The sequence below is a fragment of the Dyella sp. 333MFSha genome (assembly GCF_900102405.1).
Taxonomy (GTDB): Bacteria; Pseudomonadota; Gammaproteobacteria; order Xanthomonadales; family Rhodanobacteraceae; genus Luteibacter; species Luteibacter mycovicinus.
Genome location: NZ_FNBR01000004.1, coordinates 60,172 through 115,052, shown reverse-complemented (window position 1 = coordinate 115,052; position 54,881 = coordinate 60,172). Strand labels below are relative to the sequence as shown.

At 65.4% G+C, this 54,881-nt stretch carries 59 protein-coding genes and 1 other RNA gene (2 of these 60 only partly in view); 25 read left to right on the top strand and 35 right to left on the bottom strand.

From position 1 onward, the window contains the following. Positions 1-385 carry the 5' portion of a YchJ family protein gene (locus tag BLT40_RS15575; protein WP_090354735.1) on the bottom strand. The gene continues 14 nt to the left of window position 1, outside the view, so the window shows 385 of its 399 coding nt (coding positions 1-385); its start codon is at positions 383-385; the stop codon falls past the left edge of the window. A gap of 5 nt (positions 386-390) precedes the next feature. Then, complete coding sequence (locus BLT40_RS15570) at positions 391-894, bottom strand: lipocalin family protein (RefSeq protein WP_239740018.1); 504 nt, start codon at positions 892-894, stop codon at positions 391-393. Positions 895-1,062: 168 nt separating this feature from the next. Here BLT40_RS15570 and BLT40_RS15565 point away from each other — a divergent pair, with 168 nt between their 5' ends. Further along, positions 1,063-1,440, top strand: coding sequence for a hypothetical protein (locus tag BLT40_RS15565; RefSeq protein ID WP_090354733.1), 378 nt, complete (start codon positions 1,063-1,065; stop codon positions 1,438-1,440). A gap of 14 nt (positions 1,441-1,454) precedes the next feature. On the opposite strand, the gene BLT40_RS15560 is transcribed toward BLT40_RS15565, so the two are convergent. The 5 genes from BLT40_RS15560 to BLT40_RS15540 all read right to left on the bottom strand — a co-directional run bounded on the left by BLT40_RS15560 (position 1,455) and on the right by BLT40_RS15540 (position 5,599). Continuing rightward, positions 1,455-1,991 (bottom strand): HutD/Ves family protein, encoded by a 537-nt coding sequence (locus BLT40_RS15560; RefSeq protein ID WP_090354731.1) that lies wholly within the window; start codon positions 1,989-1,991, stop codon positions 1,455-1,457. After that, positions 1,988-4,084, bottom strand: a complete 2,097-nt coding sequence (gene dinG / locus BLT40_RS15555; protein ID WP_090354729.1) for an ATP-dependent DNA helicase DinG — start codon at positions 4,082-4,084, stop codon at positions 1,988-1,990. The genes BLT40_RS15560 and dinG overlap by 4 nt, the downstream gene beginning before the upstream one ends. A gap of 67 nt (positions 4,085-4,151) precedes the next feature. After that, positions 4,152-4,433 carry a DUF2188 domain-containing protein gene (locus tag BLT40_RS15550; RefSeq protein WP_036116289.1) on the bottom strand — a complete coding sequence of 94 codons (282 nt, stop codon included), beginning with the start codon at positions 4,431-4,433 and terminating at the stop codon, positions 4,152-4,154. Between the two features lie 90 nt (positions 4,434-4,523). Beyond that, positions 4,524-5,108 carry a DNA-3-methyladenine glycosylase I gene (locus tag BLT40_RS15545; protein ID WP_090354727.1) on the bottom strand — a complete coding sequence of 195 codons (585 nt, stop codon included), beginning with the start codon at positions 5,106-5,108 and terminating at the stop codon, positions 4,524-4,526. Continuing rightward, positions 5,105-5,599: a DUF1993 domain-containing protein gene (locus BLT40_RS15540; RefSeq protein WP_090354724.1), complete on the bottom strand. Its 495-nt coding sequence runs from the start codon at positions 5,597-5,599 to the stop codon at positions 5,105-5,107. Before BLT40_RS15540 ends, BLT40_RS15545 begins: the two co-directional genes overlap by 4 nt. Before the next feature lie 124 nt (positions 5,600-5,723). On the opposite strand from BLT40_RS15540, the gene BLT40_RS15535 reads away from it, so the two are divergent. The 4 genes from BLT40_RS15535 (at position 5,724) to BLT40_RS15520 (ending at position 8,790) form a co-directional block, all read left to right on the top strand. Further along, the gene (locus BLT40_RS15535) at positions 5,724-6,671 is read left to right on the top strand and encodes an ABC transporter ATP-binding protein (protein ID WP_090354722.1); all 948 of its coding nucleotides are present in this window, start codon (positions 5,724-5,726) and stop codon (positions 6,669-6,671) included. Then, positions 6,668-7,429 (top strand): ABC transporter permease, encoded by a 762-nt coding sequence (locus BLT40_RS15530; RefSeq protein WP_090354721.1) that lies wholly within the window; start codon positions 6,668-6,670, stop codon positions 7,427-7,429. Before BLT40_RS15535 ends, BLT40_RS15530 begins: the two co-directional genes overlap by 4 nt. A 70-nt stretch (positions 7,430-7,499) precedes the next feature. Continuing rightward, entirely contained in the window at positions 7,500-8,114 is a 615-nt protein-coding gene (locus BLT40_RS15525; protein ID WP_090354720.1) for an FUSC family protein, read from the top strand. Next, a complete protein-coding gene (locus tag BLT40_RS15520) occupies positions 8,092-8,790 on the top strand; it encodes a VIT1/CCC1 transporter family protein (RefSeq protein WP_090354719.1) in 699 nt (232 codons plus the stop codon). The genes BLT40_RS15525 and BLT40_RS15520 overlap by 23 nt, the downstream gene beginning before the upstream one ends. 2 nt (positions 8,791-8,792) lie before the next feature. On the opposite strand, the gene BLT40_RS15515 is transcribed toward BLT40_RS15520, so the two are convergent. The 4 genes from BLT40_RS15515 to BLT40_RS15500 form a co-directional block, all read right to left on the bottom strand. Continuing rightward, a complete protein-coding gene (locus tag BLT40_RS15515) occupies positions 8,793-10,157 on the bottom strand; it encodes a GGDEF domain-containing protein (protein WP_079520614.1) in 1,365 nt (454 codons plus the stop codon). Between the two features lie 157 nt (positions 10,158-10,314). Next, the gene (locus BLT40_RS15510) at positions 10,315-11,577 is read right to left on the bottom strand and encodes a TCR/Tet family MFS transporter (RefSeq protein ID WP_090354718.1); all 1,263 of its coding nucleotides are present in this window, start codon (positions 11,575-11,577) and stop codon (positions 10,315-10,317) included. Continuing rightward, positions 11,574-12,758: a cation:proton antiporter gene (locus tag BLT40_RS15505; protein WP_036116279.1), complete on the bottom strand. Its 1,185-nt coding sequence runs from the start codon at positions 12,756-12,758 to the stop codon at positions 11,574-11,576. Before BLT40_RS15505 ends, BLT40_RS15510 begins: the two co-directional genes overlap by 4 nt. Positions 12,759-12,816: 58 nt before the next feature. After that, complete coding sequence (locus BLT40_RS15500; protein WP_090354717.1) at positions 12,817-13,161, bottom strand: EF-hand domain-containing protein; 345 nt, start codon at positions 13,159-13,161, stop codon at positions 12,817-12,819. Positions 13,162-13,254: 93 nt separating this feature from the next. Between BLT40_RS15500 and cysK the strand changes: the two genes are divergently transcribed. Further along, positions 13,255-14,208 carry a cysteine synthase A gene (gene cysK, locus BLT40_RS15495; RefSeq protein WP_090354716.1) on the top strand — a complete coding sequence of 318 codons (954 nt, stop codon included), beginning with the start codon at positions 13,255-13,257 and terminating at the stop codon, positions 14,206-14,208. Between the two features lie 115 nt (positions 14,209-14,323). Further along, on the top strand, positions 14,324-14,707 hold the full coding sequence (locus tag BLT40_RS15490) for a hypothetical protein (protein ID WP_090354715.1): 384 nt from the start codon (positions 14,324-14,326) through the stop codon (positions 14,705-14,707). Between the two features lie 33 nt (positions 14,708-14,740). On the opposite strand, the gene BLT40_RS15485 is transcribed toward BLT40_RS15490, so the two are convergent. From BLT40_RS15485 to BLT40_RS15435, 11 genes are all read right to left on the bottom strand, one after another. Further along, a complete protein-coding gene (locus BLT40_RS15485) occupies positions 14,741-17,533 on the bottom strand; it encodes an AAA family ATPase (RefSeq protein ID WP_090354713.1) in 2,793 nt (930 codons plus the stop codon). Next, complete coding sequence (locus BLT40_RS15480; protein WP_255364034.1) at positions 17,526-18,257, bottom strand: hypothetical protein; 732 nt, start codon at positions 18,255-18,257, stop codon at positions 17,526-17,528. The genes BLT40_RS15485 and BLT40_RS15480 overlap by 8 nt, the downstream gene beginning before the upstream one ends. Next, complete coding sequence (locus tag BLT40_RS15475) at positions 18,250-19,560, bottom strand: hypothetical protein (RefSeq protein WP_052191087.1); 1,311 nt, start codon at positions 19,558-19,560, stop codon at positions 18,250-18,252. Before BLT40_RS15475 ends, BLT40_RS15480 begins: the two co-directional genes overlap by 8 nt. Positions 19,561-19,562: 2 nt before the next feature. Next, positions 19,563-20,159 (bottom strand): GTP cyclohydrolase I FolE, encoded by a 597-nt coding sequence (gene folE / locus BLT40_RS15470; RefSeq protein WP_043692025.1) that lies wholly within the window; start codon positions 20,157-20,159, stop codon positions 19,563-19,565. 80 nt (positions 20,160-20,239) lie between these two features. Beyond that, positions 20,240-21,697 (bottom strand): DNA recombination protein RmuC, encoded by a 1,458-nt coding sequence (rmuC, locus tag BLT40_RS15465; protein WP_090354712.1) that lies wholly within the window; start codon positions 21,695-21,697, stop codon positions 20,240-20,242. A gap of 61 nt (positions 21,698-21,758) precedes the next feature. Beyond that, positions 21,759-22,415, bottom strand: coding sequence for a ribose-5-phosphate isomerase RpiA (gene rpiA, locus BLT40_RS15460; protein ID WP_036116263.1), 657 nt, complete (start codon positions 22,413-22,415; stop codon positions 21,759-21,761). Further along, the gene (locus BLT40_RS15455; RefSeq protein ID WP_036116262.1) at positions 22,412-22,870 is read right to left on the bottom strand and encodes an EVE domain-containing protein; all 459 of its coding nucleotides are present in this window, start codon (positions 22,868-22,870) and stop codon (positions 22,412-22,414) included. Before BLT40_RS15455 ends, rpiA begins: the two co-directional genes overlap by 4 nt. Then, a complete protein-coding gene (locus BLT40_RS15450) occupies positions 22,867-23,478 on the bottom strand; it encodes a 5-formyltetrahydrofolate cyclo-ligase (RefSeq protein ID WP_090354709.1) in 612 nt (203 codons plus the stop codon). Before BLT40_RS15450 ends, BLT40_RS15455 begins: the two co-directional genes overlap by 4 nt. A gap of 65 nt (positions 23,479-23,543) precedes the next feature. Next, positions 23,544-23,727: non-coding RNA, 6S RNA (gene ssrS / locus BLT40_RS15445), on the bottom strand. A 7-nt stretch (positions 23,728-23,734) separates the two neighbouring features. Next, entirely contained in the window at positions 23,735-24,043 is a 309-nt protein-coding gene (locus BLT40_RS15440) for a cell division protein ZapA (RefSeq protein ID WP_036116260.1), read from the bottom strand. 9 nt (positions 24,044-24,052) lie between these two features. Beyond that, the gene (locus tag BLT40_RS15435; protein WP_036116258.1) at positions 24,053-24,277 is read right to left on the bottom strand and encodes a TIGR02449 family protein; all 225 of its coding nucleotides are present in this window, start codon (positions 24,275-24,277) and stop codon (positions 24,053-24,055) included. A gap of 115 nt (positions 24,278-24,392) precedes the next feature. Here BLT40_RS15435 and BLT40_RS15430 point away from each other — a divergent pair, with 115 nt between their 5' ends. Genes BLT40_RS15430 through BLT40_RS15420 form a run of 3 tightly spaced genes read left to right on the top strand, consistent with a single transcriptional unit; the run spans position 24,393 to position 27,341 of the window. After that, the gene (locus tag BLT40_RS15430) at positions 24,393-24,959 is read left to right on the top strand and encodes a UPF0149 family protein (RefSeq protein WP_036116256.1); all 567 of its coding nucleotides are present in this window, start codon (positions 24,393-24,395) and stop codon (positions 24,957-24,959) included. After that, positions 24,956-26,248: an aminopeptidase P N-terminal domain-containing protein gene (locus BLT40_RS15425; protein ID WP_090354707.1), complete on the top strand. Its 1,293-nt coding sequence runs from the start codon at positions 24,956-24,958 to the stop codon at positions 26,246-26,248. Before BLT40_RS15430 ends, BLT40_RS15425 begins: the two co-directional genes overlap by 4 nt. A gap of 22 nt (positions 26,249-26,270) precedes the next feature. Further along, complete coding sequence (locus tag BLT40_RS15420; protein WP_255364033.1) at positions 26,271-27,341, top strand: acyltransferase family protein; 1,071 nt, start codon at positions 26,271-26,273, stop codon at positions 27,339-27,341. Between the two features lie 36 nt (positions 27,342-27,377). Here BLT40_RS15420 and pepQ read toward each other — a convergent pair whose 3' ends face one another. The 8 genes from pepQ to rph form a co-directional block, all read right to left on the bottom strand. Continuing rightward, on the bottom strand, positions 27,378-28,697 hold the full coding sequence (pepQ, locus tag BLT40_RS15415; RefSeq protein ID WP_090354704.1) for a Xaa-Pro dipeptidase: 1,320 nt from the start codon (positions 28,695-28,697) through the stop codon (positions 27,378-27,380). Positions 28,698-28,777: 80 nt separating this feature from the next. Then, positions 28,778-29,392: a hypothetical protein gene (locus BLT40_RS15410; protein ID WP_090354702.1), complete on the bottom strand. Its 615-nt coding sequence runs from the start codon at positions 29,390-29,392 to the stop codon at positions 28,778-28,780. A gap of 58 nt (positions 29,393-29,450) precedes the next feature. Further along, positions 29,451-29,798: a hypothetical protein gene (locus tag BLT40_RS15405; RefSeq protein ID WP_090354701.1), complete on the bottom strand. Its 348-nt coding sequence runs from the start codon at positions 29,796-29,798 to the stop codon at positions 29,451-29,453. After that, positions 29,795-32,014: a DUF1631 family protein gene (locus BLT40_RS15400; protein WP_090354700.1), complete on the bottom strand. Its 2,220-nt coding sequence runs from the start codon at positions 32,012-32,014 to the stop codon at positions 29,795-29,797. The genes BLT40_RS15405 and BLT40_RS15400 overlap by 4 nt, the downstream gene beginning before the upstream one ends. Before the next feature lie 116 nt (positions 32,015-32,130). Beyond that, complete coding sequence (gene hemW, locus BLT40_RS15395) at positions 32,131-33,288, bottom strand: radical SAM family heme chaperone HemW (protein WP_090354699.1); 1,158 nt, start codon at positions 33,286-33,288, stop codon at positions 32,131-32,133. Next, on the bottom strand, positions 33,285-33,878 hold the full coding sequence (gene rdgB, locus BLT40_RS15390) for an RdgB/HAM1 family non-canonical purine NTP pyrophosphatase (RefSeq protein ID WP_036116240.1): 594 nt from the start codon (positions 33,876-33,878) through the stop codon (positions 33,285-33,287). Before rdgB ends, hemW begins: the two co-directional genes overlap by 4 nt. Before the next feature lie 3 nt (positions 33,879-33,881). Then, entirely contained in the window at positions 33,882-34,394 is a 513-nt protein-coding gene (locus BLT40_RS15385) for a GNAT family N-acetyltransferase (RefSeq protein WP_036116239.1), read from the bottom strand. Next, on the bottom strand, positions 34,391-35,122 hold the full coding sequence (gene rph / locus BLT40_RS15380) for a ribonuclease PH (RefSeq protein ID WP_036116236.1): 732 nt from the start codon (positions 35,120-35,122) through the stop codon (positions 34,391-34,393). The genes BLT40_RS15385 and rph overlap by 4 nt, the downstream gene beginning before the upstream one ends. A 75-nt stretch (positions 35,123-35,197) precedes the next feature. Here rph and BLT40_RS15375 point away from each other — a divergent pair, with 75 nt between their 5' ends. From BLT40_RS15375 to BLT40_RS15360, 4 genes are all read left to right on the top strand, one after another. Then, entirely contained in the window at positions 35,198-36,061 is an 864-nt protein-coding gene (locus tag BLT40_RS15375; protein ID WP_036116235.1) for a YicC/YloC family endoribonuclease, read from the top strand. An 11-nt stretch (positions 36,062-36,072) separates the two neighbouring features. Then, entirely contained in the window at positions 36,073-36,993 is a 921-nt protein-coding gene (locus BLT40_RS15370; protein WP_090354697.1) for a M14 family metallopeptidase, read from the top strand. 665 nt (positions 36,994-37,658) lie between these two features. Then, the gene (locus tag BLT40_RS20125) at positions 37,659-38,222 is read left to right on the top strand and encodes a DUF6932 family protein (protein ID WP_143025900.1); all 564 of its coding nucleotides are present in this window, start codon (positions 37,659-37,661) and stop codon (positions 38,220-38,222) included. Next, the gene (locus BLT40_RS15360) at positions 38,215-38,856 is read left to right on the top strand and encodes a hypothetical protein (RefSeq protein WP_036116232.1); all 642 of its coding nucleotides are present in this window, start codon (positions 38,215-38,217) and stop codon (positions 38,854-38,856) included. Before BLT40_RS20125 ends, BLT40_RS15360 begins: the two co-directional genes overlap by 8 nt. A gap of 50 nt (positions 38,857-38,906) precedes the next feature. Here BLT40_RS15360 and BLT40_RS15355 read toward each other — a convergent pair whose 3' ends face one another. Then, a complete protein-coding gene (locus tag BLT40_RS15355; protein WP_090354695.1) occupies positions 38,907-40,022 on the bottom strand; it encodes an alkene reductase in 1,116 nt (371 codons plus the stop codon). Then, a complete protein-coding gene (locus BLT40_RS15350; RefSeq protein ID WP_090354692.1) occupies positions 40,019-40,531 on the bottom strand; it encodes a lactoylglutathione lyase family protein in 513 nt (170 codons plus the stop codon). The genes BLT40_RS15355 and BLT40_RS15350 overlap by 4 nt, the downstream gene beginning before the upstream one ends. Positions 40,532-40,642: 111 nt before the next feature. Here BLT40_RS15350 and BLT40_RS15345 point away from each other — a divergent pair, with 111 nt between their 5' ends. After that, positions 40,643-42,829: a penicillin acylase family protein gene (locus BLT40_RS15345; protein WP_090354690.1), complete on the top strand. Its 2,187-nt coding sequence runs from the start codon at positions 40,643-40,645 to the stop codon at positions 42,827-42,829. A 60-nt stretch (positions 42,830-42,889) separates the two neighbouring features. Further along, positions 42,890-44,200: an amidohydrolase family protein gene (locus BLT40_RS15340; protein WP_255364032.1), complete on the top strand. Its 1,311-nt coding sequence runs from the start codon at positions 42,890-42,892 to the stop codon at positions 44,198-44,200. A 628-nt stretch (positions 44,201-44,828) separates the two neighbouring features. On the opposite strand, the gene BLT40_RS15335 is transcribed toward BLT40_RS15340, so the two are convergent. Further along, on the bottom strand, positions 44,829-45,026 hold the full coding sequence (locus BLT40_RS15335) for a hypothetical protein (protein WP_090354686.1): 198 nt from the start codon (positions 45,024-45,026) through the stop codon (positions 44,829-44,831). Positions 45,027-45,192: 166 nt separating this feature from the next. Next, a complete protein-coding gene (locus BLT40_RS15330; protein ID WP_090354684.1) occupies positions 45,193-46,185 on the bottom strand; it encodes an oxidoreductase in 993 nt (330 codons plus the stop codon). 96 nt (positions 46,186-46,281) lie between these two features. Here BLT40_RS15330 and BLT40_RS15325 point away from each other — a divergent pair, with 96 nt between their 5' ends. From BLT40_RS15325 to BLT40_RS15295, 7 genes are all read left to right on the top strand, one after another. Beyond that, positions 46,282-47,208 (top strand): AraC family transcriptional regulator, encoded by a 927-nt coding sequence (locus tag BLT40_RS15325; RefSeq protein ID WP_090354958.1) that lies wholly within the window; start codon positions 46,282-46,284, stop codon positions 47,206-47,208. A 94-nt stretch (positions 47,209-47,302) separates the two neighbouring features. Beyond that, positions 47,303-47,920, top strand: a complete 618-nt coding sequence (gmk, locus tag BLT40_RS15320) for a guanylate kinase (protein WP_090354682.1) — start codon at positions 47,303-47,305, stop codon at positions 47,918-47,920. Next, positions 47,917-48,729, top strand: a complete 813-nt coding sequence (locus tag BLT40_RS15315) for an ABC transporter ATP-binding protein (protein WP_036116217.1) — start codon at positions 47,917-47,919, stop codon at positions 48,727-48,729. Before gmk ends, BLT40_RS15315 begins: the two co-directional genes overlap by 4 nt. Next, positions 48,726-49,493 carry a lipid asymmetry maintenance ABC transporter permease subunit MlaE gene (mlaE, locus tag BLT40_RS15310; protein WP_090354680.1) on the top strand — a complete coding sequence of 256 codons (768 nt, stop codon included), beginning with the start codon at positions 48,726-48,728 and terminating at the stop codon, positions 49,491-49,493. Before BLT40_RS15315 ends, mlaE begins: the two co-directional genes overlap by 4 nt. A 58-nt stretch (positions 49,494-49,551) precedes the next feature. After that, positions 49,552-50,427, top strand: a complete 876-nt coding sequence (gene mlaD, locus BLT40_RS15305) for an outer membrane lipid asymmetry maintenance protein MlaD (RefSeq protein WP_090354679.1) — start codon at positions 49,552-49,554, stop codon at positions 50,425-50,427. Positions 50,428-50,448: 21 nt separating this feature from the next. Beyond that, complete coding sequence (locus tag BLT40_RS15300; RefSeq protein ID WP_036116214.1) at positions 50,449-51,129, top strand: MlaC/ttg2D family ABC transporter substrate-binding protein; 681 nt, start codon at positions 50,449-50,451, stop codon at positions 51,127-51,129. 47 nt (positions 51,130-51,176) lie between these two features. After that, positions 51,177-51,422 carry an STAS domain-containing protein gene (locus BLT40_RS15295; RefSeq protein WP_176809194.1) on the top strand — a complete coding sequence of 82 codons (246 nt, stop codon included), beginning with the start codon at positions 51,177-51,179 and terminating at the stop codon, positions 51,420-51,422. 112 nt (positions 51,423-51,534) lie between these two features. Here the strand turns inward: BLT40_RS15295 and BLT40_RS15290 are convergent, their stop codons facing one another. After that, positions 51,535-52,353, bottom strand: coding sequence for an MlaA family lipoprotein (locus BLT40_RS15290; protein ID WP_036116210.1), 819 nt, complete (start codon positions 52,351-52,353; stop codon positions 51,535-51,537). A 185-nt stretch (positions 52,354-52,538) separates the two neighbouring features. Here BLT40_RS15290 and rpoZ point away from each other — a divergent pair, with 185 nt between their 5' ends. Continuing rightward, the gene (gene rpoZ / locus BLT40_RS15285) at positions 52,539-52,829 is read left to right on the top strand and encodes a DNA-directed RNA polymerase subunit omega (protein ID WP_036116209.1); all 291 of its coding nucleotides are present in this window, start codon (positions 52,539-52,541) and stop codon (positions 52,827-52,829) included. A gap of 112 nt (positions 52,830-52,941) precedes the next feature. After that, positions 52,942-54,881, top strand: the 5' portion of a protein-coding gene (locus BLT40_RS15280) for a RelA/SpoT family protein (RefSeq protein WP_051944027.1). 247 nt of this gene lie beyond the right edge of the window; 1,940 of the gene's 2,187 nt are visible here — the first part of the coding sequence; its start codon is at positions 52,942-52,944; its stop codon lies off the right edge, out of view.

Genomic DNA, 54,881 nt, shown 5'->3' with positions numbered 1-54,881 from the left:
CGCCGTCCACATAAAACCAGTGCCCGTCTTCGCGTACGAAACGGCTCGTCTCGTGCATCCGCTCAGCACTGCCACCGCCCATGCGCAGGCGTGCGACAAAGGCGACGATCGCCGTATCGGGCGATGGGTTCTCGTGTCGCTTCACAGTCAGACCCAGCCACGTGGGCCTGGGAGACTGACCCGCGAGCCCGAGCGCCGCGGGACGCGTCGATACATGCCAGGTCGCTAGCAGGTAGTCCTCGAGTCCGAAGACGTAAGCGGTGTAGCGCGAGCGCATCAGCGCTTCGGCCGTAGGCGCGGGCACACCGCCATGCCATCGGCCGCAGCATGCGACGTAGGGCGTATCGAGCCCGCAGGGGCAGGTAGCGGGGCTTGCGCTGCTCATTTGGGTTACTCGACCTTTCCGGACATGATCAGAGGCGCGAGATCGTAGCCCATCGCCACCGCCTGCGCTTTCAAGGCCTCGAACGTTTTCCGGTCCAGCGTAGGCTCCCGGGACAGAATCCACAGGTACTTGCGCCCCGGCTGACCCACCATCGCCCAGCGATAATCGTCGTCCAGCGCGATGACCCAATAGTCCGCCCAGACCAGCGGCACCCACGACAGCCATGCCGGCGCGAAGCGCACCTGCAGCTTCCCCCGTGAATACGGCTCAGGCCGACGAGCCACGCCGTCGCTGGCGATGGTCTTCCCCTCCGCCGTGACGCAGGCGTTGCGCACGGCTACCGTGCCGTCGGGATTCGGGGTGTAATGCGCGGTAACGTCCTTCTCGCACTTCCGCTGGAACCACATGGGCAGGCGGGCGATCTCGTGCCACGTTCCGGCATAGCGCTGCAGGTCGAGATCGGAGACGGCCGTGACCGGCGTGCTTGCGAGGGCACCGGTCGAGGCCATGGACAGGAGAAGGGCCGTGAGGGCAGAGCGCATGGCGGAGATTCCGTTGGGGCGACCCCCTACGATGCGTATCGGGGGTGAACCCCGTTTGAATTTGCGATCGACGCTGGGTAACGTCGCGCCATGGATCACCGATCACCCCCTGCCCGAAGGCCCCTGCTCCGGCGCTTGCGCGACCGGTTCGGCGCGCGCGGCACGGTGCACCTGGACCGCGAGTCTCAGGTCATCGTGCATTGCCCGGCGCGTTTCCACGCCACGGAACTGGCGCTGGAGCAGGTGACGCGCGTCGAGGCGGGCAATCGCGACGATGGCTCGTTCGAAACGGTTTTCCTGTATTTCCACGCGGAAGGCGTTCCGCCACTGGCCGTGTCCGAGAAGGACCGGGGATTCGCCGAGCTGGTCCGCGACCTCGGGAGGGCGTTCCCCGGCATCGAGGACTGGCAGGCCGCCGTGCCTCCGGTGGCCTTTCAGCTCACGTCCGTCGACCTGTGGAAGCGGGAAGAGCCCCAGGCGCCGGAAGATCCGGCGGTCGACCACGTCGCCTGATCGAACCGGTCGGGTCAGGCGATCCGGATCAGAAGGGCGGTCGCGTTATCGCGCAGCGTCACCGACCGCGGAGCGATAGCGGTGTCGCCCTGAGCGCAGGCCTCGCCATCGATGGTTGCCTCGCCGCGCGCGACATGCAGCAACGCGATGTTCGAGCCGTCCATCGTAACGGGCCCGCGCACGACATCGATCCGTCCCGAGGCATGGCCGCGCCGCACCATGAGATTGAAATCACGCGTCGCGCCACCGGCAAGCCGCACGTCCACCCGTGCCTCGCCCGCAAACGCAAACGGCTCGCAGGCCGTCGTCAACGCATGCTGATGCTCACCGTCGAGGGTCATCGTGAATCCATCGCCTTCGAGGAGAACGATCGTGCGATCGATGCCTGCGAACACCGAGAACGGGGAGGCCGTATCCACGTCGGCGATGCTCACACGCCACAGAAAATCATCCATCGTCGCGCCCGGCGGCTCGACCACGATCTCACGCGTGATACCGAGGCCGTTCTTCCACGGCACGGCTTTCAATGCGTCGAAGCGGACGATGCTCATGCCACGCGCTCGATATCGCGTGCGAACGGCGGCAGCGCGCGCAACATGCCGGTGCCGTAGCGCTTGGTGATCACGCGACGGTCGAGCAGCACGATGCGCCCCGTATCCGTCTCGGTACGAATCAGCCGGCCGCAGTACTGCGTGAGAATACGCGTCGCGTCCGGCACGCTCACCTCGATAAACGGATTGCGTCCGCGCGACTCCAGCCACTCCGCATAGGTCGCGCCTACCGGATCGGTCGGCACGGCAAACGGAAGCTGCGTCACGACCACGGTCTCGCACAGCTTGCCGGGCAGATCGAGACCCTCGCCGAACGAGGCCAGACCGAACAGCGTGCTGCCCTTGCCGGCTTCGATGTCTTCGCGATGCTCGGTAATGAGCTGCTGCTTGGACAACGAACCCTGCGCGCGCACCTTGCGCACGAACTCGATCGGCAATGTCTGCAGCACACGGTCGAGCTTGGCACGGGAGGTAAATAGCACGAGGTTACCCGCGTCCCAGTCCAGATTCTTCGCCAGCCACTCGGAGATTTCCCGAGCGTGGCCTTCGCGGTCGTCCGGCAAGGTGCGCATGCTCGGCACACTCAATGTCGCCTGATTTTCGAGATCGAATGGCGATGGAAGGCTCAGCGTGACGGCCTCGTTGGGCAGTCCGACGGAGTCCGCAAACCCCCGGAAATTTCCGCCCGCGCTCAACGTCGCCGAGGTCATGACCACCGCCGATGCGTTGTCCCACAATACGTTACGCAACAGGCCACCCGCGGATACCGCGGATGCATGACAGACCAGCTGCTGCTCCGGCGTCATCGTGACCCAGCGCGCAAGCGGCGGTCCGTTCTCGCGATCCTCGGTCGACCAGGCATACCAGGTCTTCACCTGGCGCTCGAGGCGTTCGAGCGCGATGCCCAGCTCGCGCGAGAGCGCTTCCTGCGTGGGGCCGCCCGCTTCCATCTCGACGACGGTGCGGCGCACGGTGCGCAGCCAGCGCTGGATGTCCCGCGTGATCAGGTGCAAATGCTCGGCGTGCATCTTCCAGTTTTCCGGAAGCTGGCCCAGCGACGCGCGGAAGACGGGCTCGGTTTCGTTGGACGATGGCGTCCAGGTCATGCGGATCTCGCGCTCGATTTCTTCGAGCGCGTTGGACATCGCGACCATCTTCTCGTCGCCGGCTTCCAGCGTGAGGTTGCCGATGCTCTCCTTGTCGGTGAGCGAATAGGCGCCGTGAATCTGGTTCTGCAGACGACCGATGCGACGCACGGCCGTGGCGAGGTGCACGTCGGCCGCGCCACGGTCGATGGCCTTGGCAGGCACGTGGTGCGCCTCGTCGAAGATGTAGAGGGTGTCTTCCGGTTTAGGCAGGATGACGCCGCCGAAGGTGTCTTCGTCGCGGGGCATGGTCAGGTCGGCCAGCACCAGATCCTGGTTCGCGACCACGATGTCGGCCTCGCCGATGGCGCGGCGGGCGACGAAGAACGGGCACACCGCGAAGGCGCCGCATTTGCGTCCCGTGCAACCGCCGGCGCTGGTCGTGATCATGCCGCGGACCAGATCGGACAGAGGCTCCGGGCTGGTGTCGATGTCGCCGCTCCACTCACGCGATTCGAAGGCCTTGCCGAGTTTCTCGACCGCCTTGGTGTCGCGCTCCGCCGGTGGCCTTGACCACAAGGCGAGATCGGCGTCGAAATCGAAACCGGTCTGGGCGGCGGGTTCGGCACCGGCCATGCGCAGATTGCGCGGGCACAGGTAACGGCCACGGCCCTTGGCCAGCGCAATCTTGGCCTCGACGCCGCACAAGCTGAGGTATTGGGGAATGTCGCGCTGGACCAGCTGCTCCTGCAGCGCCACGGTTGCCGTCGCGATGACCAGCTTCTTCTTCTGGGCCCGGGCGACTTCCAGGCCAGCGATGAGGTAAGCCATCGACTTACCCGTGCCGGTCGGCGCCTCGATCACCGCGGCACCCGCCGGTTCGGCCAGCGCCTTGGCAACCTCGGCGATCATCTTCAGCTGCGCCGAACGGCCGCGGAAACCCGCAAGCCCGTTCTTCAGCCGCGTGTAGGCAGCGCGGATGGCGGCTTTGGTGTCGTCGGTGAGCATCGATGGGCGCAAAAGAGGAAGAGGCAACCGGTCAAGGTTACCTCATCGACGTCTCACCCCATGACGCTCAGGCGTGACGGTTGATCCCGGCGGGCGACGCAGGGAGGCCTGCCACCAACCCGGCGACCACATAGGTGTGTTCTTCCCACGTGCCATCGGCTTGCTGAACGTGGATCTCCACGGGGAGGCCGAGGCTGTCGGAGAGGCCCGGCGCGAGCGCCTCCGCGGCGGCGATGGCCATGGCCTGACTGGCGTAGCGGCCAAGCGGTGACGAGGCACGGCGGACGATCCACGGTCCCTGTGTCGATTCGCAGTGCGGAATGAACAGCTGGGCGGAACTCGAAGCCATGGGACCCTCACAGACGGTTGGGTGGACCAGACGGAAAACGCCGCGTGGCGGCGTTGAGTCGAACCTACGCCTTCCCGGCTAAAAAAGGCGTTAACCCTTGTCCGGTAAGGGCTTACGCGATAGCTCGGCTCGCCTGAAGCAGTCCGGGGCGTGGCTGTTGATCATCCCGGTGGCTTCCATCCAGGCGAACACGATGGTCGGTCCGACGAAGGTAAAACCGCGTTTCTTCAGGGCTTTGGATGCCTGCACCGACAGTGGACTGTTCGGTGGCACCGGCCCTTCCCAAAGCATGGGGTCACCCCCTACGAAGTTCCAGCAGAAACCGGCGAAATCCTCGCCAGCTTCCCGCATGACCACGTAGGCCTTCGCGTTGCCGATGGCGGCGCCTATCTTGGACCGCGAGCGGATGATTCCCGGATCGGCCAACAGCCGCTCGATCTCGCGTGGACCGTAGGCCGCGACGACGTCCGGATCGAATCCTTCGAACGCCTGCCGGAAGCCGTCGCGACGCGCCAGGATGGTTCGCCACGACAGCCCCGCCTGGAAACCGTCCAGAACCAGCTTCTCCCATAGCCGCCGGCCGTCGCGCTCGGGCACGCCCCATTCGCGGTCGTGGTACCCGCGCAGCAGGTCGTCGGTCTCACCCCAGGCGCAACGGCATCGGCCGTCACTCATCCGGCAAAGCCGAGGTAATCCAGCTTGCCGATGGCGACGCCGTTATGGCGCAGGATGTCGTACGCGGTGGTCACGTGGAAGAAGAAGTTGGGGATGCCGAAGGTCAGCAGGTACTCCTGCGCCGAGAAGTTGTATTCCTTATCCTTGAACTTGCGCGTGATCGTGCGCGATTCGCCCGCGTCGATGGCGGCACGGTCCACGGATTCGATCCAGGCGACGGTCGCATCGATGCGCTTGCGCAGGTCGGCGAAGGAGGTTTCGTTGTCCTCGAACGACGGCGGCTGCACCTCACCCACGCGGGCCACGGCGAACTTGGCGGTATCGCTGGCGCGCTGGATCTGGCCCGCGAGGCTGAGCATGTCCGGCGCGAGACGGGCATCGATCAGGACGGAAGCGTCGGCCTGGGCCTCCGCCTTGGTGAGCAGGTCGGACAGGACGCGGAAGCCGCGGACGAAGACGGGAACCGTGGCGTCGTAGAGCGAGATGGACATGGCAGGGCCTTTGGGTGGGCAATCGCGTTCGATCTGGGGCCGCCGCGCCGATCCACAAGGTCTCGCCCCATGCCCCGCATGGGTCTACCATCGGCCGCCTTACCCATCGACATCGCGGGTTACCATGGATGCCACCACCGCCGCGCCCGACGCCATCGTCGCGATCCGCGGATTGACCAAAGAATACAAAAGCGGGCTGCGCGCACTGAACGGCGTGGACCTCGACATCAAGCGGGGCGAGATCTTCGCGTTGCTCGGCCCGAACGGCGCCGGCAAGACCACCCTGATCAGCATCGTCTGCGGCATCGTCAACGGCACCGGCGGCAGCGTGACCGTCGACGGTCATGACATCCGCAAGGACTTCCGCGCCGCGCGCGGCCTGATCGGCCTGGTGCCGCAGGAGCTGTCCACGGATGCCTTCGAAACCGTCTGGGCCACGGTGAAATTCAGCCGCGGCCTTTTCGGCAAGGCGCCCAACCCCGTGCACCTGGAACGCATCCTGCGCGATCTGTCGTTATGGGAAAAACGCGACTCGAAAATCATGGCGCTGTCCGGCGGCATGAAGCGCCGCGTGCTGATCGCCAAGGCGCTGGCGCACGAGCCTCGTGTGTTGTTCCTCGACGAGCCCACGGCCGGTGTCGACGTCGAACTGCGCCACGACATGTGGCAGATGGTCCGTCGCCTGCGCGAGTCGGGTGTCACCATCATCCTCACCACGCATTACATCGAAGAAGCGCAGGAGATGGCCGACCGTATCGGCGTCATCAATCGCGGTGAAATCGTCATCGTGGAAGAGAAGCACACCCTGATGCGCAAGCTGGGCAAGAAGCAGCTGACGCTGTCCCTGCAGAGCCCGTTGACCGCCATGCCCGAAGGCCTGAACGAGTGGCCGCTGGAACTGAGCGCGGATGGCCAGTCCCTGACGTACACGTTCGATACGCAGGGCGACGATACCGGTATCGCGGTGCTGCTGCGCAAGCTCAACGAGCTGGGCATCGATTTCAAGGATCTTCATTCGAGCGAGAGTTCCCTCGAAGACATTTTCGTAAGCCTGGTGAGGGGTGGCGTATGAATATCCATGCGATCCGTGCCATCTACCGCTTCGAAATGGCCCGCACGTTCCGCACGCTGACCCAGAGCATCGCCTCGCCCGTGCTGTCCACGTCGCTGTACTTCGTCGTCTTCGGCGCGGCCATCGGCTCGCGCATGGGCGCCATTGGCGGCGTCAGCTACGGCGCGTTCATCATCCCCGGCCTGATCATGCTGTCGTTGCTCAACGAGAGCGTCTCCAATGCGTCGTTCGGTATCTATATGCCGAAATGGGCGGGCACGATCTACGAACTGCTTTCGGCACCGGTGTCCTATGTCGAAGTCGTCATCGGCTACGTCGGTGCGGCGGCCACCAAGTCGGTGATTCTCGGGCTGCTGATCCTCGTGACCGCGCGGCTGTTCGTGCCTTACGAGATCCAGCACCCCGTGTGGATGATCGGCTTCCTGCTGCTGACCGCGGTGACCTTCAGCCTGTTCGGTTTCATCATCGGTCTGTGGGCGGACGATTTCCAGAAACTGCAGGTGGTCCCGTTGATGGTGATCACGCCGCTGACCTTCCTCGGCGGCAGCTTCTATTCCATCTCGATGTTGCCGCCGATGTGGCAGAAGATCACCTTGTTCAACCCGGTGGTCTATCTGGTCAACGGTTTTCGCTGGAGCTTCTACGGCCAGGCCGACGTCAACGTGCTGGTGAGCGTGGGAGCGACGGTGGGCTTTCTGGTCGTCTGCCTCGCCGCGGTCTGGTGGATCTTCCGTACCGGCTGGAAACTGAAGTCCTGAGGTCCCCCGCTCATGTAGGAGCGCGCCCCGCGCGCGATTTCTCCACACACCCTGCGGTTACGATGGTGGCATGAGCGAGACCGACTCCCGAACCGAGACCGAGCGCCAGACGACCCGCCTGCATCGCGCGCAGTCGATGCTCGACCGCATGTTCCGCACCATGCCGCTGGGCGGACGGGTGCGCACCGGCGCGTTCATGGCGCTGAAGACGGTTCTTGCCGCCAGCGTGGCTTACGGCATCGGCCATGCGCTGCACACGGGTCAGGCCTTCTGGGCCGCGATCAGCGCCATCGCGGTCATTCAGCCGCATTTCGGCGATACGCGTGGCGCCGGTCGCGACCGTATCCTCGGGACCGCCTTCGGTGGCGTGGCCGGACTGCTCGGCCTCTGGGTCGGCGGCGGTGGCGACCTGCTGTCCTTCGCCGTCGGGCTGGGCGTCGTCACTATTGCCTGCTGGACCGCCAATGCTGGCGCCGCGGCACGCGTGGGTGGCATCACGTCCGCCATCCTGCTCCTCGTGCCCAGCGATGGTCCGCTGTGGGAAACAGCGCTCTATCGACTGGGTGAAGTCCTTCTGGGTACGGCGTGCGCCCTGGGCATCGGCTGGCTCGTGGCGTTCGCGGAAGAGCGCGCTGACGAGAACAAGAGGAAGGAAGAAGACGATGCATCGCATACGACACCATGAGCATCACCGCCTGGACCGCATCGGCTGGCTCCGCGCCGCCGTGCTCGGGGCCAACGACGGCATCCTTTCCACGGCGAGCCTGCTGGTCGGCGTCGCATCCGCCGAGACCGGCGGCAATCAGGTCCTGCTGGCCGGTGTCGCCGGGCTGGTCGCCGGCGCGATGTCGATGGCGGCGGGTGAGTATGTCTCCGTGCGCTCACAGGCCGACAGTGAGCACGCCGAGCGTCAGCTCGAGTCGATCGAACTGGCGGAGGATCCGGTGGGCGAGCATCGCGAGCTGACCGAGATCTACGTGCATCGCGGTCTGGACCGCAAGCTCGCCAGTGAAGTCGCCGATCAGCTGATGGCGCACGACGCGCTGGGTGCGCACCTGCGCGACGAGCTCGGCATGTCGGATGTGACGGCTGCGCGGCCATTGCAGGCTGCCGCGGCATCGGCGGCGAGCTTTGCCGTCGGTGCGATTCTGCCCATCGCGGCTGCCGCGCTGGTGCCACGCGCGGCAATGACACCCGCGATCATCGCCGTCTCGTTGGTCGCTCTCGCGGCGCTCGGGGCGATGTCGGCACGGCTGGCAGGCGCCGGCATGGTTCGCGCCATGGTGCGCATCGTGTTCTGGGGCACCGCCGCGATGGTGCTGTCCTCGACGGTCGGGCGTATCTTCGGCGTAGCGGCGTAGGGCTAGCCGATGACGCAGCGGTTCCGTCCGCCGTTCTTGGCGGTGTAGAGCGCAAGGTCGGCGCGATCGAACACCGTCTGGGGGGTATCGCCCGCCTGGAACTGTGTCAGGCCGATGGAGGCGGTGACCCGCACCGGCTGCCGGCTGGCGTGGAAGGCCAGATGCTGGATCTTCCCGCGCAGGCGCTCGCAGACCTGCAGCGCTTCGTGCTCGTCGGCGCCATCGAACACCACGATGAACTCCTCGCCACCGTAGCGGGCGACGAAGTCGCACGGGCGCACATGCTTCACCAGGGCCTGGCCGATGATGCGCAGCACGGCGTCGCCGGCGGTGTGGCCGTAGGTGTCGTTGATGCTCTTGAAGTGGTCGATGTCGATCGCCGCGACGCACAGCGGGCGGGATGCCGTCTTCCATGCCTCGAACGCCACCTCGATCCGCTTTTCGTAAGCAAGGCGGTTGGGCATGCCGATCATCGTGTCGGTCTGGGCCAGCTCGTGCTCGCGTTCGAGCGAACGCTGCAGGGCGTTGCGTTCGGTTTCCAGCTGTTCGATGCGCAGGCGCATCTTTTCGGCACGGTCACGGTACGCCGTAAGACGGCTGCCTTCGCGATCGCGGAACTCGCGGAAACACGCGGCAATCTTTTCGATGCTTTCGCCGACGCGCTCGCGCAGGTCGTGAATGTCGTCCAGTTCCAGGGCGGCTTCGTCCAGCAGGCGCATCTCGTGACTTACCGAGGCGTCCAGCGCCTGACCATTGGCCTCGCCCGTCGACTGGTCGGCGAGCTCGCGCGACATGTACTGGCTCATCTCGTCGAGACGGCTGGTGACATGGCGAAGCACCGCCTGAAGCGCGTCGATTTCCCGCTGAAGGCCGATCCGCTGCTCGTTGACCAGATCCGCGAGGCGATCACCGCACGCCGCCAGGGCGACCAGGTCGCCGGCGTCCGCGACATCGTGACGGAGGTCGTTGGCGCGGTCAGCCAGCTTCGGCAGGACGACGATACGATCGACCAGCCGGCTCAGCGCCGACTGCACGGACGATCCGTGCTCGGTGCGCTGGGGGCGGGTGATCGGGATGGAGCGTTCTTCGACGGCGTTCTGCGGGCGCTCGCCCAGCCTGTCCAGCGCCTGGCTCAGGTCGTTGACCAGTGGCTCGAGCAGCATGGCGTCCACGGGGCCGTGCAAGGCCGAGGACAGTTGCTCGATGTGCGGATCGAGCTGGTCGTTCGAGCCGTGCGCGGCACGGCCAAGGCAGCCGACCAGCTGGCGCAGCAGGGACTCGGCGGTCTTCCACTGGGTTTCCTCACGGGTCAGCCGGTCGACCGCCTCGTGATATTTGCTTTCCCACAACTGGTTGTCCAAACGCACGCCCCAGCCGTCGCGTCATAGGTCGAAATTCCGCCCATGATACGACGGGGATTGCGAATTAGCTCACGTTTTCGCGGGTAGCGCCGCAGGGACGGCACGTCCATCACCTGACGTTGCCGAAGGGCACGTCCTGGCGGTCATGGACCGCCTGAACGCGTCAGCGGCTCGTTACGCCGGGGCTCTCCTGGCGGGTGGCCCGCGCGGCAATGACCGCCCCGGCCCCGACCAGCGCAGCGGCCAGCAGGAACGGTACGCCCGGCATATGCACGCTCCGCTCCGGCGCGATCGCGAAGGCGAACATCTGCGCAAACAGATAAGGCCCGAAGATCCCGGCGAAGCTACCCAGGCTGGTCACGGCGCCTTGCAGACGACCCTGCTCATCGGGCGCCACATGGCGCGTCATGATCGACTGGATCGGCGGCCCGGACAGCCCCCACAGTGACAGCAGCGGAATACCGATCAGGAATACCCAGCCGGTCGTGGCGAAACCCATGACGGCGAATGCCACCACACCGAACGACAGCCCCGCGACCATGACCCGTCGCTCCCCGAAGCGCGCAGTCAGTCGACCGGTGAGGAATGCCTGCACCGATCCATCGCAGGCGCCGACGAGCGCGAGCACATACCCCACCGCCTGGGGACCCCAGTGATAACGGTAGTCGGCATAGAGGACGAACACCGTCTGTAAAACGTAGTGCCCGAGGTAGAAAAGGAACATCACGACCGACAGACCGAAAATCTCGCGATGCCGGCGAAGCATCTTCAGCGAGCCCAGTGGACTTGCGCTGTGCGGTTCGAAGCGTGCGCTGCGCTTCTCCACCGGTAGCGACTCCGGCAGGATGAAATACCCATAAAGGAAGTTCGCCAACGCCAGACCCGCGGCGACCCAGAACGGCAGACGCAGATCGAACCCGCCAAGAAATCCCCCGAGCGCCGGTCCGATGATGAAGCCGATACCGAACGCGCCGCCAAGCATGCCGAAGGCCGCCGCGCGTTTTTCCGGCGGCGTGACATCGGCGATGTAGGCATTGGCCGTGGTGAAGCTGGCGGCGGTCATGCCCGAGATGACGCGCCCGACGAACAGCAGCCACAACGAAGGCGCCACAGCCATCAATACGAAGTCGAGCCCAAGCCCGAGATTGGAAAGCAACACGACAGGGCGACGCCCGAAGCGGTCCGACAACGCCCCCTGGATCGGCGACGAAATGAACTGGACCGCGGCGAAGACCGTACCGAACACGCCGACCCACCACGCCGCGTTCGATACGGTATTGCCGGTCATCTGTTCGATGAGGTGCGGCAACACCGGAATGATGATGCCGAACGCCAGAATGTCGATCAGCACCGTGACGAAGATGAAGATCACGGCGGCGCGGCGCACCGGTGTGTGCGTCGCGCTTTTCGGTTCCGTCGTACTCATGGGGTGAAGTGCTTCAGCCGCGGTTTGACGATCGGGGTGGTCAGCATGGTGCTGGCCACCGCCATCAGCAGCAGCGCGGTAAACGTCTCGCTGGTGATGATGTGACGGTCGAGCAGTACGTTGACGAAGATGATCATGATCAGCGCCTTGGTCTGCAGCAGCCAGCCGATGGTCCAGGCATCGCCACGTGCCCAGCCGAGCAGCTTACCGGCGATGCCGACGCCCGCAAGCTTGCCCACGACGGAAGCGACCAGCAGCAGAGCGGCGGCGGCGAACACCGCCGTGCCTCCGACCTGCCAGTTCGTTCGCAGACCGGTGGACAGGAAGAACACCGGCATGATGACGAGCAGGACGTTGTGACGCAGGCCGTCGAGCTTTTCGAGCGTGAACCAGTCACGCTCCATCACGGCGCCCGCAAGGAAGGCTCCGACCATGAAATGCAGGCCGCACCAGTCGGCACCGTAGCCACACGCGGCCAGCCAGATCAGACCGATGAAATAGCGATCCGGCTCCGGTACACGTGCCATCAGCCGCCGGAATGCGGCCGAGGCGACAGCGAACACGGCCAGGAAGGCCACCTGATGACCGACACGTTTCCAGTCGAGCAGGATGATCGCCAGCACCGCCCAGATCGCGAGATCGTCCAGGCTCGCATAACGCAGCACGCGCTGCCCCAGCGGTGCGCGCAGAATACCCATCTTCTCCATCAGCAGGATGAGGATCGGTAGCGCGGTCACGGCGCAGGCCATGCCGATCCCCAGCACGAATTGCCACGTCGTCGCCGCTTCACCCATCCATCCTCCACGCCAGGCCAGCATGGCCAGCGCGGCGAGGCAGCCGGTCGCAAGAGGCACGCCGAGGGCGAGGGCCGCCGTGGTCCCGCATTCACGGCGCTGCTTCCAGGCGTCGCGCAGGTCGAGCTCGATGCCGGCGATCCAGACGAAGACCATCACGGCCCACCAGGCGATGCCGTTGAGGGCACCGATGACGGGCGGTGCGAACACCGTCGTGTAGTAGTCGGGGAAGACCTTCCCCAGCACGCCCGGCCCCAGCAGGATCCCGGTAAGGATCTGCACGACCACCAGCGGTGCCCAGTAGTCGGTCCGGAAGACGCGCCAGATCAGATAAGGCACGCCAAGGATGATCGTCATCGCGATCAGGAACAGTTCCGTCGTATTCATCCGTCCTCTCCAAAGTGGGGCAGAGGGTAGCGCACCGCAGGCTCTTGCGGGCGCGATGTCACATCGGCGGCTGGGACAGTTCCTTCGCGTTGAGGAAGCCGTCCCTGTTCCTGTCCAGCTTGTGGAACTGGAGGATCAGGTTGCGCTGGAACTCTTCCAGTCTCACGGGCCTGGCGCCGGGCCGCATCGGGCCGTCGTTGGCATCGAGCACGCCGTCGCCGTCGACGTCCATGCGCAGGAAGCCCTGGCTCATGTAGCGGACGTACTCGGCCTCGTCGACCTTGCCGTCGCCATTGGCGTCCATGCGTCGGAGGTATTCGGCCGGCGTCCGCGGAAAGTCCTGTGCCTGGGCGGCGGCGGTCAGCAGCAGGGTGGCGGCGAAGGCGTATGGACGTCGATTCATGGACCGGGAGTCTGCGTGATCCGCTGGGGTTTGTCGCCCCGTGGTCCGGGGAGTACCTTCTGGGTTCTCGTACTTCCCGTCAAGGATTACCCCATGATTCACGAGAGCATTCTCGACACGATCGGCCGCACGCCCATCGTTCGCCTGCATCGCGTCGCCCCGGCTGGCATCTCCCTGTACGCGAAGGTCGAATTCTTCAACCCCGGCGGCTCGGTCAAGGACCGCCTGGCCATCGCGGTCATTCTCGATGCCGAAGCTAAGGGTCTGCTGAAACCCGGCGACACCGTGGTCGAGGCCACCTCGGGCAATACGGGCGTCGCGCTGGCCATGGTCTGCGCGGCCAAGGGTTACAAGTTCGTGGCGACCATGGCGGACAGCTTCTCCGTCGAGCGCCGCAAGCTGATGCGCGCCTACGGTGCCCGCGTGATCCTGACCCCCGCCGCCGAGCGCGGCAGCGGCATGGTCCGACGTGCCGAGGAGCTTGCGGCGAAGCACGGCTGGTTCCTGCCCAGGCAATTCCAGAATCCGGCCAACCCGGCCTATCACCGGAGCACCACCGCCGCCGAGATCCTCCAGGACTTCGCCGGCCGCCGCCTCGATGCCTTCGTGACCGGCTGGGGCACCGGCGGCACACTGACCGGTGTGGGCGAGGTGCTCAAGGTCGCACGCCCCGAGGTGAAGATCGTCACCACCGAGCCGGCCGCGGCCCAGTTGCTCGCCGACCAGCCCTGGGCACCGCACAAGATCCAGGGCTGGACGCCGGACTTCGTGCCCGAGGTACTCAACCGGAAGATCTTCGACGTCGATATTCCGGTGGACGAGGTGCTGGCCCGCGATACGGCACGCCGACTCGCCAGGGAGGAAGGCCTCTTCGTCGGTATCTCCGCCGGTGCGACGCTTGCCGCCGCCCTGAAATACGCCGAAAGCGCGGAGGAGGGCAGCGTCATCCTCGCCATGCTCCCCGACACCGGCGAGCGCTATCTCTCCACCTTCCTGTTCGAGGGCGTGGAAGAAGGCTCCGACGAAGCCTGGCTGGAAACCCTGTAGGAGCGCGCCCCGCGCACGACCAGGGCGTGGAGGCTCGTGGCAGCCTCCACGCTGCCACCGCAAAATCATCACGCCATGGCGGTCATCGTGTCGGTCTCGAAACAAGGAGACAGCCATGACATTCCTGCGCAGCAAGAGCCTTCGTGCGGAACTTTTCGGCCGCGCCGAACGCGTCGTCGGTTCGATGACCGGCAACCGCGAACATCAGGTCATCGGCACGGCGCGTGAGTACGCCGGCCGCGCGGGCTCGCTGACCTCGCAGGCGCTGGCGGAAGCGGGACGTCACGCGCGCCGTCGCCCGCTGGGCCTCGCCATCGGCGTGGGTCTGGGTGTCGGCGCCATCGCGGCGGCGTGGCTCATCGCGCGGCACAATGCCCGCGTTCGGCCCGAGGAAGACGAACACAATCCGACGCGTCAGCGCCCGACCGACGCCAGCGGCGACGCGCTGGACGGATCGGGTGAAGACAATCCCATGTCGGGCGACACCGCCCGCTACTGAGCGATCGAACGGCCCCTTGTCGGGGCCGCTACGTCAGGCGGCGTGTGAGCGCCGCCGCAGCACCGCCAACGGCTGTGCCCAGGTTGCGCCCGGCCGGCGTTTGCTGGTGACGAGCGTCAGCTCCGATGGCTGGAACACGTTGACGTTATGCGTGGCCGGCGTCGTCAGGATGTACTGCGCGCGCGTGGACTTCAGAAACGCACCGACCTTGTCGATGTTGAAGATGTCCAGATGCGCGAAAGGCTCGTCGATGAACACGAATCCGCCGGGCCGGTCCTCATCGCGCATCAGCGCCACGAGCAGGAGCAGTGACTTCATCACCTGCTGGCCGCCCGAGGCTTCGCCATCGTCCATCCCGATCCAGCCCTTCTTGTCGAACTCGAAGCGCACATGCAGCGCGGCCGACGCGAGTGCCAGATCGTCGTTGCTGAGCTCCGGAAGATCGACGTCGACGCCGATGCCCGCGAGTTCGGCAAGCACTTTCAGGTTCCGGGCGTAACGACGCACCGTGTTGCGCAAGACCTGGATATAGGCGCCACGCGCCTCGTGCGTGATGCGCGAGGCGCGCTCAAGGTGGATGCGGCGTTTCTCGAGATCGTGTCTGAGGCCTTCGTGATCGGCGAGTAGTTTCTCGCGCAGCGCGACGACGCTCGGATCCTCCTCCCAGTGGCCCTCCTCGAGGCGACGCTCGATGCGGTCGATCTCGCGACGCACGGATGCGGGCGACTCGTAACGCTCGCGTAGTGCCGCGACGGCGGCGCGGCTGCGCAAAGCCAGGGGCACGTGCGCACGCTTCGCGCGGAATGCCTTCAGCCGGTCGATCTGCTCACTACGCAACTGATGGTACTGGCGAACGGTCTCGGCGAGTTGCTTCTGCGTCGAAAGCTGTTCGCGCGCGGCGTTGTCGCGTGCGTTCGACGTCCTGAGGCGTTTTTCGCGTACCGCTTCGTAATGCGCCTCCGCAGCGACGTGGCTGTCAGCCGTCCGCTGCACGTCCTCGCGCAAGCCGGCCTGTTGCGCGTGCGCTTCGGCGAATTCGTCCGCGCGGTCGGCGAGCTGGCTGCTCGCGCTGGCGCCACGAAGGATGCCTTCGGCGTCGCTGGCGCGCGCCATGGCGTCCTTTCGCTCGGTCGCGATATCGCGCAGTCGTGCCTCGATGTCGCGCAGTTTCGCCTCACCGTCGCGCAGCTGTCGTTCGCGCGCGCCGGAACCGAAGTACATGTCATCCACGCCGAGATGGCGACCGCCGCGACGTTCGCGGAAGTAGCCCTGCGGCGTGATCCAGTCCTGATCCTTGCCCAACGTCGCGCCGTCGGCGATGTCCTCGACGCGGCGGATACGGTCGAGGTTACGCAGCAGCCAGTCGGGCGGTGCGGCGGAGAACTCGACCACCTCGAGCAGCGAGCTGCGTGTGGCGCGCCCGGCGGGGGCGCGGTCGGCGACGACGAAGTGCTTGTAGCGGTGCTGCTCGCCCAGCTTCCACGCTTTCTCGCGATCGCGCGGGTCGTCGAGCAGCACCACGTGGCGATAGCCCGCGAGTACCGCTTCGACGGCCGGCTGCCAGCGTGGCTCGACGATCTCGACGATCTCGCTGAGCATGCTGTGACGAATGCCCGCCTCATCGAGGGCGCGACGGAACGAGGCTTCGAAATCCGGGGTGTAGCGTCGGCCGCTGCGCCACGCCGACAGCTGACCGGTCAGCGTCGCCAGTTCCTGGCGCAGCTTGCCTTCCTCGGTCTGCAACAGGCTCGCCTGGGCGCGGGCATCGCGTGCGACATCGGCGAGACGTTCGTGATCGGCGCCACCCTGGGCGGCGACCATCTCGCGCAGGCGCGTTTCCTGCTTGATCAACAGATCATTCTGGGCGAGCTCGGCACGCGCCGCGTCGAGGCTCTTCTGAGTCTGCTGGCGCGCCAGGTCGGCCTCGTGCTGTTCGCCGCGAAGCGCTTCGCCCGAGGCATCTAAATCCCCGAGCTGTTTCGCGAGGTCCGCATCGCGCTGCTCCAGTTCGGCGACGCGACGTTTGACGCCGGTGAGTTGCGGACGTGCACCGCGCACGCCACCGCCCAGCTCGGCCAGCTCGGTGCGCGGAAGGATGCTTGCCACCAGATCGACGCGCTCGCTCTTGAGCGCGTTCCATTCCTGGAACGAGCGGGCGCGGCCTTCGGCGTCCTGCAGGCTCACGCCGATCAGCGACAGCTGATGTTCGAGACCGTGCTGTTCGCGGTCGGCTTCGATCTGTTCGTTGCGTGCGCGCTGGTAGTCATCGAGGACGGCCTTATCGCCGAACACGTCGAAGACCAGGTCGAGCAGCGCCTTGGGCGGCATCTGGCAGAGCTTGTCCGTGGCGCCCTGTTCGAGCGTGAGCACGCGGCGGATCGCCTGCGAAAGACCGGCGCCTTCGAGACGCACGCGGTACTCGCGAAGGCCGAGAAAATCGTTGCGCGCTTCGATCTCTTCGACACTCACGTCGCCGCCGACCACGGCGTACTGCCGCGTCCACTCGCCGCCCTTCTTCTGAATGCGGCAGGCGAGGGTGACCTCACGGTCCATCAGCGGGAAGAACGGACGCTCGCCGCTCGGTCCGGGGATATTGCCGACGCGGGCGCGCAGCCACGCGAACGGCTTGCCGTTGTGGCGGAGGTAGCTCTTGTAGTCGCGATTGCCCGCGCAGTCGATCGTCAGCAACGTGCGCAGCGCGTCGAGCAGGGTCGTCTTGCCGGAGCCATTCGGGCCCACGACGGTGACGATGTTGGTGTCGAGCGGCAGGCTGAAGCGCTGCCAGTAATCCCAGTGGACGACTTCGAGGCTGCGGAAATCAAACATCGGTGTTTTCCTCGGTGTCATCGATCACGTCGTCGTCGCCCGGCTCGTCCGGATCGTCGGTGTCGTCATGGTGCGACCGGACCGGCGCGCGTGCCGCGGCATCGGACAGCAGGTCGCCCAGTGCGCCGTCGAGGATGCGGCGAGCGGTGCGTTCGTAATCGAAGGCGAGATCCAGCAGCGGACCCTCGGCCACTTCGCCCTTGCGACGGACGATGAAGCCCAGGCGGTTCAGCGTGCCGAGGTTGAAACCGACGCGCGTCTTGCCGCCCAGCTTGTCACCGAAATCGGCGAGGAGGGTACGCTCGGCGATGACCGGCGACACGGCGGGATCGCGCGGGATCGGTTTCTCTTCCGCGAACATCTGGCTCTGCGAGGCGGCGGCTTCGGCCTCCTGGCGCTCCACCTGGCGCTGGCGCTTGGGCAGCACGATGAGGGCCCAGATCACGACCAGCAGGGCGACGCCGTCGCGGTCGAGTTGCAGGGTGTTGGAGATCCAGCTGTCGCTGCCGCCGAAGACGACGCGCTCGCTCTTGCGCGCCACGGCAAGGCCGATGTACGCGGCATAAGGGTGTTCGCGCAGTTCGAGGCCGACCGCTTCGAGCCGGCGGTCGAGTTCTTCGCGGTATCCCTCGTCGAGCAGTGCCTTGCGGGCCTGCACGTCGTCGCGTGGCAACCAGCGCTGTGACAGCAGCCGGGTTACGAGGGTGGCGGTATCGTCATGCATCGGCGGTGTCCTTGGCGGCGTCGCGTGGACGCAGGCGTCCCGCGCTGACCAGCGCGATCTGGGGCAGGTCGGTTTCGATGAGCAGGGGCTCGATCTCGAGCGCGAGCGGAAGTCGCGCGAGATCGGCGGTGCCCCCTTCGAGGGCGGCGGACTCGGGATCGCCGAGCAGGCCGAGCAGCGAGAGCCGGTACGCGGACAGGGCGTAGTCGTCGCCGATCAGGGTGTCCGACAGTTCGCGCGGCTCGGTGATGGCGGCCAGTTCGATGCTCCAGTCTTCGAGGAATCGCAGGTCTTCCTCGTCCATCGGCAGGTCGGCGGCATCGGGTGGTTCTTCCGCGCCGGGCAGGGCGGTGACCTCGGCGGCAAGACGCTCACGCTCCAGCAGCTCGAACTCCGCCACGTCGAGGGCGATCTGATCGTGGATGAACGGCGCAGGCAGCGGCAGCAGCAGCTGCCCGTCTTCGAAGGAAGCCAGTGCATCGATGTCCTGGGCGCGCAGCCAGCCGACCAGGTCCGACGAGGACAGGCCGGTGCGTCCCAGGTGCACACGATGCTGGTCGATCTTGTTCAGTTCGCGCTGGAACGTGCCCGCCTGACGCAGCAGCGCGCTCTGGGCGCGACCCACGGCCTGAGCGAGCCGGTGCGCCGCCGGCTCGAGCTCGTCCTTTTCGGTGATGCCGGCGACGACCTCGGTGCCTTTCTCGACCCAGGTCCACACGGAATCCAGACGTTCGGCGGCGCGGCGGATACGGTGCTCCGAGCCGGACAGCACCGCGCGGTCGAAGTCTTCCTTCAGTTCCGTCAGGCGCGAGAGCAGATGGCCGAGCTCGTCGACGGACACACGGCCCACCGCCTGACCGGCAGCGAGCTGCGCGGTGAGGTAACCGAGACCGTCGTCATCGTCGTTCTCGAACTCGAGCATCACCGCCAGCGCGGCGAGCGCCTTACGACCGAGCGGGCCGACGCGATAACGCTGGGTCTCCGCGTCGTAGACGAGCAGCTCGTGGTCCTTGAGTCGCTGAACCACCGTTTCGAGCTTTACCGTGTCGACGAACGCCAGGTTGTCGCGGATTTCCTGGGGCGTCCATTCCGTCGCGTGAGAGCGTGCGCCGATCGTGCGCAGCACGAGCAGGCGCAACAGCACCTGCGCCTCGCTCCCATGAAACAGCGCGGAAAACGCGCGCAGCAAGCCGCGACCGCGCAAGAGCGGAAAGACGGTGGGGAGGTCCTCGGCGACGACGCCGTCGCGGAAGAGATCCTGCAGGCGTTCGTCGTGGACGTGGGTATCGAGCGGGCCGCTCAAGGTCAGCGACGGTCGACGCCGACGAAGCGAAGGAACTCACCCCGTGTGCGTGGATCTTCGCGGAAGCTGCCGAGCATCTGGCTGGTGATCATCGACACGCCGCGCTTGTGCACACCACGGGTGGTCATGCATTCGTGACTGGCGTCGATGACCACACCGACGCCGCGCGGACGCAGCGTGTCTTCGATGCAATGCGCGATCTGGGCGGTGAGCTTTTCCTGGACCTGGAAGCGACGGGCGAAACCATCGACCACCCGGGCCAGCTTGCTGATGCCGACGACGCGGTCGGTCGGCACGTAACCCACGTGCGCGCGGCCGATGATCGGCGCCATGTGATGCTCGCAATGGCTTTCGAACTCGATGTCGCGCAGGACGATCATTTCGTCGTAACCGGCCACTTCCTCGAAGGTGCGGCGCAGGTACTCGGCGGGATCTTCGTCGTAGCCCTTGAACCAGTCGCCATAGGCCTTGACCACGCGCTTGGGCGTGTCGAGCAGGCCTTCGCGGTTCGGATCCTCACCTGCCCAGAGCAGCAGGGTGCGTACGGCTTCTTCCGCCTGTTCGCGGCTGACCGGACGGGACTTGGCGTCGTCGCTCATCGGGGGAGGTTCCTTAACGGTGCAAACGACGATTGTAACGTGGGAGCAGGCCTGCTCGCGATGGCCCGGGAGGCCCCGGCTCAGTCCGAGGTGTCGTCCGCGGCCGCGTCGGGCTCATCGGCCGCACCCAGATCCAGCAGCTTCTGCGACTCTTCGCCACCCAGCGATTCGACGCCGCGGAGCTTGCGCTCGATGGCGCGGGTGCGGACTCCCGCGTTCTTGATGCTGTTGGTCGCCGAATCGAGCTGTTTCTGGGTGCGTTCCAGGACCGTGGCGAACTTGCCGAACTCGTTCTTGACCGCCGCCAGCACCTGCCAGACCTCGGACGAGCGCTTCTGGATGGCCAGGGTGCGGAAGCCCATCTGCAGGCTGTTGAGCAGGGCGGTGAGCGTGGTCGGGCCGGCGACGGTAACGCGATGGTCGCGCTGCAACTGGTCGGACAGGCCCGGCCGGCGGATGACCTCGGCGTACAGGCCTTCGGTGGGCAGGAAGAGAATAGCGAAGTCCGTGGTATGCGGCGGAGCGACGTACTTCGTGCGAATCCGCTTGGCTTCTTCCCGCACCCGTAGTTCCAGAGCCTTGCCGGCGACGAGCGCGCCTTCGACGTCCGCCGCGTCCTGGGCGTCCAGCAGACGCTGATAATCCTCGATCGGGTATTTCGCGTCGATCGGCAGCCATACCTGGGTGCCGTCATCGTCGGCGCCGGGCAGGCGGATGGCGTATTCCACGCGTTCGGCCGAACCGGGCACCGTGGCCACGTTGGCCGCGTACTGCTCGGCGATGAGAATCTGTTCGAGCAGGGCGCCCAACTGGACTTCGCCAAACGTGCCGCGGGTTTTCACGTTGGTCAGCACGCGCTTGAGGTCGCCGACGCCCGTGGCGAGGGCCTGCATTTCGCCGAGGCCGCGCTGGACGGCTTCCAGGCGCTCGGACACCAGCTGAAACGACTGGCCGAGACGGGTTTCGAGCGTGGATTGCAGCTTCTCATCCACGGTAGCGCGCATCTGCTCGAGCTTGGCCGCGTTGTCCTGCTGGATCGCGCCCAGACGGGTTTCCAGCGTGGCGCGCACCTCGGTCAGGCGCTTCTCGTTATCCACGGTAAGCGCGGCGAAGCGCTGGTCGATCAGTTCGCCGAAGTGCTTCAGGGTAACGGCGGATTCTTCGCGGGTCTTGCGCGAGTCGTCGGCCAGGCCCTGGCGAAGCGACTGCAGGCCGAGATCCGTGCGCTCGGTGAGCTGGTCGAGTCGCTTGCCGAAGGCTTCGATGCGCTCGTGCTGGCGCTCGGCGGCCAGTTGCAGCTGTTCCTGCACGTGACCGCGGAACTGGCCGAAACTCTCGCCGAGTTCGCCACGGCCGGCGCGCTGTTCGTCGCGCAGCACGGACTCGAGGCGGCGCGTGTCGTCGCGCAGCGCGTCCAGTTTCGCGGCACTGCCGTCGTCCTGTTGTCTGCCGTTGCGGGACATCAGGACGAAAAGCAGCGCCAGGCACGCCAGAACGGCGACCAGCAGGATGATAAGTAGGATGGATTCGAGGGTCATGGGGCGAGAGGGTACCTGTGTTCGCGATGATCCGCAGGCGCCAGGCTATCGCCAGGCCTTCTCAGATCTCGCGATTGCCCACGATCACCACATCGGCGGGCCGCTTCGCAAACAACCCCACAGCCACCACGCCGACGATCTGATTCAGATCCGCTTCCAGTTCCACGGGATTCGCGATGCGCCAGTTGTGCACGTCGAGGATCCAGTTGCCGTTGTCGGTCACGACGCCATCGCGCCACACCGGCTGGCCGCCACGCGCGACGATCTCGCGCGCCACATGGCTACGCGCCATCGGGATCACTTCGATGGGTAGTGGAAACTTGCCCAGCACGTCGACCTGCTTGCTCGCATCGATGATGCAGACGAATTTGTCGGAGGCGGCGGCGACGATCTTTTCGCGCGTGAGCGCGGCACCGCCACCCTTGATCAGGCGTCGCTGCGGATCGCACTCGTCGGCGCCGTCGACATAGAGGTCGAGGCGGCCGGCGGCGTTCAGGTCCAGCACGTCGATACCGAGCTTGCGCAGGCGATCGCTGGAGGCTTCGGAACTGGAGACGGCGGCCTTGATCCGGTCGCGGTACTGGGCCAGTTCGTCGATGAAGAAGTTCACGGTGGAACCGGTACCCACGCCGATGATGCCGCCCTTGAAACGGCCTTCACCCACGTAGCGGAAGGCGGCGGTTTCGGCGGCAAGGCGCTTCTCGTTGTCCTGGCTCATGCTTTTTCCAGCTTGAGGATGAAATCCCAGTCGCCTTTGGCTACCGGCATCACCGACAGCCGGTTGCCCTTGCGGACCAGCGGCATGTCCGCCAGTTCGTCACGGTTTTTCAGTTCGTCCAGCGAGATGGTGCGTGCGAGCTTGCGCTCGAACTTCACGTCGACCAGCATCCAGCGCGGTTCTTCGCGCGTGCTCTTCTCGTCGTAATACTTGGACTTGGCGTTGAACTGGCTCTCGTCCGGATACGCGGACGAAGCCACCGATGCGATGCCCACGATGCCGGGTACGTCGGTATTGGAGTGATAGAAGAAGATCTTGTCGCCGACCTTCATCCCGTCGCGCATGAAGTTGCGCGCCTGATAGTTGCGCACCCCGTCCCAGGGCTCGACACCCTTGCGTTTCAGATCGTCGATCGAGAAGGTGTCCGGCTCGGACTTCATGAGCCAGTACTTCATTCGGCGGGGCCCGTGCAGTCGATGAGCTCCTTGTCGGTGGCGATGTAGTCGAGCGGGATATCCCACTCGGCCCTCTCGATACCGTCGAGTTCCTGGAAGTCATAAGCCACGCCGACCAGCAGGGGCTGTGCCGGGCGCTTCTGATCGCGCAGGAATTCGAAGCTGCGGTCGTAGTAGCCGCCGCCGAAGCCGAGGCGGTTGCCCTTGCGGTCGAAGCCCAGCAGCGGCACCAGCACGAGGTCCAGCTTCGCGGCCTCGACGACGTGCCCGGAGGCTTTCGGCTCGGGGATGCCCATTTCGTTGGCCTCGACATCCTCGCCCGTGGTCCACGGTGCGAAGGTCAGACGGCGCTTGCCACCCGACTTGGTCACGATGGGCAGGTAGAACGTCTGCCCGCGCTCGGCGAGCGGGGCGATGGCCAGGTTCAGCGGCAATTCGCCGCCCGTGGCCCAGTAGCCGGCGACGTGCTTGTCGGTGAGGAATTCCGGCAGCTGTTCGAGCGAATGGCGCAGACCCTGGGCCGCTGCGACACGCTCGGCCGGCTTCAGCTGGCGTCGGCGCTGGACGAGGTCGGCTCGAAGTTCGCGTCTCTCGGGGAGCTTTGACATGGGACGATCAGCCGCGGTGGGGGCGCTGACCGGCCCCTGCGGACCGACCGGCTAAATAGGGAGAGGCGTTCTCCGCGATGCCGCTGCGCACCAAACGACCTTGATCCAAAGGATCAGGTGGGAGAGCTAGGCGGCATCAAGGCTTTCCGCACGAAGGCGGACATGCACAACAGCCACCAAAAGCCGACCCGGGGTCGTATGTAGGAACAAGGCAAATGTAAAGTGCGCTGGCGAACACCGCAGGGAACGCCTGCCGTCATTTTACCGGTGCGTCGAGCAGACCATCAAGCTTTCTGCGCAAAGCGGCCAGTCCGTCGGTCAGCACCTGTTCCTGCGAGCCGTGCTCCTTTCTGAGCGAAAGCAGCTCGTGGGCGATGCTGACGGCGGCCAGGACGGCCAGGCGATCGAAGCCAGGCGCCTTGGAATGCGACTTCAGCTCACGCATCTTGCCGTCGAGAAACCGGGCGGCGTCGATCAGGCCGTCACGTTCCTCCGGCGCGCACGCGATGTGAAACTCGCGATCGAGCAGGCGCAGGGATACCGGTTCGCTGGCGGTGGCATTCATAAGGAGGTATCAGCCCGTGTTCTCGAGCGCCTTGAGGCGCTGGATCATCGCTTCCACGCGGCTGCGCGCCTGTTCATTGCGCGCCATCAGCCCCGCACGTTCGTTCGCCAGCTGTTCCTGGCTGTGCCGCAGACTGCGGTTTTCCTCGGTAAGACGGCGAACGGTGTCGACGAGCCGGTCGAGCGTGGCGCTCAGGGCTTCCAGTTCAGTCTTGAAGGCGTCCGGGTTCGTCATGCGCGGACTATAACAGGACGTTTTCGCGCTGTCGGCAATCCGTGAAGCGGAAGGCAGGCGCAGCGTGAAGGCCGCTGCATTAGACTGACCGCTCAGTTTCCCAGGAGTACCCGCCATGTCGGCCAACCAGACCGTCGATCCGGAAGAGATCGCCGAACTCATCGCCCGTTGCAAGCTGTCCATATCGGTCAGTGAATTTCATGGCTCTCTCGTGGGTTACTTAAGTGCCGGCGGCCGTTTCCCTCACGGCTCCGTGCTGTCCGCCCTCGAATTCGAGCCCGATCCCGCACCCAATGCGGACGAGCAGGCCATGCTGACCCGGCTTCGCCATCAGACGGAAGAGTGGCTGGCCGACCCCGAGCTGACCTTTTCGCCGTGGCTTCCCGATGACGACGCACCCGTGCCGGAACGCGCGGAGGGCCTGACCGATTGGGTCCAGGGCTTCCTGGGCGGTTTCGGCCTCGGCGGCTCGGTCGAGGTCAACCGGGGCATGAGCGATGACGCCAAGGAAGTGCTGCAGGACATGGCCGGCATCGCCACCACGGAGTTCGAGTTCGACGCGGACGACGACGTCAACGACGAAAGCCTGACCGAGCTCGAAGAATTCGTTCGCGCTGGCGCCATGCTGCTGCACGCCGAACTCAGCCGCGCCTCCCGACCGGCCAACGACACCCTGCATTGATCGCCGCGGCCGAGTACGCCCGGCGGCGCCGGGAGCTGATGCGTATGACCGGTGAGGACGCGGTGGTGATCCTTGCCGCCGCTCCCGAGCGCATGCGCAATGCCGACGCCCCGTGGCCGTACCGACAGGACTCGGACTTTCATTACCTCACCGGCTTCGATGAGCCGGAAGCCGTGCTCGCCCTGCTGCCGGGGCGAGCGCACGGCGAAACCGTGCTGTTCTGCCGCGAGCGCGATGCCGAGCGCGAACGCTGGGATGGCGAGCGCATGGGCACCGATCGTGCGGCTCGCGAACTTCGTCTGGACGATGCCTTTCCCATCGACGATATCGACGACATCCTTCCGGGGATGATCGAGGGGCGCGCACGGGTCTACTGCCATTTCGGTCAGGAGCCCGACTTCGACGCACGGCTGCTCGCATGGATGCGTCGTTTACGCACCGCACGTGGCGGCGGGGTGGTGCCGAAAGACCTCGTCGCGCTCAGCCACCTGCTGCACGACATGCGGCTGTTCAAGTCGAAAGACGAACTGGCGCTGATGCGTCGCTCGGCGGGGGTGGCTGGGGCGGCGCACGTTGCGGCCATGGCGATCGCGCGACCCGGCGTTGCCGAGTACGAAATCGAAGGTGAGATCCTTCGCACGATTCGCGGCAAGGGCGCGTTTCCCGCCTTTCCCCCGACAGTGGCTGGCGGCGCCAACGCCTGCATCATGCATTACCAGGCCAACCGTGCGGTTCTGCGCGAGGGCGACCTGCTGCTGATCGACGCCGGCGCGGAAGTCGATTGCTATGCGTCCGACATCACGCGTACGTTCCCTGTCGGTGGTCGTTTCACGACGGAGCAGCGCGCGCTGTACGATATCGTGCATGAGGCGCAGCTGGCGGCTATCGACGCGGTGCGTCCGGGGCGTTCCTTTGCCGATTCGCACGACGCGGCCGTGCGAATTATCGCTGAAGGTCTTTGCGCTGTCGGGATACTTAAAGGTGGCACTGATCGCGTGATTGCGGAAGGCAGCTATAAGCCGTATTTCCCGAGCAAGACGGGGCACTGGCTCGGTCTCGATGTCCACGACGTCGGCGACTATCGCATCGATGGAGAGCCGCGCATTCTCGAAGAGGGCATGGTCGTCACGGTCGAGCCTGGAATTTACGTGCCGCCTGACGACAAACGCGTCGAGGAGCGCTGGCGAGGTATCGGTGTCCGCATCGAGGATGACGTGGCGGTCACGAAGGGCGCGCCGGATGTGATGACGGCGATGGTGCCGAAATCACCGGATGCGCTGGAGCGCTGACCATCGATATGACACGTTCCGAATGACGCCGAACACCATGCGCTACGGCTCGGTCGATGTGCTTCGCGGCCTCACCGTTGCGGCCATGCTTCTGGTTAACGACCCCGGCGACTGGGGCCACGTCTGGTGGCCGCTCGAGCACGCCGAATGGAACGGCTGCACACCCACCGATCTGGTCTTTCCGCTGTTCCTCTTTATCGTCGGCGTGTCGATCGCGCTGGCGATCGTGCCGCGTGTCGAAGCTGGTGCCGTGCAGGCGCCGATCCGCGATGCCGCCCTTCGCCGTGCGCTGCGTATCGTGGGCCTGGGACTGGCGTTGAACCTCATCGGGTGGCTCGCCATTCCGGAGGCGCATCTGCGTCTTCCGGGCGTTCTGCAGCGGATCGGTATCTGTTTCGCTTTCGCTTCGTTGCTAGCGATCTACGCACGGGCAGTGACTCGGGACATCGTCTGCGTTGGACTGCTCGTTCTGTACGGGGGACTGTTGCTGGCCGGTGGCATGTCGCCATGGACCAACTGGGCGAGCCAGGTCGACAGTACGGTATTCGGACCCTTCGTTTACGTCATCGATCCCGCGACGGGGCGTGGTCACGATCCGGAGGGCTTGCTTGCGACGCTTCCGTCGCTGGCGACCACGTTGATCGGCATGCGCGCCGGGGCGTGGTTGCGCACGGGCGCGCTGCGAAAGCTGCTTGTGGCCGCGGTCGTATTCGCCGTGGCGGGCTGGCTTCTACAGGCGGTCTGGCCGTTTAACAAGAACCTCTGGACACCAAGCTACGTGCTCTGGACGGCCGGGGTGTCGTTCGCACTGTTGTCCCTGGCTCACGTGCTGGTGGATCGGCGTGGCTGGCGCCTTCCAGGCCGAGCCTTTGGCAAGAACGCCATCGCGGCTTATGCGGGTTCCGGGCTGATGGTTTACCTGCTCATCGCCCTGGGTGTCACGGCGCCCCTGTACCGCATCGCTTTTGCGTCGTGGATGACGCCGCTGTTCGGCCCGTATGTTCCTTCGGCGGCGTGGGGTGTGGTGTTCGTGACGATCTGGTGGGGTGTCGTGCGCTGGATGGACCGGCGTGCGATCTATCTGAAGGTGTAGCGCGCGACCGTCGTGCGGTCGCGCGCAGGCGCGCTCCTACAGGAGGGCGAAGGCGTCGCGGGTCAGGTTTTCCGGCTCCCTCGCGGTGCAGACCACGTCGTCTTCGATGCGGATGCCGCCGTATTTGCGGAAGGCGTCGACCCTGGCCCAGTCGATGTCGCCCGAGAACGGCTTGTCCTTTAGTTCGGCCAGCAGCATGTCGATGAAGTAGATGCCCGGCTCGATGGTGACGACCATCCCGGCTTCGAGTTTGCGCGTCAGACGAAGGTATGGATGACCTTCGGGCTTGGCGATCGTGCCACCCGTCTCAGCCGCCTGGAAGCCGCCGACGTCGTGCACCTGCATGCCGATGCCGTGACCCAGCCCGTGCGGGAAGAAGGCGGACGATACACCCGATTCGACCGCGCTCTCGGCGCTCATGCGAATGAAGCCGTGCTCACGCAAGACGCCCGCGAGCACGTGGTGTGCATGGACATGCAGCTCCGGGTAGCTCTGGCCCGCACGCACCCTGGCGACGAACGACTGCTCGGCGGCATCGACGGAATCGATCAGTGCCTGGAATTCACCCGCGTTCTTGCCTGCATACGTGCGCGTGATGTCGCTGGCGTAGCCGGACGCGCTGGCACCGGCGTCGATCAGGAACGAGCGGCTGTCGGCCGGCGCGCTGCGGTCGAAGTTCGTGTAATGCAGAACGGCGCCGTGCTCGTTGAGGCCGACGATGCTGGCGTAAGGCAGCTCCGCGTCCAGCTGGCCGACGGCGGCCAGGTAGGCCTGATGAATGCCCAGTTCGCTGGCGCCTTCCCGGAAGGCACGCTCGGCGGCGCGGTGACCACGCGTGCCCCGACGGCTGGCCTCGCGCATGAGTTCGAGCTCATACGGCGTCTTGAACGCACGGTGATAGTGCAGGTGGTCGATGACCTCGGGCGGGTTGTTCGCCACGATGTCCTGGAGGCCGCAATGCTGATCGCCGATCACCGCGCTGCGTGCGAGTCCCGGCAGTTCGGCGATGGCGTCGGCCGCTTTACGCACGACGACGATGTCGAAGTGGTCGACCCAGTAACCGGTCGGCGCTTCGGGCACCACGTGCCAGTAGTCACGCGGCTGCAGGAAGACCAGCTTCGGTTTTTCGCCCGGGGTGTAGACCAGCCAGCTACCCGGCGCGTCGACCAGTGGCAGCCAGTGCTTGAAGTGCGGATTGACGATGAACGGGTAGTCCTGGTCGTCCAGGAACTTGGTGATCGGCCGGCCGGCGGGCACCACCAGATGCTCGAAGCCGCCGCGCGCCAGGGCGGTGTCGGTGCGCTCGCGCAGGGTCGCGAGGTGCTGGGGGTAAAGCGCGGCAAGCGCGTCGTTCATCGTGATCTCCGGGGAAGGGGAGTGGGGCAAACGTCAATGGTGCGCCTCCGTGCGCACCTAGCCAACCCCGGGGAGCGCTATCAGCCCCGGGCGAAGACCACGGCGTAGTCGCTGGCCAGATCGCCGAGCCGGTGGCGGAGCAGCGTCGCCGCGTGATCGGCGCCCGCGCCGGTGAGGGACCGCACATGGGCGCCGTAGAGGGTGATGGCGAAATGGCCCACCGCGAAGTCGTGACCGGGGGAGCGCCACTGGGTCAGCGGGGTCCAGTTGGCGCAGGAGGGGCAGGCCACGTAGGCGGAATCGGGCGCTTCGCACCACACCGCCAGGGCTTCCTCGAGGGCTTCGCTGCCATCGTCGCCGGGCGCGAGCGGCTGATTGCATTCGGGGCAGCGGATGCAGAAGCTGCCGTCATAGGGGCAGAAAATGCCATTCTCACGACCACCATCGATCAATATGGCGCCGCCCGTGCCGTCCTCACGCCAGCGATGACCGCTGGCATGCAGGCCGATCGCACGCACGCCGCTCTCGGCGAACAGCGGATCGTCGAGCACGGGGAAACAGGGGTCGGACGGGTTCGATGGCAGCGGCGCGATACTGCCTTCGCCGACCAGGCGCCGATACAGCTCGACGGCGGCGGCCGCGGCATCGTCGCGTTCGAGTTCGGTATCGACCAGGATCGTGGTGGCGTCGCTCATAAGGAGCGATGTTGACTCTCCGCGCGGGGCGTCGTAAAGCATGGACAAATGGCTCCGTTCAGTCCGGTGGCGGTCCGATCCACTCGTCGATGGCGCGAACGTCGTCGTCGCTCGCGGCCACGATGCGGTAGCCGGACCAGAACTGGCCGACGGCGGCCGCCGGTTCGTGCCACTGTTCCTGGAGGCCGATCTCGACGCGATGCTCGCCGTGCTGGGCGCCCGGCAGCATGAAAGCCACCTGGTGGACGGCACCGCTGCGCGGCGCATGAGGGCCCAGCAGCATCAGTCCCGTGGCCGAGAGATTGCCGAGCTGGCCGATCACGCGCTCGGTCATGACGTCCACGATCGGTATGGGTGAGGTGGCCCGCTTGCGCGGTGCGCGACGTTGTTCGAAATCGCGGTTCATGCGTGACCCGCCTTGCGCCGGGTGTCGTCACTGTCGCGACGCAGGTTGCGCGCGATAGCCTGCCAGGCCCGATCGATCAGCGACACGCGTTGCTCCCTCCACTCACGCGCTTCGTTCGTGGCGACGAGGCGGGCCAGGCGGGTGAGGTCGATATCGTCGGCACGGCCGCCGCGCTGGTTCACGAACAGGCAGCGGCCGGTGGCTGGCGAGAACCACGCCAGTTTGCGCCGGGTCTGGCTGCCGTCCGGCTGGGTGAATTCGAACCATGTACCGAAGCGAAGCGTGGCGAAACCGCCGTAGACGCGCCGCGCGGCGCCGTCCATGGGCGTCGGCTCGACGGCGGGGACCGGTTCGCCGTGCGCCGTGCCTTCGCCAAGGCGCGGCCGCTGCTTCAGGCGTACGGCCACGTCGGTCGGCGTGAGATCGGCATCGGTCGCTTCGCGTCCCGACGGCTCGAACAGTCCGCCAGCGACCTGCAGCGCTTCCGCGGGATGCATGCCCAGATGTTCCAGTCCCCGTTCGACTTCCACGCGCAGCTTCTGCACATCGGCGATCGGCCGGCGTCCGAGCAACTGATCGGTGACACCGAGGCAGTGAAGAAAAGCTTCGCCGTTCTCGCCACCGCGCAGGATGTGCAGCGCAAGCACGTCGGCCCACGTGCGTTCCAGCAGGATGCGCAGGACACCGCGTGGCGGCGCGTCGCCGGTCATGCGCTCACCCATGATCTCGGTGGCGCGCTGGCGCGCCCGCTCGAGACGGTCGCGACCTTCCATCGCTTCGATCTGCCGGCGCTCGGCGACATGCGCCTTGCGCGCCAGCATGGCGATCTGCTTCTCGATGTCCGCGCGCCACGCGGGGTCGATCACCTGCGCGTGGCTGGCTTCGACCACGAGTCGCTCGAGGCGGTCGACCAGTGCCGCATCCGGCTCGCCTTCGGCCGGATCGAGCCACTGGTGTGCGGCCTCGCTCACGGTATCGAGCAGCTGGCGCGCGGGGTGCTCGGGCTGGTCGAAGAAGCCGCGATCGTTGACGGCGGCACGCAGCATCGGCCACTGCAGTCCGCCCAGGACGGCGCGTGCCGGACTGCCGGCGGCGACCTGCTGGCCCAGGTTCTGGAACAGGAGGGCGGTGAGCTCCACCGTGTCGCCCTGTTCCTGCGACAGTTCAGCAAGCGGGGAGCCGGCCGGCCGGCTGCGGTTGAGCTGGGTGAGCAGTTCGTCGCGCAAGGCCTGGGCGCTACGGATTTCCCGCTGCGCCGCGTCGGTGACGTCACTCACGTGACCTTGCAGGGCGAGCAGCGCGGTCTGCAGTTCGTCGTCGGAGGCAAGACGGCCTGGAGCGAAACCGCCGCCACGTCCCGTCTGCACGCGCGTGGTCAGCAGGTCGCGCAGACTTTCGAGCACTCCGATGTGGCCCTCCGCGGTCGCCGTGGACGCGGCGGATGCATCGTGCGTCGTCGCGGTTCCCGCCACGGGCTCGCCCGGTTTCGACCGGCGCTCGGTCGTCGGCGTGGATGCGACGCGCACGTTGGGGTAGACACGGAATCCGGGCAGGATGCCGCGTGTACGGTAGTGCTCGTTGAGCGCTCCGTAGAACGATTCGCTCTGCGCCAGCACGCGTGCGTCCACCGCGTGGAACAGCAGAAGGCGATGGGCGGTGGTCAACGGCATCGGCTTGACCGCGGCGTTCAGTGCGGCGGCCAGTGCGCGCGGCCCGGCGGGTAGCGCCTCGCCTTCCAGTGGCGGGGTTCCCGCCAGCACCGCGAGGCGGTAACCCAGTTCGAACAGGCTGCTCGCGCTGCGCGCTTCACCGCGAGCGGCCATGCTGGCCAGCGCGTCCTCGATTTCCTGCTCTTCGGGATCGACGAGGCTGAGCCCCGTGGTCAGCTGACCGGCCAGAGACGGTTTGTGCTCCGCGCTCTCGCCCAGATGGCGGAAGCGCTCCGACAGGCAGGCCGCGAAACGGTTACGGAACGCCGGGCCATCGCGTTCGACGATGGTGCGGCTCTCGAAGCACGCTTGTTGCTCGAGATGGTTGCGGCTGCTCTCGGCGGACGCGAACAGGCGCCGGTCGAAATCGCGCAGCGACTCCCGCAAGGGCATGTCCAGCCACGTCAGGCAAAGCGACAGACCCTGCTGCGCTTCGCGCTCGGCGCGCGGCGACAGGGCGACGGGATGCGGTCCCGTCCGGCCGTACGGCGGCGTGCCTGGTGTCATGACTTAAGGTCCTCCCCGACCTTCGCAGGAAGTTTAGGTGTGCGGGCGGGTGCGACGCCAGCGAAACCATGGCGGGCTTACGGCTTACCACTTATGGAGTAGGCGGGCGCTAACCGTTACGCCATGAACGCTTCGATCACATCGTTGAGAAAGCGCTGGCCGAGCGCGGTGGTGCGCAGGACCGACGGGTCGTCCACCAGCCAGCCGCGCCGGAGGCAGAGCGAGAGACCCTGCGCGATCGTCTCCGGCGGCAGCCCGGTCCGTTGCGTGAAATCGGCCATGGGCACGCCATCGATCAGGCGCAACGCATTCAACATGTATTCGAAGGGCAGGTCGTCCGCACCGACGTAGCCGTCGCCACCGATACGCGCCGGCTGACCTGCGGACGCGAGATAGGCCGCAGGCAGGCGGGTTTTCCAGCGACGGCGCACGCCGCTGGCGTCGCTGATCTTGCCGTGTGCCCCGGCACCGATGCCGAGGTAGTCGCCGAAGCGCCAGTAGTTCAGGTTATGCGCGCAACGGCGGCCAGCCTGCGCATAAGCCGACACTTCGTACTGTCCGTAGCCGCCCTCCGCGAGGCGAACCTCGCAGGCTTCCTGGATCGCCCAGGCGGCATCGTCATCGGGCAGCGGCGGCGGGTTGGCGGCGAACGCCGTATTCGGCTCCAGCGTCAGCTGATAGTGCGAAATATGCGTCGGTGCCAGCGCGATGGCCTTGTCGACATCGTCAAGCGCGCCCGCCAGGTCCTGCTCGGGCAGGGCGTACATCAGGTCGATGTTGATATTGTCCAGTCCGGCGTCCTGCGCGCTGCGCACCGCGTTGGCGGCCTCGCTCGCGGAGTGGATGCGACCCAGACGGTGCAGCTTGGTGTTGTCGAAACTCTGCACGCCGAAGGAAATGCGGTTCACGCCCGCGGCGAGGTAGCCGTCGAAGCGGCCGTGCTCGACGGTGCCCGGGTTGGTTTCCAGCGTGACCTCGGCGTCGTGCGCGAACGCGAAGCGTTTTTTGGCGCCGTCCAGAAACCGTCCGACCAGCTCGGGCGAGAACAGGCTGGGGGTGCCGCCGCCGAAGAACACCGTGCCGATCGACCGGCCGTGCAGCGCCTCGCCCATGTCACGCAGATCCGCGTCGAGATCGGCCAGCAGCACGTCGACATACGTCGCGTACTCGGGTGTGCCGCGCACGCCGTGCGAGTTGAAATCGCAGTACGGGCATTTGCGCACGCACCACGGCATGTGGACGTAAAGCGACAGCGGCGGCGGGATCAGCGTCATGCGAGCTCGGCGAAGCGCGCCTTCAGCACGTCCAGCGCCTGGCCGCGATGGCTGAGGCGATTCTTCAGGGCGACATCGAGTTCCGCCGCGCTGACGTCGTAGCCGTCGGGCAGGAACAGCGGGTCGTAGCCGAAACCGCCCTCACCGCGTGGCGCCTCGAGAATGCGCCCATACCAGCGGCCTTCGGCGATCAGCGGCGCGGGGTCGTCCGCATGACGCAGCACCACCAGCACGGCGATGAAATACGCCGTGCGCTTGTCGGACGGCACGCCGTCGAGCTCGCGCAGCAGCTTCGCGTTGTTGGCGGCGCTGTCGCCGTGCGTGCCGGCATAGCGTGCGGCGTACAGGCCCGGGGCACCGTCCAGCGCGTCGACGCAGATGCCCGAATCGTCGGCCAGCGCGGGCAGTCCGGTGATACGCGCCGCGTGGCGCGCCTTGATCAGCGCATTCTCGACGAAGGTCAGGCCGGTCTCGTCCGCGTCGCTGACGCCGAGGCTGGTCTGCGCGACCAGCTCGACACCGCTGCCGGCGAGCAGCTGTTCCAGTTCCACGACCTTGCCGGCGTTACCGGATGCAAGTACGAAACGCATGGTTCAGAGATCTCCGGCCGTGAACTCGGGTGCGTAGTCCACGCGTCCGCGATAGCCGGTCAGTCCCTCGATCGTCAGCGGCAGCACCTGAAACGCGTTGCCGCCCTCGGATGCATCGTGCAGGCCATGCGCGGACGCCTTGCCGAAGCCGAACGTCGTGTAATACGCGGGCGAGCCCAGCACGAATATCGCTCGCGCGTCCTGCACGAAGCACGCGCCGATGCCTTCCTCGATCAGCGCATGGCCGATGCCCTGGCGCTGGTGGTCGGGGTGCACGGCGACGGGGGCCAGGCCCAGCGACTTCCCGTCGTCGCCTTCTTCGATCGAGACCGGCGACAGCAGCACGTGACCGATCACCGTGTCCTCGTCATCGACGGCGACCAGTGACACCGTGGCGCGGCCGGCGTCGACCAGCTTGCGCACCAGTGTCGCCTCCGCGTCGCGCCCGAAGGCGGCGCGGTGGATGGCGACGATGGCGTCGAGATCGGCGGCCGTGGCGGCACGGACCTCGGTCACGGGGCGGTCTCGAGTGCGGCGCGCTGCGCGGCCACCAATTCGTCGATGCCCTTGGCGGCCAGGTCGAGCAACGCGTTCATCTCGTCACGGCGGAACGCGTGGCCCTCGGCCGTACCCTGAACCTCGATAAAGCCGCCACCGTCGTTCATGACGACGTTCATGTCGGTATCGCAGTTGGAGTCTTCGGGGTAGTCGAGATCCAGCACCGGCACGCCGTTGTAAACGCCTACCGACACGGCGGCGATGGCGCCGAGAATCGGGTTGCGCTTGATCGCGTTGCGCTTCGTCAGCGTCGCGACCGCGTCGACCAGGGCCACGTAGGCACCGGTAATGGCGGCCGTGCGCGTGCCTCCGTCGGCCTGGATCACGTCGCAGTCCAGCGTGATGACGCGCTCGCCGAGGGCGGCACGGTCCACGCAGGCACGCAGCGAGCGGCCGATCAGCCGCTGGATTTCCATGGTGCGGCCGCCCTGGCCGCCGCGCGCGGCTTCGCGCTGCGTGCGGTCGGTGGTGGCGCGGGGCAGCATGCCGTACTCGGCGGTGACCCAGCCCTCGCCCTTGCCGCGCAGCCAGGGTGGGACGCGCTCTTCGATCGACGCGGTGCACAGCACCTTGGTGTCGCCGAACGACACGAGGACGGAGCCCTCGGCGTGGCGGGTGTAGTGGCGTTCGATGGTGACGGGGCGCAGCTGGTCGGCTGCGCGTCCGCTCGGGCGGGAGAAAGTCATGGAGAGCCTGATTTGGGCGCGGGCGGTGGGTCAGTTTACCATTGCGCCCTTTCCTCCAGCGCAAGCGAGCCTTCGATGATCCGCAGCATGACCGCTTACGCCTCCGCCGAGCGCGCCGGCCCGTCCGGCACGCTCACCTGCGAGCTGCGTACCGTGAACCACCGGTACCTCGAGATCAGCCCCCGGCTGCCCGAGGACATGCGCGGCTTCGAGAGCGCCCTGCGCGAGCGGATCGGCGCCCGGCTGTCCCGTGGCAAGGTCGATATCACGGTGCGCCTGCGCGCCGAGGCCGGTGCGGCGGAAGGCCCGCAGGTCAACGGCGCGGTGCTGGCGCGCCTGTCCGAGCTGGCGCTGGACTTCGAGCAGCGCTTCCCGCGGATGACCATCGAGTTCACGGAACTGCTCCGCTTCCCGGGCGTGCTCCAGCAGCCGGAAACCGACGCCGACGCCCTGCAGGTCGCCCTGCTGGACGTGCTCGAGCGAGCCCTGGTTGCCCTCAACGACACCCGCGCCCGTGAAGGCCAGAAGCTGGGCGAGATGCTGAAAGAACGTCTGGACGGCATCGAGAAGATCGTGGCCGACGTCCGCGTCTGGCTGCCGGAGATCCAGGCCGCCCTGCGCGCCCGCCTCGAGGGACGCCTTGCCGATATCCGGCAGCCGGTGGAGCCGGGCCGTCTGGAGCAGGAACTGGTGCTGCAGATCACGCGTGTCGACGTGGACGAAGAGCTGGATCGCCTGACCACCCATATCGCCGAGGCACGTCGCGTGCTGGCGCTGAAAGAGCCGGTCGGCCGTCGTCTCGACTTCCTCATGCAGGAATTCAACCGCGAAGCGAATACGCTCGGGTCGAAGTCGGTCGATTCGCGTACGACGAACGCCGCCGTCGAGCTCAAGGTGTTGATCGAGCAGATGCGTGAGCAGGTGCAGAACATCGAATGAGCCACCCCACCATGAATACCCCTGCATACCCCGTCGGCACGCCCGGTCAGCCCTGGAACGCATCTGACGTTGCCGCCTGGCGCGCACGTCAGGTGAAGACGCGTACCTACGCGGATGACGTCCTGCGTGCCATTGAGCCGCTGCACGAACGTTTCGATGTGAGCGAATACGGCCGCCTCATGTATGCGGAAGGCGAATACCCGCTGCTGGCGATCCGTAGCCGTGGCTGGAACGACCAGCTTCCCGTTTTGCTCGTCACCGGTGGCGTACACGGATACGAGACCAGTGGCGTCGAAGGCGCGCTGCAGTTCGTGCGTGAGCATGGCGACGATTACGCCGGTCATGCCAACCTTCTGGTCGTGCCTTGCGTGAGCCCGTGGGCCTATGAGCGCATCCTGCGCTGGAACCCGGAAGCGATCGACCCCAACCGCAACTTCGTCGTCGACAGCCCGGCGGCGGAGTCGGCCGCGCTGGTCGAACTGCTGGCGCCGCTCGTCGATGCCGTGCTGGTGCACATCGATCTGCACGAGACCACCGACTCCGACGAATCGGAATTCCGCCCGGCACTGGCCGCGCGCGATGGCGTCGATTACGAGCCGGGTGAGATCCCCGACGGGTTCTACCTCGTCGACGATTCAGGCAACCCGCAGCCGGCGTTCCAGAACGCCATCATCGAGGCGGTCGCCAAGGTCACCCATATCGCACCCGCCGATGCGCAGGGCGAAATCATCGGCTCGCCGGTCGTCGCGCCGGGCGTGATCGAATACGACGTCAAAAAACTCGGGCTCTGCGCAGGCATCACCAACGCCCGCTATGTCACGACCACCGAGGTCTATCCGGACAGCCCGCGCGCGACGCCTCAGCAGTGCAACGATGCCCAGGTGGCGGCGGTGCGCGCGGCTTTCGACTACGCGCTGGCACATCGGACCTGAAGCAATCGGCGCTCAGAAGGTCGCCATCAGCTGCGCGCCGATAGCCACCGCATCCGGCTCGTGCCGGCAGGCCGGGGAAGGGGTCCCGATACATCGCATCGAGCGAATACCAGCGGGTGATCCGGGTGCTATGGCGGTCGGCCCACATCCACTCGGCCGCCATGGTCAGCCCGCGGCGTGTGTCTCCTGGCTCGTGGAAAACCTTCTGAGACCCGATCGCGTAGAACCCGGATCGGCCGCTCACGCGTCCCGCTTGTCCTTCGCGCGCCACCCGCGACGTATCCAGATAGCCGCTGAGCTTAAGTTCATCCGCCTCGGGCCGACCGGGTGCGATGAAGTGGATGTCCAATTCCAGCGGCAGCATGGCCCCGGTCGATCGTTGAGCGTGATGTGCATCGAGCCCGACGCCCACGTCGTCAACTTGCCGAGGTCGAGGTAGCAGAGGTGCTGAAGCTGCTGGAGGTGCTACATTCTGCCGTGCCAAAGCGACAATTTACCGCTGCATCGGCGTGCAAACACCTGCGAATCGGGCAAACCAGCGCTGTCCGCGCAGCAAGCTGGGCCGCCGGTCTGGGCAAAGCCTACTCACAGCATCGGCCGACGCTGGTCGTTCAGAACTTTGCTCACACGCATGCTCAGCCGATCACTTCACGGACGGCGGGGCCATGATTCCGGCATTCGATTTCTCGGGCGTCCTTCCGCCCTATACAGGCAGCGCCCAGGCGATAGATGGGCGCTCTCCGTATCCGGTGAGCCTCCGTGAAGTTCACGAGCGCCTGGCTACGTCTCCTGCCCGAAAAGAGCTATTCGACGGCCTTTTGCGCTATCGCGAAGCCCTCCGAGGCTTCGGCATCGTCGACGGTTTCCAGTGGCTCGACGGCAGCTTCGTCGAAGACGTCGAGCGAACCGAAAATCGTTGTCCGCGCGACATCGATGTCGTCACGTTCGCGCGTCGCCCGCGCCATCTCCGGCGAGACGAAGCCTGGTGGACGGCGATGGATGAGCGCGGCGACCTGTTCGCGGCGCATCGGACCAAGCTGATGTTCCGATGTGATGCCTATTGCATCGACCTCGATGCACGATCATTGTGGCTCATGCGCCAGATAACCTATTGGCACGGACTGTTCTCACACCGTCGTGAAAGCAATCGATGGAAGGGCATGCTTCAGGTCGATCTTGTCGATTCTGATGAGCTCGCCTTAGCAACGAAAGGATTAAATAGTGAGTAACTTCTCAAACATAGAGTGGCTACGCGCCGACCTTGGAGCGGCACGCGACATGCTTCGGTCTGCTCGCGCCTATCGTGACCCGCTAGCCATCTTGCAATACAAATGCAGGATAGAGGCGATCGAGGCGGACCTCGAAGCGGCGCTCAACGAAAAAAGTGAGACCGCTACCGCGACAATTTTCTTCGGCGGCCGTCCGCTTGTCGGATCCAGAGGCGTGGATATTCTCTTCGCGAGTAAGGCTCTTGAGCTCTTCCAGCAGGTATTGCTTGCCCAGTGCGCAGGCGACCGTAGTGCTATGCGAGACAGCGCCCTGCTCATGGTGACGGGCTTTGACAGAAGCTCGATGAGCTTTCAGCTTGAGGAGGAGGCAGCGCCGGGAATGATGGCAACGGGGCTAGCGGACTCCCTCGATCAACTTAGCCAAACTCTTGCGCTGTGCGCTGGACCTGGGGATGAGTGGCGTGCGATGTTGGCTCGGGTCGACGAAGGGCTATACAGCATGCTTCAGGAATGGTTTGTCTTCCTCGATAGTGCCGATGCCTCCGTCAGAATCATTCAACGGATGCGCGACTGTGATCTCAGTCGCGAAGGCGTGGCACTCGCTCGCGAACGACTGAGCCACGCCTCACGGTAACAGGGTTGGCTCCCACCGGCTCTACCGGCCGCCACGGGTTACTTCGTGCGTTAGACCGCGTTTGTGGCCCCGTAGAACGGGTAGTCCGTATAACCCCGCGCATTGCCGCCGTAATATGTCGCCTGGTCCGCCTTGGCCACCGGCCAGCCATGACGATAACGATCGACGAGGTCGGGATTGGCGATATACGGCGCCCCGAAGGCGGCCAGATCGATCAGCCCGTCCGCGATCATCGCGTTGGCCTTTGCGAGGTCGAGGCCGCCCGCAAGGATCAGCGTGCCGCCATAGGCGGCCCGGAATCTCGCGAGGAACCCATCCGGCATGGCGGGTGCGCCACGGCTGGCCTGATCCATGATGTGGACATACGCGATGTTGCGCTTGCCCAGTTCACGTACCAGATAGAGGAAGGTCTCCTCTTCACCTTCGAAGTCGCCCAGGTCATGCAGACGTCCGAATGGCGAGAGTCGAATGCCCACCTTCGCGGCGCCGATGGCGGCGATGCACGCATCCACGACATCGAGTGCGAAGCGTGCGCGGTGTTCGACCGTGTCGCCGCCATAGGCATCGGTGCGGTCGTTGACGGCGCCGTTGATGAACTGCTCGACGAGGTAGCCGTTGGCACCGTGGATTTCCACGCCGTCGAAGCCGGCGGCGACGGCGTTGGTCGCCGCGCGCGCGAAATCGGCGACCACGCGCGGCACTTCGTCGGTGCCAAGCGCGTGCGGCGTGCTGGCGGCAACGAAAGCCGGGTTGCCGTCCGCGTCATAACCGAACGCCGTGCAACCGGCGGCCGGACGTTTAGTGGAACTTACCGGTGCCGCACCGTTTTCCTGGAGCGACGTGTGCGACATGCGTCCGACGTGCCAGATCTGCGTGAAGATGACGCCCCCGAGATCGTGCACCGCGTCGGTCACCTTGCGCCAGGCCGTCACCTGCTCGTCGTTCCACAGGCCCGGGCAGTCGACGAAGCCATTGCCTTCCCGCGAGATCGGCGTGCCTTCGGTGACGATCAGGCCGGCTCCGGAGCGCTGGCGGTAATAACGCACGGTATCGTCCGTGGGCACATAGCCCGGGGCGCGCGCACGCGTCATGGGTGCCATGACCGCGCGATTCTTCAGCGGTACGCCCGAGAGGTCATAGGCGTCGAAGAGCCTCATCGTGTTCATGCGTCCGCTGCCTTGCCGTACGCGCCCGCGGAATAGGTCAGCTCATAGCTGTGGCTGTAGATCTCGAGGATGTTGCCGAACGGGTCTTCCATGTAGACCATGCGATAGGGCTTCTCGCCGGGAAAATATTCGCGCACGGGCATGCGCTGCTTGCCGCCCGCGGCGACGATCTTCGCCGCCAGACCCTCGACGTCAGGATCCTGCACGCAGAAATGAAAGACGCTGGTCTTCCAGTATTCGAAGTTGTTGTCCGGGCGCTGCGCGTTACGGAACTGAAAGATCTCCACGCCCACGCGGTCGCCCGTGGACATATGCGCGATGCGGAACGAACCCCAGCCGGCGCCGAATACGTCGGTGCACATCACGCCGATGGCGCTGTCGTCTTCCTCGATCGTGGTCGGCGGCATGATGAGGTACCAGCCCATGGCCTCGGTATAGAAGGTGACGGCGGCGTCCAGATCGGTGACGGAGAGGCCGATATGGGAAAAACTGCGTGGATAGGTCGACATGGCGCGCTTCCTCGATTTATCCGTGTGAAGCTAATAGCGCATCGCCATAATGGGAATGACTATCCCGTTATCGTGTTGATTAGATATTCTTATGGTTACCAAGGGGAATGCATGTCCGTACGTCGCCTCTGGTTGTGTCTGCCCCTGCTTCTGGCGCTGACGGCCGTATCGTCCGTCCAGGCCGCCGACGATGCGGTTCGCTGGAAACACGAGGCGGGCGCGGTCACCATCCAGCGCGATGACTGGGGCATCGCCCATGTGCATGGCAAGACGGATGCCGATGCCGTTTTCGGCATGGCGTATGCCCAGGCCGAGGACGACTTCAACCGCGTCGAGACCAACTATCTGGTCTCGCTCGGTCGACTGGCGGAAGCGGAAGGGGAGTCGGCCCTGTGGCAGGACCTGCGCCAGAAACTTTTCGTCGACCCGAACGATCTCAAGGCGCTCTATGCGCGCAGCCCCGCGTGGCTCAAGTCGCTGATGAATGCCTGGGCGGACGGACTGAACGACTACCTGGCCACCCATCCGGACGTGCATCCGCGGGTCATCACGCATTTCGAACCCTGGATGGCGCTGAGCTTCAGCGAAGGCAGCATCGGCGGCGACATCGAGCGTGCATCGACGAAGGGCTTGCAGGCCTTCTATGGCAAGGACCCGGAAGGTGCCCTGGCACAGTTCACGCCACCCTCCAGCTGGTGGGAGCCCACGGGCTCCAATGGCATCGCCATCGCGCCGAAGCTGACGACGAACGGTCATGCCTTGCTGCTGATCAATCCGCATACCTCGTTCTTCTTCCGCTCCGAGTTGCAGATGTCCAGCGACGAGGGTCTCGACGCTTATGGCGCGGTGACCTGGGGTCAGTTCTTCATCTATCAGGGCTTTAACAAGCACATCGGCTGGATGCATACGTCGACCGGTGCCGATGTTGTCGACGAATTCGCCGAGACCATCGTGCAGAAGGACGGCAAGCCCTTCTACCGTTACGGGAGTGAGCTTCGTCCGGTCACGTCGCGCAACGTCGCCGTACCGTATCGCACGGCGGATGGCTCGCGCGCCGCGCGTACCTTCACGGTGTACGCCACGCACCACGGTCCCATTGTGCGTGCCGAGGGCGATAAGTGGATTGCTCTTGCGTTGATGAACAAGCCGCTCGAAGCACTGCAGCAGAGCTGGCTTCGGACCAAGGCCAACGATTACGCCGCGTACATGAAGGTCGCGGACCTCAAGGCAAATTCGTCGAACAACACGATCTACGCAGACGATAAGGGCCACATCGCGTACCTGCATCCGCAGTTCATCCCGAACCGCGACAACCGCTTCGATTATACGAAGCCGGTCGACGGCAGCGATCCGGCGACGGACTGGAAGAGCCTGTTGCCGCTCGACAAGGCGCCACACCTGCTCGACCCGCCGATGGGCTGGATCTTCAACACCAACGACTGGCCGTACTCAGCAGCGGGCACCGACAGTCCGAAGCAGGCTGACTTTCCGCGCTACATGGACGCGGTTGGCGAGAATCCGCGTGGCCTGCATGCGACGCGCGTACTGACGGGACGACACGATTTCACGCAGGCGTCGTTGATTGACGCGGCGTTCGATTCGTATCTCCCGGCCTTCGCCCGACAGTTGCCGATCCTGATCGCCGATTACGACGCATTGCCGTCGTCCGACCCACGTAAGAAGACCCTGGCCGGGCCGATCGGCCTCCTGCGTACCTGGGACTATCGCTGGGGCGTCACGTCGATGCCGACGTCACTGGCGGTGTTCTGGGGCGACATCCTCTGGGACAAGGCGAGCAAGCTCGACTCCGAAGAGGGGCTCAGTGTCTACGACAGGATGGCGGAGAAGGCGGGGCCCGACGTGAGGCTCGCCGCGCTATCCGAAGCGGTCGATCGTCTGCAGAAGGACTTCGGTAGCTGGGGTGTGCCCTGGGGTGAGGTCAACCGGTATCAACGTGTCGACGGTGCGATCAAACAGGAGTTCGACGACGGCAAACCGAGCATCCCGGTGCCTTTTACCTCGTCGCGCTGGGGTTCGCTCGCCTCCTTCGGTGCGCATCGCTGGCCGGGAACGAAGCGCTATTACGGAACCAGCGGCAATAGCTTCATCGCGGTGGTCGAGTTCGGTGACAAAGTGAGCGCCCGCGCGATCACTGCGGGCGGTGAGAGCGGTGATCCTGCGTCGAAGCATTTCAACGACGAGGCGGAGCGTTACACCACGGGCAACCTGCGTAAAGTGTATTTCTGGCCAGAGGATCTGCAGGGCCACTTCGAACGCACCTATCATCCTGGCGAATAATCGATTTACACGGGGGAATCTATGGCACGGTCTGTGGGGTTGCGAGCAGGGCTCGCGTGTGTGATCGGTTTGCTGCTCGCCACCAGTGCGGTGGCGCAGGAAATAGCGTCAGCGCAAGCCGCTCCGCAATCAACGTGGCTGCTTAAGGCTGACCGCGTCTTTGACGCCCGCAGCGAGAAGACTCATTCGGGTTGGGTCGTGCTGGTGCAGGGCGAGCGCATCCTGGCGGTCGGCGCGCCCGACGACGTCACCGTTCCCGCCGGCACACAGACCATCGATCTACCCGGGACGACGCTCTTGCCTGGACTCATCGACGCGCATTCGCACATCTTCCTGCACCCGTACAACGAGACCTCCTGGAACGACCAGGTACTCAAGGAGACCTTGTCCTTCCGCACGATCGAAGCCGTGCAGCACGCCCGCGATACCTTGATGGCGGGGTTCACGGCGCTACGAGACCTCGGTACTGAAGGCGCCGGCTACGCCGATGTCGACGTGCAGCATGCGATCGATAAGGGCGTGATCCCGGGACCCCATCTGTATGTGGCCACGCGCGCCACGATCGCCGCGCACTGCTACGGCCCGGGCCCGCTGGGCTTTCGCGACGACATGGACTTGCCGCAGGGCGCGATTCCGGTCAGCGGCACGGCGCAGATGCTCGATGCCGTGCGCGACCAGGCTGCCCATGGCGCCGACTGGATCAAGCTCTACGCGGACTATCACTGCGGCAAGGCGAAGGGCTCGATGCCGACGTTCACCGAAGAAGAGCTGAAGGCCGCCGTGGATGCCGCTCACGCCATGGGCCTGCCCGTCGCCGTCCACTCGACCACATCCGAAGGCATGCGTCGTTCCGTCATGGCGGGCGTCGACACGATCGAGCACGGTTACGAAGGAACACCCGAAGTTTTCGCGCTGATGAAAAAGCACGGCGTGGCGTTCATGCCGACCCTCGAGGCCAGTGCCGCGACGTCGGAATATTTCGGTGGCTGGAAGCCGGGCCAACCGCCGACGGAGTCGATGCAGAAGGCGGCCCGGGCATTCAAGCTGGCGATGGATGCCGGTGTGACGATAGGCCACGGTAGCGACGTGGGTGTCTTCACTCACGGACAGAATTACAAGGAACTGGAGTGGATGGTACGCGACGGCATGTCGCCGGCGAAGGCATTGCTGGCTGCGACCTCCATCGATGCGAGCGTGCTGCGTCAGCAGGATCGCATCGGTCAGCTAAAACCCGGTCTGGACGCCGACATCATCGCGGTACAGGGCGACCCGACGACGGATATCGGCGTGCTGGCGAACGTGGCGTTCGTCATGAAGGGCGGGGTGGTTTACAAACGCTCGGGGATGCCGGTGGATACCTCGTCGAGGTAGTGCGAGAAGATCTTGCAATGCAGTGGATGCACTCAAAGACCAGGCAAGTGAGCAGCGTCGTGCACTGCGCGTAATTCAACGCAATACTCGTAGCGAGTAGCCCTCCGACCACGGCGGTTGCCGTTCCATATATTTCTCGCAGGCGCTTGGTTCCGGCTTCGTTCGCGAGGTGCTTCGACACGATGGCTCGCAGGGGCGCGACTAGAAAGCTTGTGCTCACGTGGAACGCAATACCAAAGACAATCGGAGCGCTAGCCCTTGTTTCTGGAAGGGACACAATCGCGGCTGCGACTGCGATCTCGGCCAGATAGATTGTGAGGCTTGGGTACTTCATTCTTGCCCCTGTTCGAGTACGGTGGTGAAACGTACTGAGGGGCGAAGATCCGGACAATAGGCTCTTGAGTGGTCGAGACGAAACCTTCGACTTTTGGCGCTGAGACCCTACAAAAGCAACGCGTTCGAGCGACCGCTCGCCCACCTCCATCGACGCGAACGTGATGCGTCAGCAGGATCGCATCGGTCAGCTCAGGCCTGGCCTGGACGCCGACATCATCGCGGTACAGGGCGACCCGACGACCGATATCGGCGCGCTGGCTAACGTGGCGTTCGTCATGAAGGGCGGGGTGGTTTACAAGCGCTCGGGGATACCGGTGGCGATCTCATCGAGGTAATGCGCGTAGTGCGAGAGGGTCTCGTCGTTGCGTGCGTAATAACCGGGTGACCAGCTATGGCGGCGCACGTTGTCCCTGTCGTGCACATACACGGTGTCGAAGCGCAATTGATGCGGATAGAAGTTGAGTGCGCTCATGCTATCGATGACGTACATGACTCATGCCTCCTGAATGTCGACGGCTTCGTCAGCACCGATAGTACCGCCGGAAAATTGCAGTTTTAAAGCACTTTCATCGATATCGTGACTTCATACACAGGGAATTCGACCCGTGCTGAGACAGTTGCGCCGGATACTTTTTCCGGCGCCTTTGAATGCCATTTCAGTGTGTCGGAAATCTCACGTTCGTCTGCGTTTCGCTGAGCGTCCAGAGTCGCTCGGCGGCTTCGACGTCCACCGCCCACGGACGCACGCCAACCGCCTGGAAGCCCAGGGCGAGTTCGTCATCGACGGGTGGCATGACGGGCGACACATTGACGTCCTCGCAGTAGACGCCACCCATGCCATCGAGTTGCGGACTCGTCGCGCACCACACGCTGGTAGCCGCGCCCTGCGCGACGCTTTTCATGCCGCGTGCAAGGTCCACGACCGGTCGGCCTTCGTCATCGATGGCGCCACGCGCGCGGAGGTCGTCCTCGCTCATGTAGCGCGCAAGATCGGTGACGATCGCGCCCGGATGCACCGAGAAGGCGCGGACGCCGTGCGCTTCGCCGCGCGTATCGAGTGCAACCGCAAATAATGCGTTGGCGGTCTTTGACTGGCCGTAGGCGATCCACGGATCGTAAGCGCGGCGCTCGAAGTGCGGGTCGTCGAGATCGACGCCCGCGAGGCGGTGACCGCGAGACGACAGTGACACCACGCGCGCACCGCCTGCCGCGGCGAGTGCGGGCCATAGCCGCATGGCGAGCTGGAAATGACCGAGGTGATTGGTCGCGAACTGGCGCTCATAGCCGCGCGCATCCCTTTCCAGCGGGCAGGCCATGATGCCGGCGCTGTCGATGAGGATATGCAGCGGTTCGCCTCGTGCGACGAAACGAGCGGCGAAAGCGTCGATGGACGCCGGGTCGGCCAGGTCCATGGGTTCGATGGTGACGTCCAGGCCGTCCAGCGCCCTTCGGGCTTTGGCGACGTCCCGTGCGGGGACGATGACGCGCGCGCCGGCGGCACGGAGAGCCCGGCTGGTCTCGGTGCCGATCCCCGAGTAGCCGCCGGTGACGATGGCGGTCTTGCCAGTGAGGTCGATGCTGGCCAGTACGTCGTCGGCGGTGGCGGCGGCGTTGAATCCGGTAGCGATGGGGCTCTGCGGGGTCGACATGGGATGCGGTCCGGTGGGGTCTCCCGGAGAAGGTAGGGGCTCGAGGCCGAACGATGAATGCTTGAAAATCCCTTATGCATGCTCAATCGTTCGGGAATGGACGACGATCCCATCTCCCAGGTCCTTCGGCTGGCCGACGTCGAATCCGTCATGTCGGGCGGATTCTCCGCTAGCGGCGCGTGGGCGGTCCGGTTCCCGCCGCCGGACCGCATCAAGTTTTTCGCCGCCGTACGCGGCGCCTGCTGGCTGCGCATGGATGGCGGCGAGGCCGCGCTGCGGATGGAGGAGGGCGATGTCGTCCTCCTGACGGCGGCACGAGGCTTCATCATGGCCAGTGATCCGGATCAGCCGCCGATCGAGGCGTCATCCCTCTTCGCTGGCATGACGCGCCCTGAGATCAGGCCGCTGGACGGGAATGCCCGCGAGGGCGGCCAGGACGTGACGCTGCATCTCGGTGGCCATGTGCGGATCAATCCCGCTTACGCGTCTATGCTCAACGAGGCGTTCCCGCCCCTGATCCACGTCCGCGGCGATTCCGATGAGGCCCAGGTCATGCGCTGGGTGCTCGATCGTCTGGTCGAGGAATGCGACGTAGACCGCCCGGGCTCAGGGATGGTAACGACGCAGCTGGCCTATCTGCTGTTCGTCCACGTGTTGCGTTCTCATCTGGACAAGGGCGGCGAATTGCCCGCGGGCTGGCTGCGCGCCGCCGCGGATCCTCGCCTTGGGCCTGTGTTGAAGATGATGCACGGCGAGCCGGGCCGCGCCTGGCGCCTCGACCAGCTGGCCCGGGCCGCCGCCATGTCCCGAACCGTCTTCGCGACGCAGTTCAAGGCCGTCGCGGGGGTGGCGCCGCTCGCTTACCTCACCCGCTGGCGGATGCGTCTGGCTGAGCACGCGCTACGTCGTGGCGGCGTGCCGGTCGCGGCGCTGGCACGCGATCTGGGCTACGCCTCCGAAAGCGCTTTCAGCCACGCGTTCAAGCGGGTGGTCGGTATCTCGCCGAGCCGATACGAGAGCTGAAGTGCCCGCGAAAGCCGGGTACGTGCAGAATTTCGCTACAATTGCGTTTTGCCCGGCAGGGAATGTCCATGAACCCCCTACGAGAAGCCCGCGGATGATCGAAGGCACCCTGTTCGTGGTGGCCGCGCCTTCGGGTGCGGGTAAATCCACGCTGGTCAACGCGTTGCTCGAGCGCGAGCCGGATATCTCCCTGTCGATTTCGCACACGACGCGTCCGCCGCGCGTGGGTGAGCAGTACGGCCGCCATTATTTCTTCGTGGAGCGTCCGGACTTCGAGAACGAGATCGCCGAGGGCATCTTCCTCGAGCACGCCGAAGTCCATGGCAACCTCTACGGCACCTCGCGCACCGTGGTCGAGGAGAAGCTGAAGGTCGGCTCTGACGTCCTGCTCGAGATCGATTGGCAGGGCGCGCGTCAGGTGCGTAAGGGCAAGCCCGATTGCGTGTCAGTTTTCATCCTTCCGCCGTCCCGCACGGAACTCGAACGCCGCCTGCGCGGTCGAGGTTCGGACGCGCCCGAGGTGATTGAACGCCGCCTGTTCAACTCGCGCGAGGAGATCGCTCATGCCCACGAGTTCGACTACATCATCGTCAACGATCGTTTCGAGGACGCCCTGGCGGACCTTCAGGCGATCGTCCGCGCCGTCCGCCAGCGCGCGCCCATGTCGGCGCGCCGCCATGAAACGCTGATCGAGGAGCTGCTGGCCCCATGACCGACGACGCCATCGTCCGCATTCGCGGACTGACGACCGTACTCAACGGCAAGACGATTTTCGATTCCCTGGATCTCGATATTCCGCGTGGCAAGGTCACCGCCATCATGGGGCCCAGCGGTACCGGCAAGACCACCCTTCTCAAACACATCACCGGGCAGATGCGTGGCGATGCCGGTACGGTCGAGGTCGATGGCAACAACGTTCCCTCGTTGTCGCGCGAGAAGCTGTTCGAGCTGCGCGAACGCATCGGTTATCTCTTCCAGAATTCCGCGCTGCTCACGGACTTCGACGTCTTCGAGAACGTGGCTTTTCCGCTGCGCCAGCACACGAAGCTGCCCGAGGAACTCATCCGCAACATCGTGCTGAACAAGCTCGAGGCGGTGGGCCTGCGCGGTGCGGCGAAGCTCGAGCCGACGGAGCTATCCGGCGGCATGGCCCGTCGCGTGGCGCTGGCCCGGGCCATCGTGTTCGATCCGGCGCTGATCCTCTACGACGAGCCCTTCGTCGGCCTCGATCCGATCGCGCTGAATCAGGTGCTGCTGCTGATTCGCACGCTCAACCAGACGCTCGGTATCACCAGCGTGCTCGTCGCGCACGAGCTCGCCGCCGTGCAGAAGGTGGCCGACCACGTCTACCTGATCGCCAACGGCAAGGTCGTGGCGCAGGGTGATCCCGCCAGTCTGGCCACCGATGGCTCGCCGTGGACGGCGCAGTTCTTCGGCGGTGAGATCGACGGTCCCGTTCCTTTCCAGTATCCCGCGGGCGATTACGCCACCGCGCTCGGTTTCCCCGGAGGCAAGGCATGACCACCCGGGACGACAATGTCGTCATCCGCAGCCTCGCGCAGATCGGCGCGTGTGGCCTGTTCCTCATCAATATCATCGGTGCGGTGCCGCGCAGCTTCCGCTACTTCAGTGAGACGCTGCGGCAGATCTGGTTCGTCGGCGCGATGAGCCTGACGATCGTGATGACCTGCGGTCTGTTCGTCGGCATGGTGCTCGGCCTGCAGCTGTACGACGTGCTGTCGATCTTCGGAGGCACCTCGGCCACCGGTACGGTCGTCGCCATCGCGATCTACCGCGAGCTCGGTCCCGTCGTCACCGCGTTGCTCTTCGCCGGCCGCGCCGGCACCTCGGTGACCGCCGAGATCGGCCTGATGCGCGCGACCGATCAGCTCGACGCCATGGAAATGATGGCGGTGGATCCGGTCGCCTATGTGGTGGCGCCGCGTTTCCTCGCCGGCGTGGTCGCGCTGCCGCTGCTGGCCGTCGTGTTCTGCGCCATGGGTGTGTTCGGCGGCCATCTGGTCGGCGTGACCTGGCTGGGCATCGACAACGGCACCTTCTGGTCGAACATGACTGCGTCGGTCGACGTCCACAAGGACATCATCGACGGGGTCCTGCTCAAATCGTTCGCCTTCGGCATCGTGGTCTCGCTGATCGCGGTGTTCCAGGGCTACACCACGCCGCCCACCAGCGAGGGCGTCGCATACGCGACGACGCGCACGGTGGTCGCTTCGTCCATCGCCATCCTGGCGCTGGACTTCGTCCTCACCTCGTTCCTGATCTGAGGCACCGGAGACCCGCCATGACCCTTCTTTTCCCTATCTCCCATTCGAGGATCGTGCCGTGAGCCAGAGACCTTCCTATGCCGTCGGCACCGGCCTGTTCATCGTGCTCGGTTTCGCCGCGTTGGCCTACCTCGCCACGCAGACCACGTCGGTGGCCAATTCGCATCGCGGTTCCGCCTATGAGGTGACCACGCGCTTCGTCAATGTCGGACAGCTCAAGGTCCGCGCCCCGGTGAAGGTCGCCGGCGTGCGTGTCGGCTCGGTCGACGCGATCGACCTGGTTCCGGGCAAGGAGGAGGCGAAAGTCACCCTGTCGATCGACGACAGCCACAAGGACATTCCCGATGACTCCGTGGCCACGATCTACACCAGCGGCCTGCTCGGCGACCAGTACGTCGGCCTGCAGTTCGGCCAGTCGAAGACGCCGGTCAAGGCGGGCGGTGAGCTCGCCTTCACCCGTCCGGCTCAGCAGCTGGAAGAGATGATCGGCAAGTTCTTCGGCGGCGGCAGCGCCCCCGACCGTCTGGGTGGCACCTTCCACGTGACGGGCAACTTCACCAACATCGGCGGCCTGCAGCCCGGTGCCGCGGTCAAGCTGGCCGGCGTGCCGATCGGCAGCGTCGAATCGGTGGTGGTCAAGCCCGGTTCGTCGGAAGCGACCGTGACCCTTGCGATCGACAAGCGTTACTCCCAGATACCTGACGACTCGGCCGCCGCGGTGTTCACAAGCGGTTTGATCGGTAGCCAGTATGTTGCGATCCAGCCCGGCGGCTCGCCGGAATACCTGGCTGACGGCGATGAGCTGGTGCTCACGCAGTCGGCGCTCCAGCTGGAAGATCTGATCGGAAAGTTCCTCGTGAACGGTTCGCCGAGCGACAACAAGAACGGTTCCGCCACGGGCGGCAACCAACCCGACAACGCCGGCAAGAAGTAAGGCCGGCTCAGGAGATATCGCATGCTGCGTCAGATTTCCCTCGCCATCGCCCTTGCCATCGGTACGGTCGTGGCCGCCCCCGTGCTCGCCCAGGATGCCGCTCCGGCGTCGGCCGGCCAGCAGCAGGGTCCCCAGCAGGTCGTCCAGACCATTTCCGACGACCTGGCCAAGGCCATCGAAGGGCACCAGGCCGAGCTCAAGAACGACAAGGAAAAGCTGATCGCCGTCATCGACGACACCTTCCTGCCGCATTTCGATATCGATTACGCGTCGATCCTGGTGCTGGGTCAGCACGCCAAGGAAGCCTCGCCGCAGCAGCGCGAGCGTTTCGCCAAGGCGTTCTACAACTCGATCACACATCGTTACGCCGAGGGCCTGCTCAACTACACGCGCGGCCGGGTCAAGGTGCTGCCGTTCAACGGCGACCTGAACAAGTCGCGCACCCTGGTCCAGACCCAGGTCGTGCTCGATGACGGCAAGACCGTCTCGGTCAACTACGTGTTCCGCCAGAGCAAGACCACCGGCGACTGGAAGGCCTACGACGTTGTCATCGAAGGCATCTCGTACATCACCAACTATCGCAATCAGGTGGATGCCGAGATCAAGAAGGAAGGTCTCGACAAGCTCACCGCCGACCTGGAGCAGAAGGGTGCCGGCGCGATCGAGGAAATGAAGCAGGACACGGGCGGCGCGAACAAGTGAGCGACGCGTCGTTCTCGCTGACGACCCCGGCGCCGGACACCCTCGCGGTGTCCGGTGACCTCACGTTCGCCACGGCCGCCGACGCTCTCCACTCGGCCCGCGCCGAGCTGGACCGCGGCAAGCAGACGGTGCTGGATCTCGGTGGCCTGTCGCACGCCGACAGCGCCGGGCTGGCCACGGTGCTGGCGTTGCTGGCGCATGCGCGGGCGCAGCGCAGGACCATCAAGGTCGCTCGTGTTCCCGAGGGGCTCCAGGCGCTGGCGCGGGTGTCAGGCGTCGACGAGTTGTTGTGATGTCGTGGTTATGTCGAGCTGAGACAGGCCCTTCGGGGCCTTTTTCGTAGCCGGGCCCGCCCGTTCCATAAGGGTCCAGGCACAAAAAAAGGGCCCCGAGGGGCCCTTTTCATCAGTTGGGCTGCTGCCCGTTCTGATTTTCCCACTTGTGCTGTTCGTCCAGGAGCTTTTCGGGATCGAAGTCCTTGTCCTGGTCGAGGCCCTGCAGCTGTTCGATCGCTTCCGCCGGCGGGTTGCCGTCGTAGATCTGGCTCAGGCGCTGCTGGCGGTAAGCGTCGCGCAGGAACACGTAAGGATCGTAGGCCGAGGCCAGGAAGCTTTCCGCGTCGATGGCGCGGGCGCGCAGGGTAATGAGATAGAGCACCGACGGGGCGTAGTACTGGCCGGCCTTGAAGTCGTGGTTACGCGACAGGTAGCTCAGCGGATCGAAGAAGTAACTGTCGACCGGCAGACGCCAGATGTCGCGCACCGTGCTTGGACCGACGAACGGCACGACCAGGTAGTCGCCCTCGGGGACGCCCCAGCGGGCCAAGGTCACGCCGAAATCGCTGTCGTACAGCGGCATGCCGAGCATGCTGGCCGGATCCTTGAAGCCCAGGAAGCCGATGGTCAGGTTGACCACGAAGCGGCCGGTCGTAATGACCGCCTGCTTCGGACGGGCCTGGAGCAGCTGGTTGCCGATGGTGATCGGCAGCCGGATGTTCGTGTAGAAGTCGCTGACGGCCGTCCGCACCGGCGGGGTGGTGATCTTACGATAGCCGACAGCCACCGGCCGGATGATGGCCTTGTCCAGCTTGTCGTTGAAGGCGTAGACCTTCCGGTTGAACTTTTCGTTCGGATCGTCGTTTCGCGGCGGGGCGATGTGGCACGCGGCCAACAGCGCCAGCGCGGCCAGGCCGACGGCATTACGGACGATCCGGGGGAGGTTCATGGGGCGCATCGGAGTGACTTTGGGGGTGGGGCGATGGGATAGTGTACCGCCTGGTTTTATTATTTGCACTAATGCCCGTCCGTCCTGGTCAGAACCGCACATGATACCCCTCACCTCATTGCCAGCCAACGGGGCTGACCGCTAAACTGCACAGTCAGAAGTGTCTTTATTGTCAAGGATTTGAAATGGCCCGTATTACTGTCGAAGACTGCCTCGAGGTAGTCGACAACCGCTTTGAGCTCGTGCTCATGGCGACCAAGCGCGCCCGCCAGCTGTCCAAGGGTGCCGAACCCACGCTCGATCCGGGCAACGACAAGCCGACCGTGCTCGCCCTGCGTGAAATCGCCGATCGTCGCGTCAACGACGAAATGATCGACGAGATCGACCGCGCCGCCCGCGAGCGCGCCGAGCGCGAAGCCCTCGAGTGGGCCGCCACGGAAGTGGACGACGACCTCTCGAAGGGTGGGGATGATTGATGATGCCGGGTCGCTGTCGGCCCAGCACTCATCTGAACGTTGCGCACGTTGACGCGCGGCTGCTGACGCCGCGCGCGGGAGGCTGCACCGGCTGACGGTGTAAGGTTCTCCCATGGAAGTCATTCCCGCCAAAAAACTGACCGACGTGGTCGATGATGGCCCGGTGCCTCCCTATGTGCAGGCGCTGGAAGAGCGCGTGGGCGCTTACCTGCCGCACGATCAGGTCATGCGCATCCGCCGCGCGTTTCTCATCGGCGCCGCCGCGCACGAGGGCCAGACGCGAAAGTCGGGTGAGCCGTACATCACGCACCCCGTGGCCGTGGCCCACGTCCTGGCGGAGCTGGGTCTCGACGCCGAGACCATCATCGCCGCGATCCTGCACGACACCCTCGAAGACACCCGGCTTGCCCGCGAAGAGCTCGCGGGCGAATTCGGCGAGACCGTGGCGGAGCTGGTCGACGGCGTCACCAAGCTCGACAAGATGCGCTTTTCCAGTCGCCAGGAAGCCGATGCGGAAAGCTTCCGCAAGATGCTCCTGGCCATGGCGCGCGACCTGCGGGTCATCCTGATCAAGCTGTCTGACCGCCTGCACAACATGCGTACGCTGGGCGCCAAGGACGCGACCTCGCGCCGCCGTATCGCGCGCGAAACGCTCGAGATCTACGCGCCGATCGCGCAACGCCTCGGCATGAACAAGTTCAAGGCCGAACTGCAGGACCTCGGCTTCAAGGCGCTCTACCCGGACCGCCACCGCATCATCGGCGAGCGCATCCGCGCCGCGCTCGGTAACCGTCGCGAAGCGATGGCCAAGATCGAGATGGCCCTCGAAGGTCGGCTTGCCGCCGAGAAGATTCCCGGTCGTGCGGTCAGCCGGATCAAGTCGGCATGGAGCATCTATTCCAAGATGCGCGGCGACCACAAGTCGTTTGCGCAGCTGATGGACGTCTACGGCTTCCGCGTCATCACCGACAACGCCATGCACTGCTACATGGCGCTGGGCGCCGTGCATGGGCTGTACAAGCCGGTCGACGGTCGCTTCAAGGACTTCATCGCCATTCCCAAGGGCAATGGCTACCAGTCGTTGCACACCGTGCTGCTCGGACCCTTCGGGGCGCCGATCGAGATCCAGATCCGTACCTCGGAGATGGAATCGGTCGCGGAGCGCGGCGTCGCGGCCCACTGGGCGTACAAGTCCGATTCCGGTCCGGCAAACAGTGCCCAGGCGCGCGCCCGTGAGTGGCTGTCCGCGCTGGCGGACAGCCAGGCCAACACCCCGTCGGCCTCCGAGTTCCTGGAAAACGTCAAGATCGACCTGTTCCCGGACGAGGTCTACCTGTTTACCCCGCGCGGCGAGATTTTCTCGCTGCCGCGAAACGCGACCGCGCTGGATTTCGCTTACGCCGTGCATACGGACGTGGGCGACCATGCCGTCGCGGCGCGTGTGGACAAGAAACTCGTGCCGCTGCGCACGCGCCTGATTTCCGGCCAGCAGGTCGAGATCATCACGGCGCCGTCGGCGGTACCCAATCCCGCATGGCTGGAAGCGGTGGTCACGGGCAAGGCGCGCACGGCCATTCGTCAGTACCTCAAGCATCTGCAGCACGAGGATGCCGTGGACTTCGGTCACCGCATGCTGGATCGCGCGCTCGACGCGCGCGGCATGAGCCTCGATTCGGTGCCCGCCGCTACGCTGGATCGTTTCCTCGAAGACGCCAAGCTCAAACGCCTGGAAGAACTTCTGTCCGAGATCGCGCTGGGTAACCGGTTTGCCGACCAGGTCGCCACGCAGCTGGTCGCTCTGCTCGGACCGGGCAAGGGCGAGCCGTCGGCGTCGTCGGAGCAGCAGCACAGCGCGGAGAAGATCCGCATCAGCGGCGCCGAGCGCGGCGTGCTCAGCTTCGGCAATTGCTGTCATCCGTTGCCGGGCGACGAAATCATCGGTTTCCTTTCCTCGGGCAAGGGTATCGTCGTGCACCGGGTGGAATGCCCGAACGTGCCGGAGTTCCGCAAGACGCCCGAGCGCATCGTAGCTATCGAGTGGGATCGCGACGT

Excerpts from the sequence above, each read along its gene's own strand:
- BLT40_RS15570 (WP_239740018.1), bottom strand. The coding sequence starts at position 894 with ATGGCCTCGACCGGTGCCCTCGCAAGCACGCCGGTCACGGCCGTCTCC.
- BLT40_RS15560 (WP_090354731.1), bottom strand. The coding sequence starts at position 1,991 with ATGAGCATCGTCCGCTTCGACGCATTGAAAGCCGTGCCGTGGAAGAAC.
- dinG (WP_090354729.1), bottom strand. The coding sequence starts at position 4,084 with ATGCTCACCGACGACACCAAAGCCGCCATCCGCGCTGCCTACACGCGG.
- BLT40_RS15550 (WP_036116289.1), bottom strand. The coding sequence starts at position 4,433 with ATGGCTTCGAGTTCCGCCCAGCTGTTCATTCCGCACTGCGAATCGACA.
- BLT40_RS15545 (WP_090354727.1), bottom strand. The coding sequence starts at position 5,108 with ATGAGTGACGGCCGATGCCGTTGCGCCTGGGGTGAGACCGACGACCTG.
- BLT40_RS15540 (WP_090354724.1), bottom strand. The coding sequence starts at position 5,599 with ATGTCCATCTCGCTCTACGACGCCACGGTTCCCGTCTTCGTCCGCGGC.
- BLT40_RS15535 (WP_090354722.1), top strand. The coding sequence starts at position 5,724 with ATGGATGCCACCACCGCCGCGCCCGACGCCATCGTCGCGATCCGCGGA.
- BLT40_RS15530 (WP_090354721.1), top strand. The coding sequence starts at position 6,668 with ATGAATATCCATGCGATCCGTGCCATCTACCGCTTCGAAATGGCCCGC.
- BLT40_RS15525 (WP_090354720.1), top strand. The coding sequence starts at position 7,500 with ATGAGCGAGACCGACTCCCGAACCGAGACCGAGCGCCAGACGACCCGC.
- BLT40_RS15520 (WP_090354719.1), top strand. The coding sequence starts at position 8,092 with ATGCATCGCATACGACACCATGAGCATCACCGCCTGGACCGCATCGGC.
- BLT40_RS15510 (WP_090354718.1), bottom strand. The coding sequence starts at position 11,577 with ATGAGTACGACGGAACCGAAAAGCGCGACGCACACACCGGTGCGCCGC.
- BLT40_RS15505 (WP_036116279.1), bottom strand. The coding sequence starts at position 12,758 with ATGAATACGACGGAACTGTTCCTGATCGCGATGACGATCATCCTTGGC.
- BLT40_RS15500 (WP_090354717.1), bottom strand. The coding sequence starts at position 13,161 with ATGAATCGACGTCCATACGCCTTCGCCGCCACCCTGCTGCTGACCGCC.
- cysK (WP_090354716.1), top strand. The coding sequence starts at position 13,255 with ATGATTCACGAGAGCATTCTCGACACGATCGGCCGCACGCCCATCGTT.
- BLT40_RS15490 (WP_090354715.1), top strand. The coding sequence starts at position 14,324 with ATGACATTCCTGCGCAGCAAGAGCCTTCGTGCGGAACTTTTCGGCCGC.
- BLT40_RS15485 (WP_090354713.1), bottom strand. The coding sequence starts at position 17,533 with ATGTTTGATTTCCGCAGCCTCGAAGTCGTCCACTGGGATTACTGGCAG.
- BLT40_RS15480 (WP_255364034.1), bottom strand. The coding sequence starts at position 18,257 with ATGCATGACGATACCGCCACCCTCGTAACCCGGCTGCTGTCACAGCGC.
- folE (WP_043692025.1), bottom strand. The coding sequence starts at position 20,159 with ATGAGCGACGACGCCAAGTCCCGTCCGGTCAGCCGCGAACAGGCGGAA.
- rmuC (WP_090354712.1), bottom strand. The coding sequence starts at position 21,697 with ATGACCCTCGAATCCATCCTACTTATCATCCTGCTGGTCGCCGTTCTG.
- rpiA (WP_036116263.1), bottom strand. The coding sequence starts at position 22,415 with ATGAGCCAGGACAACGAGAAGCGCCTTGCCGCCGAAACCGCCGCCTTC.
- BLT40_RS15455 (WP_036116262.1), bottom strand. The coding sequence starts at position 22,870 with ATGAAGTACTGGCTCATGAAGTCCGAGCCGGACACCTTCTCGATCGAC.
- BLT40_RS15450 (WP_090354709.1), bottom strand. The coding sequence starts at position 23,478 with ATGTCAAAGCTCCCCGAGAGACGCGAACTTCGAGCCGACCTCGTCCAG.
- BLT40_RS15440 (WP_036116260.1), bottom strand. The coding sequence starts at position 24,043 with ATGAATGCCACCGCCAGCGAACCGGTATCCCTGCGCCTGCTCGATCGC.
- BLT40_RS15435 (WP_036116258.1), bottom strand. The coding sequence starts at position 24,277 with ATGACGAACCCGGACGCCTTCAAGACTGAACTGGAAGCCCTGAGCGCC.
- BLT40_RS15430 (WP_036116256.1), top strand. The coding sequence starts at position 24,393 with ATGTCGGCCAACCAGACCGTCGATCCGGAAGAGATCGCCGAACTCATC.
- BLT40_RS15420 (WP_255364033.1), top strand. The coding sequence starts at position 26,271 with ATGACGCCGAACACCATGCGCTACGGCTCGGTCGATGTGCTTCGCGGC.
- pepQ (WP_090354704.1), bottom strand. The coding sequence starts at position 28,697 with ATGAACGACGCGCTTGCCGCGCTTTACCCCCAGCACCTCGCGACCCTG.
- BLT40_RS15410 (WP_090354702.1), bottom strand. The coding sequence starts at position 29,392 with ATGAGCGACGCCACCACGATCCTGGTCGATACCGAACTCGAACGCGAC.
- BLT40_RS15405 (WP_090354701.1), bottom strand. The coding sequence starts at position 29,798 with ATGAACCGCGATTTCGAACAACGTCGCGCACCGCGCAAGCGGGCCACC.
- BLT40_RS15400 (WP_090354700.1), bottom strand. The coding sequence starts at position 32,014 with ATGACACCAGGCACGCCGCCGTACGGCCGGACGGGACCGCATCCCGTC.
- hemW (WP_090354699.1), bottom strand. The coding sequence starts at position 33,288 with ATGACGCTGATCCCGCCGCCGCTGTCGCTTTACGTCCACATGCCGTGG.
- rdgB (WP_036116240.1), bottom strand. The coding sequence starts at position 33,878 with ATGCGTTTCGTACTTGCATCCGGTAACGCCGGCAAGGTCGTGGAACTG.
- rph (WP_036116236.1), bottom strand. The coding sequence starts at position 35,122 with ATGACTTTCTCCCGCCCGAGCGGACGCGCAGCCGACCAGCTGCGCCCC.
- BLT40_RS15375 (WP_036116235.1), top strand. The coding sequence starts at position 35,198 with ATGATCCGCAGCATGACCGCTTACGCCTCCGCCGAGCGCGCCGGCCCG.
- BLT40_RS15370 (WP_090354697.1), top strand. The coding sequence starts at position 36,073 with ATGAATACCCCTGCATACCCCGTCGGCACGCCCGGTCAGCCCTGGAAC.
- BLT40_RS20125 (WP_143025900.1), top strand. The coding sequence starts at position 37,659 with ATGATTCCGGCATTCGATTTCTCGGGCGTCCTTCCGCCCTATACAGGC.
- BLT40_RS15355 (WP_090354695.1), bottom strand. The coding sequence starts at position 40,022 with ATGAACACGATGAGGCTCTTCGACGCCTATGACCTCTCGGGCGTACCG.
- BLT40_RS15350 (WP_090354692.1), bottom strand. The coding sequence starts at position 40,531 with ATGTCGACCTATCCACGCAGTTTTTCCCATATCGGCCTCTCCGTCACC.
- BLT40_RS15345 (WP_090354690.1), top strand. The coding sequence starts at position 40,643 with ATGTCCGTACGTCGCCTCTGGTTGTGTCTGCCCCTGCTTCTGGCGCTG.
- BLT40_RS15335 (WP_090354686.1), bottom strand. The coding sequence starts at position 45,026 with ATGTACGTCATCGATAGCATGAGCGCACTCAACTTCTATCCGCATCAA.
- BLT40_RS15330 (WP_090354684.1), bottom strand. The coding sequence starts at position 46,185 with ATGTCGACCCCGCAGAGCCCCATCGCTACCGGATTCAACGCCGCCGCC.
- BLT40_RS15325 (WP_090354958.1), top strand. The coding sequence starts at position 46,282 with ATGGACGACGATCCCATCTCCCAGGTCCTTCGGCTGGCCGACGTCGAA.
- gmk (WP_090354682.1), top strand. The coding sequence starts at position 47,303 with ATGATCGAAGGCACCCTGTTCGTGGTGGCCGCGCCTTCGGGTGCGGGT.
- BLT40_RS15315 (WP_036116217.1), top strand. The coding sequence starts at position 47,917 with ATGACCGACGACGCCATCGTCCGCATTCGCGGACTGACGACCGTACTC.
- mlaE (WP_090354680.1), top strand. The coding sequence starts at position 48,726 with ATGACCACCCGGGACGACAATGTCGTCATCCGCAGCCTCGCGCAGATC.
- BLT40_RS15300 (WP_036116214.1), top strand. The coding sequence starts at position 50,449 with ATGCTGCGTCAGATTTCCCTCGCCATCGCCCTTGCCATCGGTACGGTC.
- BLT40_RS15290 (WP_036116210.1), bottom strand. The coding sequence starts at position 52,353 with ATGAACCTCCCCCGGATCGTCCGTAATGCCGTCGGCCTGGCCGCGCTG.
- rpoZ (WP_036116209.1), top strand. The coding sequence starts at position 52,539 with ATGGCCCGTATTACTGTCGAAGACTGCCTCGAGGTAGTCGACAACCGC.